The organism is Microbacterium ginsengisoli, from assembly GCF_000956535.1.
Taxonomy (GTDB): Bacteria; Actinomycetota; Actinomycetes; order Actinomycetales; family Microbacteriaceae; genus Microbacterium; species Microbacterium ginsengisoli.
On sequence record NZ_JYIY01000077.1, the window covers coordinates 1 to 56,718 of the forward strand.

Genomic DNA, 56,718 nt, shown 5'->3' on the forward strand with positions numbered 1-56,718 from the left:
GGTCTCCGCGACCGGCGCGGGGGCGGGCTCGGCAGCCGGAGCAGCGGCCTCGGGAGCGGGCGCCGCGGCGGGAGCCGCCGAACCGTCGCCGATCTTCGCGAGGACCGCACCGACCTCGATCGTGTCGTCCTCCTGAACGAGGATCTCCTCGATCACACCGGCGACGGGCGAGGGGATCTCGGTGTCGACCTTGTCGGTCGAGATCTCCACGAGACCCTCATCGACGGCCACCGTGTCCCCTACTTGCTTGAGCCAGCGGGTGACCGTTCCCTCGGTCACGCTCTCGCCGAGAGCGGGGAGGACCACGGAAGTGCTCATGGGTGTTGCTCCTTCACGAATGCGGTGTGGTGTCTAGCTTAGTGACGCGTCGCTCACGCGACGTGCAGGGGCGAGCCCGCGAGCGCGAGGAACGCCTCGCCGAGAGCCTCGCCCTGAGTGGGGTGTGCGTGCACGAACGGCGCGATGTCCTCGGGGTGGGCCTCCCAGCCCACGACGAGCTGCGCCTCGGTGATGAGTTCGCCGACCCGATCGCCGACGAGATGGACTCCCACGACCGGCCCGTTCACGCGACGGACGACCTTCGCGACGCCGGACGTGCCGAGGATGGTGCTCTTGGCGTTGCCCGCCAGGTTGTACTCGACGGTGGCGATCGCCTCTGCACCCCAGGTCTCCTTCGCCCGCTCCTCGGTGAGACCGACCGACGCGACCTCCGGGTGCGTGTAGATCACGCGGGGGATCGAGGCATCCGGGATCTGCGGCACCGTGCGTCCGTGGATGCGCTCCGCCACGGCGAGCCCGTGCTGGAACCCGCGGTGGGCGAGCTGCAGCCCGGCGACGACGTCACCCGCCGCCCACACGCCCGGCACCGTGGTGCGCAGCTGGTCGTCGACGACGACGAACCCGCGCTCGAGCGCGACGCCGGCCTGCTCGAGTCCGAGGTCCGCGGTGTGCGGCGCGCGCCCGACAGCGACGAGCACGACGTCACCCTCGAGCACAGTGCCGTCCTCGAGCGTCACGGATGCCGCGTCCGCCGTCTCGGCGACGGTCGCGACGCGTACACCGAGGCGGGTTTGGATGCCCCGACGGCGGAAGGCCCGCTCCAACTGGGCGACAGAGGAGGCGTCCTCGGCGGCGACGAGGTGGTCGAGGGCTTCCACGATCGTGACCTCGGCGCCCAGGCTCCGCCAGGCGCTCGCGAACTCCACACCGATGACGCCGCCGCCGAGCACGATCGCCCGCGCCGGCACGACGTCCGACGACAGTGCGGTCTCGCTGGTCCACACGCGCGGGCCGGGTTCGATGCCCGGCAGCAGACGGGTATGCGATCCCGTCGCGATGACGACATGGGACGCTGCGTACGTGTCGTCGCCGACGGTGACGACGCGGTCGGGCCCGAGCACGCCGTACCCGGCGACGACGGTGATGCCGTGACCCGCGATGAGGCCCTGCAGACCCTTGTGCTTGCCGGCGACGATCTTGTCGCGGAACGCGCGCGCGGCGGAGCCGTCGACGACGACCTCGCCGACCGAGACGCCCGCGGTCGACGCCGCATGTGCGACATCCGCGACCTCGGCCGTGTGCAGCAGCGCCTTCGTCGGCACGCAGCCGCGGTGAAGGCAGGTGCCGCCGAGCTTGTCGGCCTCGACGATGACGACCGACGAGCCGAGCTCGCGGGCACGGATCGCCGCCGCGTAACCGGCGCTGCCGCCGCCGATGACGACGACGTCGACGGTGTGCGCGCTCATGCGCGGGTGCCGATCAGCTCGATGAGGCTCCGCACCGTCGCGGCGGTAGGGCCCTTGTCGGTGAAGCCGTATCCGCCGCCCTTGTTCATGCCGACACCGGCGATGTCGAGGTGCACCCAGGGAATGCGAGGGGCGTCGTCGGCATCCGAGAGACGTCCGACGAAGCGGCGGAGGAAGAGGCCCGCGAACAGCGACCCGCCCGCCGGGTCGCCGATCTTCGCGTTCACGAGGTCGGCGATCGGGGAGTCGAGCTCGTCCTCCATGTGGTCGGGGAGCGGCAGCGGCCAGGCCAGCTCGGAGACCCGCTCTGCGGCGGCGAGATAGGCCGCAACGGCGCCCTCCTCACCCATGACGCCGGTGTGGCGGGTGCCGAGTGCGGTGGTGATCGCCCCGGTGAGAGTCGCGACGTCGACGATCAGGTCGGGGTTCTCGCGGCTCGCCGCGACGAGGCCGTCCGCGAGCACGAGGCGACCCTCGGCATCGGTGTTCAGCACCTCGACGGTCTGGCCGTCGGCGATGCGCAGAACGTCGCCCGGACGCGTGGCGCTGCCCGAGGGCATGTTGTCGGCGATGCAGAGCCACGCGGTCACGCGCACCGGAACCGCGAGGCGCGCGGCCGCACGGGCCACGGCGAGCACTGTCGCGGCTCCGCACATGTCGTACTTCATGCCGACCATGGACCCGGCAGGCTTCAGCGAGAGACCGCCGGTGTCGAAGGTGATGCCCTTGCCGACGAGGGCGACGTGCCCCGTCGCGTCGGCGGGGGAGTAGTCCACCCTCACGAGGCGCGGCGGGCGCACCGAGCCCTGTCCGACGCCGAGGATGCCGCCGAAGCCGCCCGCCCGCAGTGCGTCCTCGTCCCAGACGGTCACCTCGACGGGGAGCCCCTCGACGGCGGCGCGCGCCGCGTCGGCGAGATCGGCGGGGCCGAGCCACTCGGCCGGCGTCGTGACGAGGTCCTTGACGAGAGCGGATGCCTCGCCCACCGCCGCGGCGAAGGCGGCATCGTCATCCGTGCCCGGGGCCGCGATGAGCACACGGTTCGCGCGGACTCGCCCCGGCGCGTTCTTCTTGTAGCCGTCGAAGCGGTATCCCCCGAGGGTCGCGCCTTCGGCGATCGCGCGGGCGTGCGCGGCGGTGCCGCCGAGAGGCACGATCGCGACCGTCTCGAATCCGGTGAGGGTGCGAATGCCGGCGCCGGCCGCGAAACGGGATGCCGCGGCATCCGCGCCGTCGCCGACCGCGACGACCGCGGCGGGGAGCGAGACGAGTTCCGGCACGCTCACCCGGGTGACGGCGCCTGCGCTGCGCGAGGCGCCGACCGCGTCGGCCGCGGCGCGCACAGACGTGCTCGCATCGTCGGCGGGATCACCCCAGGGAAGGAGGAACAGCACCGCGTCCGCGGCGATCTCGGTGGTCGGCTGGTCGGTGAACTCGAGAACGGGGTACGGCATGACTTCATCCTAGGTACGCCCAGGGCGAAGCGTCCGGCCCACCCCCTCGTCCGGCTCCTAGCATGGAGTCATGCCCTTCGACGCTCCTCTGTACGACGCCGCGGACGACGCGCCGGAGGTGCCGCACGGCCTTCCGCTCGTGATCGCGTTCACCGGTTTCACCGATGCGGGATCGGCGGCATCGCAGGTCATCGACCACCTGCGCGAGGCGGGGGACCTGCAGACAGTGCTGCGCTTCGAGAACGACGTGCTGCTCGACTATCGCGCCCGCAGGCCGATCGTCGTGTTCGACGAGGACCACCTGTCCGACTACCGTCCGCCGCGGCTCGAACTGTCGCTCGGACGCGACACCCTCGGACAGCGGTTCCTGCTGCTGTCGGGATACGAACCGGACTTCGCCTGGGAGGCTTTCGCGTCCTCCGTCACCGAGGCTGCGCACGCCCTCGGCGTCTCGGGCGTGACCTGGGTGCACGCGATCCCCATGCCCGTGCCGCACACGCGGCCCCTCGGCGCGACCGTGTCGGGCACCCGACCAGACCTGACGGCGGCGCATTCGGTGTGGAAGCCCCGCACGCAGGTACCCGCCACCATCGGGCACCTGCTCGAGTACCGCTTCGCCGAGGCGGGAGCGAAGATCGCGGGGTTCGTGCTGCTCGTACCTCACTACCTCGGCGACGCCGAGTACCCCGCCACCGCCATCGCCGCCTTCGACAGCATCACGCTCGCCACAGGTCTCGTGTTCGACGTCGAGTCCCTCCGGCAGGAGAACGAGGCGTTCGTCGCGAAGGTCGCCGAGCAGATCGAGCAGAGTGACGAGCTCGGCACCATGCTGTCAGGCCTCGAGGAGCGCTACGACGCCTATATGGCGGGAGCGACGCAGGCCACTCCGCTGATCCACCAGGGCGATCTGCCGAGCGCCGACGAGCTCGCCGCCGAGCTCGAGCGCTTCCTCGCGTCACGCCCGGGCGACGACGACCGGCGCGCCGGCCCGTTCTCTTGAGCGGGGAATGCGCCTGAGCGCACCGATGTTGCCACAGGGAAGACCGCGAGGCGAGGACGCCGACGCGGGTATGAGACAATGAGGGACCGACCCGTTGTCGATCCGGTTGCGAACAGCACTGGACTTGACAAGGGTCTTACCTCTGTCCGAGGGAGGGAACGCCCTCGGTGAAAGGCGAAACGTGACTCCAGCCACCAAGACCGGAACCCGATCGCGCGCGACCACGAAGGCTGCGGACGCCGCCGACGAGACGGCCGTCGTCGACGAGACGGATGCCGCGGCGACGGAGCCCGCGACGAAGACCCGCGCGACGGCGAAGCCCGCAGCAAAGAAGGCCGCGCCCGCCAAGAAGGCGCCTGCGAAGAAGTCGACCGCGAAGCCGAAGGACGACGAGTTCGACGAGGACGAGGACGAGGACGACGTCGAGATCGACGAGGAGCTCGACGACTCCGCCGATGACGGCGACGAGTCGGACGACAGCGACGGCGACGACACGCCCACGGCGAAGAAGAAGACGGATGCCGCGGCATCCGACGACGCCGACGACGATGCGGAAGACGACGACGAAAAGAAGCCCGCGTTCAGCGAGCCGCTTCCGACGGGCGCGATCGTCATCTCGTCGAGCGACGAGGACGACGTCCCGGTCTACTCGACGCAGATCACCGGTGCGACCGCCGACCCGGTCAAGGACTACCTGAAGCAGATCGGCAAGGTGCCGCTGCTGAACGCGGCCGAAGAGGTCGAGCTCGCGATGCGCATCGAGGCGGGTCTGTTCGCCGAGGAGAAGCTCTCGGGCATGTCGGCCGCCGACAAGGCCGGCCAGACGGGCCTCGACCTGCAGTGGGTCGCCCGTGACGGTCAGCGCGCGAAGAGCCACCTGTTGGGCGCGAACCTGCGTCTGGTCGTGTCGCTCGCGAAGCGCTACACCGGGCGCGGCATGCAGTTCCTGGACCTCATCCAGGAGGGCAATCTGGGCCTCATCCGCGCCGTCGAGAAGTTCGACTACACCAAGGGCTTCAAGTTCTCGACGTATGCGACGTGGTGGATCCGTCAGGCGATCACCCGCGCGATGGCCGATCAGGCGCGCACGATCCGCATCCCCGTGCACATGGTCGAGGTCATCAACAAGCTCGCCCGCGTGCAGCGGCAGATGCTGCAGGACCTCGGTCGCGAACCCACGCCCGAGGAGCTGAGCCGCGAGCTCGACATGACCCCCGAGAAGGTCATCGAGGTGCAGAAGTACGGCCGTGAGCCGATCTCGCTGCACACGCCGCTCGGTGAGGACGGCGACAGCGAGTTCGGCGATCTGATCGAGGACACCGAGGCGGTGGTCCCGGCCGACGCGGTGGGCTTCACCATGCTGCAGCGTCAGCTCGAGTCGCTCCTCGACTCGCTCAGCGAGCGCGAGGCGGGCGTGATCCGCATGCGGTTCGGTCTCGGCGACGGCCAGCCGAAGACCCTCGACCAGATCGGCGACACGTTCGGCGTCACGCGCGAGCGCATCCGTCAGATCGAGTCGAAGACGATGGCGAAGCTGCGTCATCCGTCGCGGTCGCAGTCGCTGCGCGACTACCTCGAGTGAGCCCCGCATGACGTTCCGCGCGAAGTACGTCCCCGCGGTCGCCGTCGGCAAGCTCGCCCGATTCGCCACGCGCCTGCGCGGCGGCGGATCGGCGTTCCCGGGGTACGTCGCCAACCGGCTCGCACCCACGCTGCTGTCGAGCATCGCTGCGCAGTTCCCGGCGGGCGTCGTGTTCGTGCTGGGGTCGAACGGCAAGACCACGACGACGCACATGATCAGTGAGGTGTTGCGGGCGCACGGTCTGCGGGTGTTCACGAACCCCACCGGTGCGAACCTGCCGCAGGGCGTCACGAGCGCGTTCCTCGCGGATGCGACCCTGTTCGGTCGAGTGCGGGCTGATGTCGCGGTGCTGGAGGTCGACGAGGGCTATGCGGCCGACCTTGCCGACATCCTCTCGCCGCGGGTGATCGTTGCGCTGAACGTGCAGGTCGACCAGCTGTACCGGTTCTACGAGACCGAGCGGGTCGCCGACATGATGCTGGATGCCACGACCCGCGCCAGCGTGCGCGTGGTGACCAACCGCGACGACCCGTACCTCAGCAAGATCGATCCGTCGACGCTGCGCGCGCCGGTGTCGTTCTTCGGCGCCTCGGATGAGGTCGTCGCCGCGTCGGCTCACGGCCTGAACAACGCCGCCGACACTCGAAGCGGAACCGCGCAGGCGATCCGCCATGAGGCGGAGAGCGAGGTCACCGCGGTCTCCGGACGCGAGGTGGAGATCTCCCTCGAGGGGCGGAGCATCCCGGTCCGCCTTCCCGCGCGCGGCCTGCACTACGCGGTCGATGCGGCGGCGGCGGTCAGCGCCGCCCGTCACGTGCTCGGCGACGCCTTCCGGCCCGAGGCCGCGCAGGCCGGCTTCGCCGCGATGGCCCCGGCCTACGGACGCGGCGAGGTCATTCCGCTGCGTCGCGATCCGGCGGGCGAGCTGGTGGAGTTCGTGATGTTCAAGAACGGCCCGAGCCTGCAGCTGAACATCGACGCGCTCGACGGCACGCCCGAGCGGCTGCTGTTCGCGATCGACGAGGGCACGCCCGACATCTCCTGGCTCTACGACGTCGACCTCTCGGCCTTCGACCATGTCGATGTGATCACGGGGGAGAAGGCCCACCAGATCGCCACGCGCTTCGCCTACGCCGGAATCCCGATCGGGGTCGTCGAACCCGACCTCGAGAAGGCCGTCGAGATCATGCGGTCGTTCCCGGTGACGGCGTCCGGCCGTCAGAACTGGTTCGTCAACTACGAGCTCATGATGATCGGACGTCGCGTGCTCGGTCACGGAGACCAGGAGATCGCCCGCCGATGACTCTGCGCCTCGTCCAGCTCTATCCGACCCTGCTCGGCATCTCCGGCGACGCCGGAAACGTCGAGGTGCTCGCGACCCGCGCGCGTCTCGCCGGGTTCGAGGTCGAGGTCGTCACCGTCGAACCCGGCGACACCGCGCCGGGCGAGGCCGACCTGATCGTCATCGGCAACGGACCCCTCTCCGCGATCCGCACCGTCGAATCCGACCTTCGTGCCCGCGCCGGCTGGCTGCGCACCGCGGTCGAGAACGGATGCCCCGTGCTCGCCGTCGGCGGCGGTGCGGAGCTGCTCGCCGAGCAGATCACCCTCACGGACGGCTCCCGTCTCGACGGGCTCGGCCTCGTTCCGGCGCGGGTCGCCCGCACGCGAGAGCGTCGTGTCGGCTACGTCGTCGCTGACACGGCCGACGGACGGCTCGTCGGCTTCGAGGACCATGCCTCGCTGTGGTCGCTCGATGACCCCGCCCTCGCGTACGGAACGGTGCTCGCGGGCAGCGGCGGCGTCGACGGCGGCCACGAGACCGTGCGCGCCGGCAGCGTCGTCGCAACGAACCTGCAGGGCCCGGTGCTTCCGCTGAACCCCTGGCTCGCCGACCTGCTGCTCACCGCAGCGACAGCCCGTCGCGCTCTCACGTACTCGACCGGCGACGCGCACGCCGCGATCGACGCCCACGCCGACGCCGCCCGTGCCGAGATCGAGCGCCTGGCCTCCGGCAAGCGGTTCACGGCCATCCAGCTGCGATAGGCCATGACCCACGATGCTGCTCCCGTCGCCCGCATCAGCGTGGCGGCGATCGTCGCGAACGTCCGAGGGGCCGCGGCGTCCGCCCCGCTCGTCGATCTTCGCCACGACGCCTACGGCCACGGGGTCGACGCCGTCGCGACCGCACTGCTGTCCGAGACCGACGCGACCCTGCTCGTCGATGACGCGACGACCTTCGGCGACCGCGTGGTGCGCGCGGGGGAGCCGGCGGTGAGCCCGGCGGTGACCTACGGCTGGGTCGACGGCGTGCCGGCGATGACGCTCGTCGGCACCGTTCTCAGCACGAAGCGACTGCTGACCGGTGAAGGCGTGTCCTACGGCTACCGATTCCGCGCCCCCGCGGACACGCGCGTCGCTCTGGTGACGGGCGGCTACGCACAGGGAGTCGTGCGCAGTGCGGGAGGTGCGGCATCCGTGTCCCTCGGCCATGCGCGGCGCCCGATCGTGGGGCGCGTCGCCATGGATGTCTGCGTCATCGACATCGGCGACGCCGACATCGCGCGCGGCGATGAGGCGGTGTTCTTCGGTCGCGGCGGCGACACCGTGGCGCACTGGGCAGCGGTCACGGCACTCCGGCCGTCGGAGATCGTCACCGCCGTGGGACTCCACACCCGGCGCGAGGCGGTGTCATGACCGCCGTGCTGCGGGTCTCCCGCACGGCGCTTCGGGGCAACCTCGCGTCGCTGCGCGCGCGCGTCGCTCCGGCCGAGCTGATGCTCGTCGTGAAGGACGACGCCTACGGACACGGTCTCGCGAACGTCATCCCGACGGCCCTCGCGGCCGGCATCACCTGGATCGGGGCGTTCGACCTGCCGACCGCCCTCCGCGTGCGTGCCCTCGCAGGCGACGAGGTGCGCGTCTTCGCGTGGATGGTCGCGGGCGACGAGTCCCTGCGCGCCGCACTCGACGCCGGGATCGACCTCGGCGTCGGAGACCCGGCACTGCTCGACGAAGTGGTGCGCCTCGCCGCCGCGCGCGGCGTGACAGCGCGCGTGCACCTGAAGATCGACACGGGCCTGCACCGCAACGGCATCCGACCGGAGCAGTGGCCCGATGCCGTCGCCCGCACGGCCGCGGCCCAGACGACCGGGGCGCTGAGCCTCGAGGGCGTGTGGAGCCATCTCGCCGAGGCATCCGACGACGAGGACGACGCGGCCCGCGCCCTCTTCGAGCAGGCCCTCGCCACCGTCCGCGAGGCCGGACTGCCGCGACCGCGCGCCCACCTCGCGGCCAGCGCCGCGGCATCCCTGCGACCCGAGTTCCGCTACGACATGGTGCGCATCGGCGCGTTCAGCTATGGGATCCGCCCCGCCGGCGGACCCGGCGAGGACGACCTCGGCATCGCGCCGGTGGGCGCACTCGAGGCCGAGGTCGTCGAGGTGAGGGACAGCACCGCGGTGCTCGGGATCGGCGCCCTCGACGGGCTTCCTTCACGCCTCGGCGGCCGAGTGAGAGCGCTGAGCCCGGCGGGGATGGTCGCTCTCGACCACGTGGACGATCTCACGACCTCGGTCGCGGCATGGCCCGGCGCGTCCGTCGGTCAAACGGTGCGCCTCTACGGCACGGGGGCGCTCAGCGCCACCGACCTGGCGGAAGCGATCGACACGATCGGCGAGGAGATCGCGGTGCGGCTGTCGCCCCTCATCGAGCGTCGCGCCGAGGACGACGTCAGGACTCGATGAGGCGAGCGGTCTCGTCGTGCCACGAGGTGGCGACGGAGCGGAGCTTGGCCTCGTACTTGCGGCCGTGGTGGGCGCAGAACAGGAGCTGCGTGCCGTTCACCTCGGCGGCGATGTAGGCCTGAGCGCCGCAGGAGTCGCAGCGGTCGACGGCGGTGAGACGGTAGTCGAGAACGGCATTGCCCTCGGTGGGGGTCGACGTGTAGGTCATGATGACTGCCTCCTCGATGCGTCTGCCCGACGCCCGGTGGCGCCGAAGTCCTCACATACAAGCACGCCGATGTTTCGGGTATGCCGCGAACGCGTCACATTTCGCTCAACGCGTACGGCGGCCCCCGTACCCCGTGTCTGTGCCAGGCGACGTCGGTACCCGCGCATACGCTTGGAGATTGTGACCGCCGAGTACTCCGCCCACCACCTCCAGGTCCTCGAGGGACTCGAGGCCGTGCGCAAGCGTCCCGGCATGTACATCGGCTCTACCGACTCCCGCGGACTCATGCACTGCCTGTGGGAGATCATCGACAACGCGGTCGACGAAGCGCTCGGCGGGTTCGGCGAACGCATCGACGTCACCCTGCGTCCCGACGGGAGCGTCGAGGTCGGCGACCGTGCCCGCGGCATCCCGGTCGACATCGAACCGCGCACCGGGCTCACGGGCGTCGAGGTCGTGTTCACGAAGCTGCACGCCGGCGGCAAGTTCGGCGGCGGGTCCTACGCGGCATCCGGTGGTCTGCACGGTGTGGGCGCCTCGGTCGTCAACGCGCTGTCGGAGCGCCTCGACGTGGAGGTCGACCGCGACGGCAAGACGTACGCGCTGTCGTTCCGTCGGGGCGAGCCCGGCGTCTTCGCCGACAGCGGTGAACCGCGACCCGACGCCCCCTTCACCCCGTACGACGAGCGCAGCGAGCTGCGGGTCATCGGCAAGGTCGCGAAAGGCGTGACCGGCACGCGGGTGCGCTACTGGGCCGACCGTCAGATCTTCACCCGCGATGCGACGTTCCACCTCGACGAGCTCGAGCAGCGGGCGCGGCAGACCGCGTTCCTCGTCCCGGGGCTCCACATCGCGATCGGCGATGCCCGCGGTGAGACACCGGTCACCACCGACTTCCACTTCGACGGGGGCATCTCCGAGTTCGCCGACTTCCTCGCGCCCGACAGCGGCGTGACCGACACGTGGCGCCTGACCGGTACCGGCGACTTCACCGAGACCGTACCCGTGCTGCAGGCATCGGGCGCGATGGTTCCCACCGAGGTGACGCGCACGTGCGAGGTCGACATCGCGCTGCGGTGGGGCACCGGATACGAGACGGTCAGCCGTTCGTTCGTGAACATCATCGCCACGCCCAAAGGCGGCACCCACCAACAGGGCTTCGAGCAGGGCCTCATGAAGGTGCTGCGCACCCAGGTCGAGCAGAACGCCCGCCGACTGAAGGTCGGCACCGACAAGATCGAGAAGGACGACATCCTCGCGGGCCTCACCGCGGTGCTCACCGTCCGTCTTCCCGAGCCCCAGTTCGAGGGCCAGACGAAGGAGGTGCTGGGCACGCCCGCGGTGCGCCAGATCGTCACCTCCGTGGTCTCACGCTCCCTCGGCGAGCGGTTCTCGTCGACCAAGCGCGACGACAAAGCCCAGACCGCGCTTCTGCTCGACAAGGTGGTCGCCGAGATGAAGGCGCGCATCTCCGCGCGCGCCCACAAGGAGACCCAGCGCCGCAAGAACGCGCTCGAGTCGTCGTCGCTGCCCGCGAAGCTCGTCGACTGCCGCACGAACGACGTCGCCGCCTCCGAACTGTTCATCGTCGAGGGCAACTCGGCCCTCGGCACCGCGAAGGAGGCGCGCACCAGCGAGTACCAGGCACTGCTTCCCATCCGCGGGAAGATCCTGAACACGCAGAAGGCATCGATCAGCGACATGCTCTCGAACGCCGAGTGCGCTTCGATCATCCAGGTGATCGGCGCGGGCTCCGGACGCTCGTTCGATCTCGAGCAGGCGCGCTATGGCAAGGTCATCCTCATGAGCGACGCCGACGTCGACGGCGCGCACATCCGCACGCTGCTGCTCACCCTGTTCTTCCGCTACATGCGTCCGCTCGTCGAGGCGGGCCGCGTCTACGCCGCTGTTCCTCCGCTGCATCGGGTGATCGTCGTGAACCCCGGCTCGAAGCCGAACGAGACGATCTACACCTACTCCGAGCAGGAGCTGCACGCCCTGCTCGCGAAGCTGCAGAAGGCGGGTCGCCGCTGGCAGGAGCCCATCCAGCGCTACAAGGGTCTCGGCGAGATGGATGCCGAGCAGCTCGCGACCACCACGATGGACCGGGCCGGGCGCACCCTGCGTCGGGTGACCTTCTCCGACGCGGAGGCCGCGGCCACCGTGTTCGAGCTGCTCATGGGCAACGAGGTCGCACCGCGCCGCGAGTTCATCGTGACCTCGAGCGACCGACTGGCGCGCGACCGCATCGACGCCTGACCGGCGACACGCTCGGAGTCTCGCCGCCGGCACGTCTTACGGCCGCCCGAATCACGAGTGGATGCCGCACCTCGGCCGGCTACGCGAGGGCGGTGCCGACGGCGCCGATGACGGCATCGATCGTCTGGCCCGAGGCATCCCGTTTCGCCCCGGAGGCCGGCAGCGCCCGCGTCGAGCCGTCCGCACCCACGGCGCGCGGCTCGACGCCGACCCAGGCGAGCGTCAGGGCGTCCTCGCCACGCAGGAACCGCTGCGCGCGAACACCGCCGGTGGCGCGACCCTTGGGCGGGAACTCCGCGAACGCCGACACCTTGCCGCTGCCCGCGTCTGCCCCGGCCAGCACGGAGGAGCTTCCCGCGACGGTCACAACCTCGGCGGCGTCCGGATCGGTCACGACGGCCACGTGGATGACCTCGGCGCCGTCGGACAGACGGATGCCCGCCATGCCACCCGCGGCGCGACCCTGTGGTCGCACGGCCGACGCCTCGAACCTCAGGAGCTGGGCGTCGCTCGCGACGAACACGATCTCGGCTTCGTCGGGCGCGACGGCCGCTCCGACGACCTCGTCGCCGGGTTTCAGAGCGATGATCTCGATGTCGTGCTTGCCCGGGGCGAGTTCGGTGGCCGACACACGCTTCACGACTCCCTGACGGGTGCCGAGCGCGATCGGCGGCTCCGCGACGAGAGGCACGAGGGCGACGACGTGCTCGCCCTTCTCCAGCGCCAGGTACTGGTCGACGCGGGTGCCGACGGCGAGCTGCACCGAGTTGGCGGGCACCGACGGAAGGTCGACGGGGGAGAGCCGCACGAGCCGCCCGCGCGTCGTCACCGCACCGATCTCGCCCCGCACCGTGGTCGTCACCACCGAGCGCACCGCGTCGTGCTTCGACCGGCGCGCAGGCGGCACGATCGCGCCGTCTTCGCCGAGCTCGGCGCGCACCATGCGGCCGGTGGCCGACAGGTAGACGCGGCACGGGTCGTCGGCGATCTCCAGGCTCGGCGCGGTCGCACGCGACGCGGTACGCGCGGTGACCGGAGAGCCGTTCATGAGCAGCGTGCGCCGCGGCGTGCCGTACTGCTCGGCGACGAGCTCGAGCTCGCTCGCCACCGCCGCGCGCAGCAGCACGTCACTGCCGAGCAGCTCCTCGAGGCTCGCGATCTCAGCCTTCAGCTCGTCGCGCTCCGACTCGAGCTCGATGCGCGAGAACCGTGTGAGCCGGCGCAGCCGCAGTTCGAGGATGTACTCCGCCTGCACCTCGGACAGGTCGAACACCGTCATCAGCCGCCCGCGCGCCGACTCCGAGTCATCCGAGGTGCGGATCACCTGGATGACCTCGTCGATGTCGAGGATCGCGATGAGCAAGCCCTCGACGAGGTGCAGCCGGTCCCGGCGCTTGGCAAGACGGTATTCGCTGCGCCGCGTGATGACGCGCAGGCGATGGTCGAGGTAGACCCGCAGCAGCGGCTTGAGGCCGAGCGTCTGCGGCTGGCCGTCGACGAGGGCCACGTTGTTGATGCCGAACGAGTCCTCGAGGGGCGTGAGCCGGTAGAGCTGCTCGAGCACAGCGGTCGGCTCGAAGCCGGTCTTGATGCCGATCACGATGCGCAGCGGGTGCTCACGGTCGGTTAGGTCGGTGACATCGGAGATGCCGGTCAGCTTCTTCGCGTTGACGGCGTCCTTGATCTTCTCGATGACGCGCTCAGGGCCGACCATGTACGGGAGTTCGGTGACGATGAGGCCGGTGCGGCGCGGGCCGAGCTGTTCGACCGTGACCTTGCCTCTCGTGCGGAACGTGCCGCGGCCGGTCGTGTAGGCGTCCTTGATGCCGTCGAGCCCGACGATGATCCCGCCCGACGGAAGGTCGGGGCCAGGGACGAACTCCATCAGCTCCTCAACGGATGCCTCGGGGTTCTCGAGCAGATGCACCGCGGCGGCCACGACCTCGATGAGGTTGTGGGGCGCCATGTTCGTCGCCATGCCGACGGCAATGCCTGCGGCGCCGTTGACGAGGAGGTTCGGGAAGGCAGCCGGCAGCACTTCGGGCTGTTGGAACTGCCCGTCGTAGTTCGGCACGAAATCGACGACGTCCTCGTCGAGGTCGGCGGTGAGGGCGAGTGCCGACGGCGCGAGCCGCGCCTCCGTGTAGCGCGGGGCGGCGGGACCGTCGTCGAGGGAGCCGAAGTTGCCGTGACCGTCGACGAGCGGCACGCGCAGCGTGAAGGGCTGCGCGAGTCGCACGAGTGCGTCGTAGATCGGCGCGTCGCCGTGAGGGTGCAGCTTTCCCATGACCTCACCGACGACGCGGGCACTCTTGACGTGGCCTCGGTCGGGGCGCAGCCCCATGTCGGCCATCTGGAAGAGGATGCGGCGCTGCACGGGCTTCAGTCCGTCGCGCGCATCGGGGAGCGCCCGGGAGTAGATGACCGAATAGGCGTACTCCAGGAAGGAGCCTTGCATCTCGGTCGACAGGTCGACGTCGTCGATGCGCTCCTCTGAGGGCGGCGTGGAGGGGTTTCGGGTGCTGGCCATGACGTTCTGCCTCGTGTCGCGGGGCGGGGCGTGCGCGTGTGCGAGACTGACCCCGATGCGCTCCAGCCTACCGACCGACCCCGCCGGAGCCCGGAGCCTCACCGGCGTCGTGTCGAACGCGTTGCGGGCGATCCGCGGCGAGGAGGGCTGGTTCCGTCCGGCGCCGAGCGTGATCGTGCTCCTCGTCGACGGGCTCGGCGCGCTCAACCTGCGCCAGCGTGCGGGGCACGCTCGATTCCTCGCGGAAGCGATGGGCAAGAAGGATGTCGCACGGTCGGTCTTCCCGTCGACGACCGCGGCCGCTCTCGCCTCCCTCTGGACGGGAGTCACGCCGGGGGAGCACGGCATCCTCGGATACCGCGTGCGGGTGCCCGACACCGGCATCGTCGCCAACCAGCTCAATGGCTGGGAGCGCGGCGAGCTCGACACCGAATCCTGGCCGCTGGCGCGCTCGCTCACCACGACACTCCGTGGACGCGAGCGTCTCGTGGTCTGCTCGCGTCCGGAGTACGCGACATCCGGCTTCACGACCGCGGTGTTCCCGCACGGCATCCATCGCGACGCCGCCGACCTCGACGACCGCGTCGAGAAGGCGATCGAGGCCGCCGCCGTGCCCGGAACCCTCGTCTACCTCTACGCACCCGAACTCGACACCGCCGGTCACCGCGCCGGATGGGAGTCCGATGAGTGGGCGGCGGTGCTCGAACAGATCGACCGAGCCGCGAGGCGGCTGCACGCGGCATCCGATGCCGGCATCGTGGTCACCGCCGACCATGGCATGGTCGATGTGCCGGCGCACCGCCAGATCATCGTCGACGACGCGGCGCTGCGCGATGACGTGACGGATGTCGCAGGCGAGCCCCGCATGCTGCACCTTTACGCGCGCGAAGGGTCTGCCGCGCGACTGGTCGAGGCGTGGCGCACGGCAGAGGGGGAGCGAGCCTGGGTGCTGAGCCGCGACGAGGCGATCGACGCCGGACTCTTCGGTGCCCGCGTCGCTCCCGAGGCGGCGAAACGCATCGGAGACGTGATCGTCGCCGCGCGCAGCGGTGTCGCGTACTACGACGGGCGCACCGACGACATCAGCAGTCGCCGCATGGTCGGACAGCACGGATCACTCACCGAGCAGGAGCGCATCGTCCCGCTCATCGGGCTGGCCGCCTGGAGCTGAGGTCAGCTCTCGTCGGTGCGGGCGCCGAAGACGATCTCATCCCACGACGGCATCGAAGTGCGACCTTTGCGCCGCTGCGCGTCGCTCCCGCCGGGCGGGCTCGTCGGCAGTGCGGGCGTCTCCACGGGCGCCGGAGCCTCGTCGTACCCCGGCTCGACCGCGTCGAACAGGGCGACCGGTGCGGCCGCGCCGCGGGGGACCTCGGCGATGACATCGGGCGCGTCGGGCCGCTGGCCGCGACGACGACGCAGCGCCTCGAGGAGGTCGGCCGTCTCGGATGAGGTGACGGATGCCTCGGGCGCCCGCTTGATCGCCGCGTGCTGAACGGCGGGGCTCGACTGCGGTGGCGCGACAGGAGTGTGATCGAGCGGCTCGACCTCGTGCGCATCCTCCGGCTCGAGGTCCGGGAGTGCGCGAGGTCCGAATGCGCCGCTGTCGAACCGTGAATCGTCCTTGATGCCCGGGATCTCGAGCGCGCGCAACCGCGGAATCAGACCGTCGGGCAGAGACCCCTGACGTGAGAGCTGTGTCGCATCGGCGTTGATCGGGGAGAGCACGGAACGTTTCGGATCGAAACTCCAGCGCGCGTCCCGCTCGACCTCGGTGATCGAGAACGAGAGCTTCACCGTCCAGCCGCTGTCGTCCTTCCAGCTGGACCACCGCTCGCCCACGGCGTGCGCCTCCACCAGCTTCGCGCGGACCGCGTCGCCGAAGGTGGTCGGCGTGTCGGAGTCGAAGTCGCTCGTGAGCAGCACCGGAACGGAGAGCGCCTGCCCGACGACGAACTCGCGCTCTGCGAGCACCGGTGCCTCGAAACGCACCACATCGTCGACGGAGAGGCCGAGCACCGCGGCGGTCTCCTCGGCGGATAGCCCGGCACGGATCTGCGCCTGGATGTCGCGGGGGCTTGCCTTCGTGCGGGATCCGGCGCTGGAACGGTCGGCGCGACGCAACTGGGTTCGCAGCACCTCGTCCACCGGGACACCGAAGCGCTCACCCGTCTCCGTGGCGAGCACCAGCACATCATCCTCGACGCCGATGACTCTGAGCTTTTCCATGCGGGACACGCCTCCGATCTGCCGTGTTCCGCCATGGTTCCACACCGCGACCGGACCGCTCGGAATATCGCCCGCGTGGCGGGCGTTTCGACGATGCACGCCTCAGCGGAACGCATTTGCGTTTGTGTTCCGCGTCATGCAAACTATCGCCGCCGCGCGCCGCGCGGCACGCAGCATCTGGAAGTAGAGACACGGACGAATGGCCACGGATTACGACGCCCCGCGCAAGACCGACGACGACAGCGAGTCGATCGAGGCCCTCAAGGAGCGTGTGCCGGACAAGCTCTCCGGCTCGGGCGATTCCGAAGACACCGACAACCCGTCGGGCTTCGAGCTCCCGGGCGCGGACCTCTCCGACCTCGAGCTCGACGTCGTCGTGCTCCCGCCCCAGGAGGACGAGTTCACGTGCGTGAGCTGCTTCTTGGTGAAGCACCGCTCGCAGCTCGACCACGAAGAGGGCATCGGCCCTATCTGCGCGGAGTGCGCCGCGTGAGCTGAGCGGCCGCGACGGCGGCCGCGAGACGATCCGGCGTGCGGGACGCGATGACCCACGCCGGCGTCGGATCGTCCGGATCCACGACCGGGAACACGACCACGGCATCGATCCCGCCACGGAACAGGTGCCAGGCGTCACGGGGCAGACCCGGACCCCGCACGCGCCGCGCCTCTTCGCCGGTGAACACCACCGCATCGCCGAGATGAATGACGTCGATGCGAGCGCGCCCGGCGTGGAGCACGCCGTCGGCGACTCGAACGCTCGGCGACGCCGCGAGCAGCAGGGCGACGATGAGGCATCCGACGATCACGCCGACCGCGAGCGAGAACGTCGCGTCGATCGGCACGACCACGAGCGCCGCCATGGGTGCACAGACCGCGGAGGCGACGAGCGCCCACAGTGACGGCGAGAGCCGCTCACGGTACGAACCGGATGCGACGCTCCTCGAGAGCTGGGTGATCTGCATTAGCCTCTTTGCGTGACCGAAAGCGTTGACGTCCCCATTATCGCGCCGACGATCCCGCAGTACGCCCACCCGGGCGACGCAGGAGCGGATCTCGTCGCCGCGGAGGCGGTCATCCTCGGCCCGGGCGAGCGCGCCCTCGTCGGCACCGGTGTGCGCATCGCGCTGCCCGACGGGTACGCCGCGTTCGTCGTCCCGCGCAGCGGGCTGGCGGCGAAGCACGGCATCACCGTCGTGAATGCACCGGGCACGGTCGATGCGGGCTACCGCGGTGAGATCAAGGTCACCCTGTTGAACACCGACCTTCACGCGACGTACGAGGTCGCCGTCGGCGACCGCATCGCGCAGATCATCGTCCTGCCCGTTCCGCGTGCGCGCTTCGTGCCGGTCGACGAGCTGCCCGACAGTGTGCGCGGCGAAGGCGGATTCGGTTCGACGGGCTATCAGAGCACGGAAGGAGCTCCCTCGTGAGCGACATCGTCCCCTCCTTCGGCGACAAGTCCGCCCCCGAGACCCGCGCGGAGGCCGGGCCCTACGACGAGAGCGAGGCGAACCCGGTTCGCCCCTACATCGACCTCGGCGCGATCAAGGTGCTCCCGCGCGAAGGTCTGAACCTGCGCCTCGAGGTCGAGGAGCAGTCGAAGCAGATCGTCGCCGTGGGGCTGGACTACGCCGACTCGACCCTGCAGGTGCAGGCCTTCGCCGCCCCGCGCAGCGGTGGGCTCTGGGATGAGACCCGCGCCCAGCTGCTCGAGCAGGTGCGGCAGCAGGGCGGCCGGGCGGAAGAGCGTGAGGGCGCCCTCGGCACCGAGCTCCTCGCCGAGGTGCCCACCGCGGTCGACGGCGGCGCGCCGATCAAACGACTGGCCCGCTTCGTCGGAGTCGACGGCCCGCGCTGGTTCCTGCGCGGTGTCATCGGCGGCGCCGCGGCCAACGACCCGATCGCCGCCGAGCGGGTCGAGGATCTCTTCCGATCCCTCGTCATCGTGCGCGGCAGCCAGCCCATGCCGCCGCGCGACCTCATCCCGCTGAAGATGCCGGTCGCGCCGGGCGCCGCGTGAGCGTCGAACCCCCCGCCCCCGACGAGGCCCGTCCGTCCACGTCGGACGCACTGGCCCGCGCCCTCGGATCCGCCGCGCGCCGCGCCGGGCTCGATCCGTCCGCGCAGACCAGTGCCCGACACGTCGCGTGGGCGGCGATGGGCGGCTGGCGCGGCATCATCGAGTCCGTCCTTCCGAGCCTGGTCTTCGTGGTGCTGTTCACCGTCACCCTCGACAGCGGCACCGGCCGCGGCGACCTCCTTCTCTCCCTCGGCGCGTCGGTGGGGCTCGCGGCGGTGTTCTCGGTGGTGAGGCTCGTCCAGCGCTCGCCCGCGAGCGCCGCCCTGGGCGGACTCGTGGCGACGGCCGCCGCGGCCGCGCTCGCGCTCCTCACCGGGCGCGGTCAGGACAACTTCATCCTCGGCTTCGTCACGAACGGCGCCTACGGCCTCGCCCTCCTCGTCTCGGCGCTCGTCGGCTGGCCGCTGATCGGTCTGGCGGTCGGATGGCTCATGGGGGACGCCACGGGCTGGCGCCGCGATCGTCGAAAGCGCCGCGCGTTCGTCTGGATCACGCTGGCGTGGGCAACCCTCTTCGCCGTCCGCCTCGCCGTGCAACTGCCGTTCTACTTCGCCGGCGACGTCCCGGCGCTCGGCACCCTGAAGATCGCCATGGGACTTCCGCTGTTCGCGCCGCTGGTGGTGGTGACGTGGCTCGTGGCACGCGCCCTCTATCCGACCGCGCGGCGCGCCGCGGCATCCGATGCCGAATCAGGTCAGGAGTGATACTTTTATCTTGATATCAAGATAAATTCCGTCTTCCACCTGAGTTAGGCAAGCCTTGCTAGCCACCCCCGGAACCGGGCGGGAAGATGGGAACGGCGGCGCTCACTGCCGCCCGAATGCCGACGAAGGAGACGATCGTGTCCACGGTTGACAGCTTCGGTGCCAAGAGCACCCTGACGGTCGGCAGCACCGACTACGAGATCTTCCGCATCGACGCGGTCGCGGGCTACGACAAGCTCCCGTTCAGTCTCAAGGTGCTGCTGGAGAACCTGCTCCGCACGGAAGACGGCGCGAACGTCACCAAGGAGCAGATCGAGGCGCTCGGCTCCTGGGACCCGCAAGCCGAGCCCGACACCGAGATCCAGTTCACTCCCGCCCGCGTGGTCATGCAGGACTTCACGGGCGTGCCCTGCATCGTCGACCTCGCCACCATGCGCGAGGCCGTGACCGCGCTCGGCGGCGACCCCAAGCGCATCAACCCGCTCTCGCCCGCCGAGATGGTCATCGACCACTCGGTCATCGCCGACCTGTTCGGCAGCGAGAACGCCCTCGAACGCAACGTCGAGATCGAGTACGAGCGCAACGGGGAGCGCTACCAGTTCCTCCGCTGGGGTCAGACCGCGTTCGACGACTTCAAGGTCGTGCCCCCGGGAACGGGCATCGTGCACCAGGTGAACATCGAGCACCTCGCCAAGGTCGTCTACGACCGCACCGTCGGCGGTGTGCTGCGCGCCTACCCCGACACCTGCGTCGGCACCGACTCGCACACCACCATGGTCAACGGCCTCGGCGTGCTCGGCTGGGGCGTCGGCGGCATCGAGGCCGAGGCCGCGATGCTCGGTCAGCCCGTCTCGATGCTCATCCCGCGCGTCGTCGGCTTCAAGCTGACCGGCGAGATCCCCGCCGGTGTCACCGCGACCGACGTGGTGCTCACGATCACCGACCTGCTGCGCAAGCACGGCGTCGTCGGCAAGTTCGTCGAGTTCTACGGAGCCGGCGTCGCGTCGGTGCCGCTCGCCAACCGCGCCACCATCGGCAACATGAGCCCCGAGTTCGGCTCCACCGCGGCGATCTTCCCGATCGACGACGTCACCCTCGACTACCTGCGCCTCACCGGCCGCAGCGAGCAGGCCGTCGCGCTCGTCGAGCAGTACGCGAAGACCCAGTCGCTCTGGCACGACGCCGCGAACGAGCCCCAGTACAGCGAGTACCTCGAGCTCGACCTCGCCACGGTCGTGCCCTCGATCGCCGGACCGAAGCGCCCGCAGGACCGCATCCTGCTCGCCGAGGCCAAGTCGCAGTTCGAGAAGGACATCCTCAACTACGCCACTCCCGCCACGAGCGACTCGATCGTCGACCTCGAGTCGGCCGGATCGTTCCCCGCGTCCGATGCGGGCGTCGTGCCCGGCGACGAGCACACCCACACCGGCGAGGTGCTCATCTCGAGCGGCGGGCCGGCCGCGGCATCCAAGCCCGTCAAGGTCACCCCGCCCCACGGCGCGTCCTACATCCTCGACAACGGTGCGGTCACCCTCGCGGCGATCACCTCGTGCACCAACACGTCGAACCCGTCTGTCATGGTCGCGGCGGGCCTCCTGGCGCGCAACGCCCTCGCCAAGGGCCTGAAGCGCAAGCCGTGGGTGAAGACCACGCTCGGCCCGGGCTCGAAGGTCGTCACCGACTACTACGAGAAGTCCGGCCTCGACAAGGACCTCGAGGGTCTCGGCTTCTACACCGTCGGCTACGGCTGCACGATCTGCATCGGCAACTCCGGTCCCCTCATCGAGGAGGTCTCGGCGGCGATCAACGAGAACGACCTCGCCGTCACCGCCGTGCTCTCCGGCAACCGCAACTTCGAGGGCCGCATCAGCCCCGACGTGAAGATGAACTACCTCGCCTCACCGCCCCTCGTCGTCGCGTACTCGCTCGCGGGCACGATGAACTTCGACTTCGAGACCGACGCGCTCGGCACCGACACCGACGGCAACGACGTGTTCCTGAAGGACATCTGGCCCGACACGGCCGACGTGCAGTCGATCATCGACTCGTCGATCTCGCGCGACCAGTTCATCAACCAGTACGCCACCGTCTTCGACGGCGACGAGCGCTGGAAGAGCCTGCCGACCCCGAGCGGCCCGGTCTTCGAGTGGGATGCCGACTCGACCTACGTGCGCAAGGCGCCGTACTTCGACGGCATGACCATGGACCTCACCCCCGTCTCCGACATCACCGGCGCACGAGTCATGGCGACCCTCGGCGACTCCGTCACGACCGACCACATCAGCCCGGCCGGCAACATCAAGGCGGGCACGCCCGCCGCACAGTACCTGACCGAGCACGGCGTCGCGCAGAAGGACTTCAACTCCTACGGCTCGCGCCGCGGGAACCACGAGGTCATGATCCGCGGCACCTTCGCGAACATCCGTCTGAAGAACGAGCTCACCGCGGCTGTCAACGACGGCGCGGTCGTCGAGGGCGGCTACACACGCGACTTCACCCAGGCCGGCGGACCGCAGTCCTACATCTACGACGCGTCGCAGAACTACCAGGAGCAGGGCACCCCGCTCGTCGTGTTCGGCGGCAAGGAGTACGGTTCGGGCTCGTCCCGCGACTGGGCCGCCAAGGGCACGCGCCTGCTCGGCGTGAAGGCGGTCATCACCGAGAGCTTCGAGCGCATCCACCGTTCGAACCTGATCGGCATGGGCGTCGTCCCGCTGCAGTTCCCGGCCGGCGAGAGCTGGAAGTCCCTCGGCCTCGACGGCACCGAGATCATCTCGATCACGGGCCTCGAGCAGCTCAACGAGGGCGTCACTCCGAAGACGGTGCGCGTCGTCGCCGAGCCGAGCGAGTTCTCGGCCGACGGCAAGCAGACCGTGGAGTTCGACGCGGTCGTGCGAATCGACACCCCCGGTGAGGCCGACTACTACCGCAACGGCGGCATCCTGCAGTACGTTCTGCGCTCGCTCGTCTGAGCGCTCACGCCGTCGGGGCCTCGGAGCGATCCGGGGCCCCGACGGCGTTTCCGCCGGTGCGCGTCAAGCCCCCTGTCGGGCCTGTGCACGCGGATACACTGAACCGATCGGCGCTGTCCGCGTCGCCCGAACGAGAGGACGGAATGGCACTCCTTCCGACGATCACCGGTCCCCGCGACCTCGATCGACTCTCGCCCGAACAGCTCACGGAACTCGCGTCGGAGATCCGCACGTTCCTCATCGAGAACGTCGCCCGCACGGGCGGTCACCTCGGCCCGAACCTCGGCGTGGTCGAGCTGACGATCGCCATGCACCGGGTGTTCCGCTCGCCCGATGACCCGTTCATCTTCGACACCGGGCACCAGTCCTACGTGCACAAGATCCTGACGGGTCGTCAGGACTTCTCCGGTCTCCGCTCGCGCGACGGCCTCGCCGGCTATCCGCAGCGCTCCGAGAGCCCCCACGACGTCGTCGAGTCGTCCCACGCGTCGTCCTCGCTCAGCTGGGCGGACGGCATCTCGCGTGCGCTCAGCCGCACCGGTCGACGCGATCATCACGTGGTCGCCGTCGTCGGCGACGGCTCGCTGACCGGCGGGATGACGTGGGAGGCGCTCAACAACATCTCCGACGACAACGATCGCAACCTCGTCATCATCGTCAACGACAACGGTCGCTCCTACGCTCCGACGATCGGCGGCATGGCCCGATACCTGAACCGCGTGCGGGCGGCGGGCGCCTATCGCACGCTGCGTACGTCGTCGGACTCGCTGTTCCGGGCCCTCGGCCCGTGGGCGAGAGCCGTCTACCGCGGTGTGCGGGGCGGAACGCACGGCTTCCTCTCCCGTTTCGTGAACAACGAATCGCTGTACTCGAACCTCGACATCAAGTACTTCGGGCCGATCGACGGCCACGACATCCCGACCCTCCTCGAGACGCTCGAACTCGCGAAGCGCTACCAGGCGCCCGTGATCGTCCATGTGATCACCGAGAAGGGCCGCGGATACGCTCCGGCGCTCGAGGACGAGGCGGATCAGTTCCACGCGGTCGGCAAGATCGACCCCGCGACGGGGGAGACGCTCGGCTCGGGCGGGGGAACGGCCTGGACCAGCGTGTTCGCCGACGAACTGGTGACTGTCGGGGAGCAGCGTCCCGACGTGATCGCGGTCACGGCCGCGATGCTGCGGCCCACGGGCCTGAAGCCCTTCGCCGACCGGTTCCCCGGCCGGGTGTACGACGTGGGCATCGCCGAGCAGCACGCGGTCGCGTCGGCGGCCGGCCTCGCCTATGGCGGCCTGCACCCCGTCGTGGCCATCTACGCGACGTTCATGAACCGCGCCTTCGACCAGGTGATGATGGATGTTGCCCTCCACCGTGCGGGCGTGACCTTCGTGCTCGATCGGGCCGGCGTCACCGGACCCGACGGCCCCAGCCATCACGGCATCTGGGATCTCGCGATGCTGCAGATCGTGCCGGGAATCCGCATTGCGGCGCCACGCGATGCGGCCCGCCTGCGCGAGCTGCTGCACGAGGCAGTGGCCGTCGAGGACGCACCGACGGTCGTGCGGTTCCCCCGTGGCAACGTGGGGGACGAGCTTCCCGCGATCGAGCGGCTGTCCGACGGCACCGACGTGCTCGCGCGCAACGACCAGCAGGACGTGCTCATCGTCGGCATCGGGCCGATGGCGCAGGTGGCCGTCGACGTGGCCCACCGCCTGCACTCGCAGGGCATCGGCGCGACCGTCATCGACCCCCGCTGGGCGGTGCCGGTTGCGCCGTCGGTCGTCCAGCTCGCCGCGCAGCACCGCATCGTCATCACGATCGAGGACGGCATCCGTGTCGGCGGCGTCGGCACCCGCATCCGTCAGGTGCTGCGGGAGGCCGGCATCGACACGGCCGTCGATGAACTCGGCGTTCCGGACGAGTTCATCTCGCACGCGAGCCGCGAGCAGATCCTCGAGGACGCCGGTCTCGTCGCCCCGAAGATCGCCCACGACGTCGTCGCGCAGGTGCTCGGCACACGGGTGCCGAAGGCTCGCGCCTCGGAGGACGCGGGGGAGTGGACCGCCGCCGATGCCGCCCCCGAGGACGCCGGCCGACGCGCGGACGACTGAGCCGTACGCGACGGCCGATCGCACGAAGGAGGGGCCCGTCCGCACGGACGGGCCCCTCCTTCGTGCGATCCCTACGCGCCGATCCCGCGGATGGGCGGGTGATGGAACGTGTCGCCGAACGCGCGCTCGGCAGCGCCCGAGCGGTCGAGGTACGGCGAGGCGCCGCCGTCGATGAACGGCCACCCGGCGCCGAAGATGAGCGCGAGGTCGATGTCCTGCACTTCGGGCACCACGCCCTCGTCGAGCATGATCTTGATCTCGGTCGCGAGTCCGTCCTCGACGCGACGGAGGATCTCCGCCTCGCTCGCCGGCGTCTTCCCCGCGACCTGGTCGACGAGCTTCTGCGCGGGCTTGGTCCAGCCGGTGACCCGACCGTTCTTGTCCTTCTCGACGACCTGGTCGAGGTTCGCGAGCTCGTGGAAGTTCTCCGACGCGAAGAACCGGTCCGGGAAGGCCCCCGCCATCGTGTCCTGCACGTGAGCGGCGACCTTCCAGCCGACGAGGTCGATCAGCTGGAACGGCGTCATCGGCAGCCCGAGCGGCGCATAGGCCTTGTCGACCGTCGTCAGCGGCGTTCCTTCGTAGATCGCGCGGGCGGCCTCGCCGAGGAGCTTGGCGAGCAGCCGGTTGACGATGAAGCCCGGGGCATCCTTGCTGAGGATCGCGTTCTTGCCGATCGCCTTCGCGACGACGAACGCGGTGGACAGGCTCTGCTCGTTCGTGTGCGGGGTCTTCACGATCTCCAGCAGCGGCATGAGTGCCACGGGGTTGAAGAAGTGGAAGCCGACGAGGCGTTCGGGGTGGGCGAGCTTTGCGCCGATCTCCTCGACTGAGAGCGACGATGTGTTCGTGGCGAGGATCGCGTCTTCCGCGATGTGCTGCTCGATGTCGGCGAAGACCTGCTGCTTGACGCCCACCTCCTCGAACACCGCCTCGATGACGAAGTCGCAGTCGGCGTATTCGCTCTTGTCGGTCGTCCCGTGCACGAGCGCGCGCAGCTGGTTGGCCGTGTCGGCGTCGAGCCGGCCCTTCGCCTCGAGCTTGCCGATCTCGTCACGGATGTAGGCAAGGCCCTTGTCGACGCGTGCCTGGTCGATGTCGGTGATGACCACCGGCACCCGGAGCTTGCGCAGGAACAGCAGTGCGAACTGGCTGGCCATGAGCCCGGCGCCGATGACGCCGACCTTCGAGACCTTCTTCGCGAGGGCCTTGTCGGGGGCGCCGACGGGGCGCTTCGCGCGCTTCTGCACGAGGTCGAAGGCATACATGGATGCCGCGAACTGATCGCCCACGATCAGTTCGGAGAGCGCCTCGTCCTCGCGCTCGAAGCCCTCCCACTTGGTGCCGCTCTTGGCCTTGTCGAGGAGCTCGAGTGCGAGGTAGGGCGCGCGGGGGACAGTGCCGATGCGGCTCTCGAGCATCCCGCGGGCGATCTTGATCGCGATCGGCCACTTGGTGAGGCGTTCGATCTTGCCGGGCTCGTTCTTGCGCTCGACTTTGATCGCTCCCGACAGCACACCGTCGGCCCACGCCAGCGACTCCTCGAGGAAGTTGGCCGGCTCGAAGATCGTGTCGACGATGCCGAGCTCGAACGCCTGCTGGGGCTTGAGCATCCGGTTCTGCTTGAGCGGGTTGGAGATCACGACCTCGAGGGCGTTCTCGATGCCGATGAGGTTCGGCAGCAGGTACGCGCCGCCCCAGCCGGGGATGAGCCCCAGGAACACCTCGGGCAGCGCGATCGCCGCGGCCGAGGCATCCACCGTGCGATACGTCGACTGCAGCGCGATCTCGAGTCCGCCGCCGAGCGCGAGGCCGTTCACGAACGCGAACGACGGCACGCCGAGGTCGCCGAGCTTCGAGAAGGCGAAGTGACCGCCCTGGGCGATGAGCTTCGCGATCTCCTTCGACGGCACCTTGGCGACGTCGCTCAGGTCAGCCCCGGCGGCGAGGATGTACTGCTTGCCGGTGACTCCCACGGCCTGGATCTCACCCGACTTCGCACGCTGTGCGAGTGCGTCGAGCGTGCGGATGAGCTCGAGGATGGTCTTCGGCCCGAACGTGTTGGGCCGGGTGTGGTCGCGTCCGTTGTTGAGCGTGACGAGGGCGAGCACCTTCCCGGAGGAAAGCCGCACGTCGCGCACGAGGGAGCGGGTGACGACCTCGTCGGGGACGAGGTTCTCGAGCGCGGAGAAGTCGATCTGGTCGTAGCGGGTCATCGCGGTGCTCACTTCTTCTTGCCGTCGTAGTACGGGTTCTCCCAGATGACCGATCCGCCCTGGCCGAGGCCGACGCACATGGCGGTGAGGCCGTAGCGCACGTCGGGGCGCTCCGCGAACTGCGCGGCGAGCTGGATCATCAGACGCACACCGGATGCCGCGAGGGGGTGTCCGAGCGCGATCGCCCCGCCCCACTGGTTCACGCGCGGGTCGTCGTCGGCGATGCCGAAGTGGTCGAGGAGCGAGATCACCTGGATCGCGAACGCCTCGTTGAGCTCGAACAGTCCGATGTCAGTGATCGACAGACCCGCCTTCGCGAGCGCCTTCTCGGTCGACGGAATGGGCCCGATGCCCATGATCTCCGGCTGCACGCCCGCGAACGCGAACGAGACGAGCTTCATCTTCGGGCGCAGGCCCAGCTCGCGCACGGCGTGGCCTCCCGCGAGGAGACTCATCGTCGCGCCGTCGGTGAGCGGGGACGAGGTGCCGGCGGTCACTCGTCCGTGCGGACGGAAGGGCGTCTTCAGACCGGCGAGGTCGGCCATCGTCGTCTGCGGGCGACGACCCTCGTCCTCGGTCGCGATGCCCCAGGCGCCCTCGGCGTCCTTCGTGGCGACGGACACGAGGTCGGGCTGGATCTTGCCGGCGTCGTAGGCGGCCTGCGCCTTGTGCTGGCTGAGCATGCCGTAGCGGTCGCTGCGCTCCTTGGTCAGGTGCGGGAAGCGGTCGAAGATGCGCTCGGCGGTCACACCCATGTTGAGGGCGCCCGGGTCGACCAGCCGCTCGGCGACGAATCGCGGGTTGGGGTCGGAGTTCGCTCCGATGGGGTGACGGCCCATGTGCTCGACGCCGCCCGCGAGGGCGAGGTCATACATGCCGAAGCCGATCGAGCCGGCCATGGTGGTGACGCTCGTCATCGCGCCCGCGCACATGCGGTCGATCGCGAATCCGGGCACGCTCTGGGGGAGACCGGCGAGGATCGCGGCGGAGCGCCCGAGGGTGAGGCCCTGGTCACCCGTCTGCGATGTCGCGGCGATGGCGACGTCATCGATCCGGTCGGCGGGGACGTCGGGGTTGCGCCCCATCACGCCGATGATCGTCTTGACGACGAGGTCGTCAGCCCGGGTGTTCCAGTACTGCCCTTTTTCACCCGCGCGCCCGAACGGGGTACGCATGCCGTCGATGAAATAGACGTCCGAATTCTCGGCCACTCTGCCTCCAAAGTCTGGGATCGAGTCCAGCCTAAGGTGGAACTGCGTCTCACGAAATCGGTTGGTTCGAACCTACGATGCCGGTTCGGCGGGCTCCGCCGGGTTTTGCGCGGAAACGACAAAGGCTTCGGCGATCAGCTGTGCGGTTTGCGCAATCTGCCAGCGGCGTGCCCCACCCGCCGCGAGGGCGGCCGCGATGTGGTCCGCGTCGGCGGGAACCGGCGGCTCCCACGCCAGGCGGCGCAGCAGCTCGGGCGTCAGCAGGTTCTCCGTCGGCATTCCGAGACTCGACGCACGCTCCTCGATGACCGGGCGCGCCGCCTTCAGCCGCGCGTCCGCCTCGGGGGCGCGGTCGGCCCACGCGCGCGGCGGCGGCAGCGTGTCGCCCGGAATGCGGTCGGGGGGAAGGTCGGTATCCGCGCGACCCCGCTCGATCGCATCCCACCAGCGGTCGAGCTGGGTGCGGCTGGCCCGGCCGGTGAACTCCTTCACCTCGGCGAGGGCACGTTTGGTCGCGGGGTTCGCCTGAATGGCCGCGACGAGTGAGCGATCGGGCACGAGCCGGCCGGGGGAGACATCCTGTTGCTGCGCGTATTCCTCACGCGCGATCCACAGGGCGCGGGCGATCGCGAGGTTGCGGCGCCCGCGCAGGGTGTGGAGTCCGCTCAGTCGGCGCCACGGGTCGGCGCGGACGGGCTTCGGCTCACGGTGCAGCACGGCGTCGAACTCCTCGGCCGCGAGCTCGGTCTTCCCCTGCGCAGCGAGCTCGTCGACGAGGATGTCGCGCACGTCGACGAGATGCAGCACATCGAGCGCCGCATACTCCAGCCACGACTGCGGCAGCGGACGCGTCGACCAGTCATCGGCCGAATGCGCCTTCGCGAGCGTGATCCCGAGGGTCTCCTCGACGATCGCACCGAGCCCCACGCGTTCGTGACCGAGGAGCCGGGCCGCGAGCTCGGTGTCGAAGATGCGCTGCGGCACGAGGCCCCACTCGCGCAGCGACGGGAGGTCCTGGCTCGCCGCGTGCAGCACCCACTCGTCATCGAGAGCCGCCTGCAGCACGGAGGCATCGGGCAGTGCCGGCGGGTCGAACAGGAAGACACCGGCGTCCCGTCGGAAGACCTGCACGAGGTAGGCGCGCTGGCTGTAGCGGAACCCGGAGGCCCGCTCGACGTCCACAGCGATCGGACCGGTTCCCGCCGCGAGCACGGCGGCCGCGGCATCCAGTCCCTCGGTCGTCGAGATCACGTCGTAGTCAGGCACGGGCACGTCCTCGGGGATTCAGCACGGGGGCCTGTTCAGAGCCCGGCGGGAGACCGGCGAGCATGCAGACGACCTCGGCCCAGGCACGCACGTGCGCGTCGAACGGGCCGTCGGGCGTCCACGACGCCCGCAGCTCCAGCTGCGAGCCGGAGCCTTCGGCGGCCAACGAGCCGAAGCCCTGCGAGACGGTTTTGGTGACCGTGCCGGAGGGGGAGTGATAGGCCGCGCCGTTCTCGTCGAGCGCGTCGAGCAACCACGCCCAGGCCACCTCGGCGACCATCGGATCGACGCCGATGTCGACCTCGAGCGGCGCCTGCGCATAGCAGACGATGCGCCATGCACCGCCCCACGCGTCGGGCTCCTCCCGGTCGTGCAGCAGCACGAACCGACCCGTGCCGTAGACGGAGTCGAGCGCACCGGGCTCGGGACGGATGTCGCCTGCGAGGGCGAACGCCTCGGGGGCGAGTCCCGTCGGGGCGGGCAGCTCGCGGGTCACGAGGTCGTCGCGAAGGTCCGCGGCATGCAGCTGGGCAAGCGCGGCGGCGAACGACGCGGATGCCGCGGGAGCCTGGTCGACCACGACGACAGACTAGAATGAAGCCTCGATGGCAAGCTCAAGGCGCGCCGCGTCGCGCGGCGCCTCACCTGCGGTCTCTCTCGGTCTGCGCACCCTCATCGTCGCGCTCGGCGTGCTGCTCGGACTCTCGCTCGCGGCTATCGCCGGAGTGGCCGGACGCATCGCGCGACTCGTGGTGACGCCCTCGCGCCGGCGCCCCGACACGACCATCGTCGCGCTCGACCCGGCCGCCCAGACGATCACCCTGACGCGCACGCCCGACACGGAACTGCCCGGACGATACGGTCTGTTCACGACGGGTGCCGAGGAGTACCTCAAGCTCGGCTCGGTCCTGCAGGCGGATGCCGGCACGGTCAAGCGCAAGCTTCTCACCGAGGTGCCGACGGGCACACAGCTCGCCGACCCCGCCGCGTTCAGCGGGTGGTACTACGACCGTCCCGAGCAGTTGCATCTGCCCTACCGGTCGACACTCATCGGCTCCGCCGTGGGGCCGTGCCCGGCGTGGATCTTCCCCGCCGACGGCGGCAGCGACGTCTGGTGCATCCAGATCCATGGCCGCGGCGCCGCGCGGGCGGAGTGCCTGCGCGCGGTCCCACTGCTGCACAGCCTGGGCATCACGACGATGGTGACGTCGTACCGCAATGACGGCGAGGCACCGCGCAGCCGCACGGGCACGTACATGCTCGGCGCGACGGAGTGGCGCGACGTCGACGCCGCGGTCGGCTACGCCCGCCGCCACGGGGCGGAGCGCATCATCCTCATGGGGTGGTCGATGGGCGGCGCGATCGCTCTCCAGCTCGAGCTCAGTTCGGCGCACCGTGATCGCATCGTGGGCGTGATCCTGGAGTCACCGGTGGTCGACTGGAGGATCGTGCTGCGGTATCAGGGTCGGGAGATGGGGCTGCCGGAGCCGGTCACCGAGCTCGCGCTCACCGCGCTGCAGTCGGAGTGGGGTGCCGCCCTGACCCGCAGTGGAGCGCCGATCCCGTTCGACCGCCTCGACGTCGTGGCGCGAGCGGAGGAGCTGCGGCATCCGATTCTGATCCTTCACAGCGACGACGACGGGTTCGTTCCCTCGGAGGCGTCGCACCAGCTCGCCGAGGCCCGTCCCGACCTGGTCGACCTGCAGGTCTTCGCCGTCGCCCGCCACACGAAGCTCTGGAACTACGACCAGGAGCGCTGGAGCCGGGCGATCGAATCGTGGCTCGACGCGCACGCGCTCATCCCGCGGGACGCAGGCGCAGATACGTGAACCCCGTCTCGTCGACCAGGTGGCCGACGACCCGCGTGGCGACGCGCTGATCGCGCGCCAGCCGCAGGAAGGGCGAACTGACGGGTTCGAGCACGGGCGCGACCGTGAGGCAGTACTCGTCGATCACTCCGGCCGCCGCGAACTGGCTCGCGAGCGACGGTCCACCCTCGCAGACAACGCGGCGATGGCCCTCCTCCGCCAGGACCGTGAGGACGTCCCGCGGGGACAGCGGTGCGGTTCCGGGCACCGGCAGCACAGTGATGCCCGCGGCATCCGGATGCGAGCGGATCGCATCGGCGCGATCGGCGGGGCAGATCACGATCACCTGATCGCTCGCGGCACCCTCGGCCAGAGCGAGGCGGTGGCCGGTGAGGTCTCCGCTGGACGTGACGATCGCCAGACGCGCACGGCGGGGCACGATGTACCCCTCTGCCCGCACGCTCTGCGCGCCGACGACGACGACGTCGGCGAGCTCGCGGATGATGCCGAGAATGAGACGGTCGACGCGGTTCGTGAGCGACTCGCTCGTGCCGTCGTCGCCGGCGGCCGCTCCTGTGAGGCTCGTGATCATGTTGAGCCGCACGAAGCGGTCGGCCGTGGGCGCATAGACATGACGCAGTGCCTCACGCGTGCCGGGGGCGAGGGTGTCGAACGCGCGGAGCGTGCGCGGCTCGAGTTCGAGCAGGGTCATCCCGCCAGTGCACCCGACTTCTCGTGCACCTGGCGCTTGGCGCGCCGGAGCATCCCTGACATTCCGACGATGCGCAGCGGCGAGACCGCGCGCGTGAGCCCGATGGTCTGCGGGTAGTCATCGGGGATCGCGAGCACCTCGGCGACGGTCAGACCGGAGATCCCCTGCACGAGGATGCTGGCGAAGCCGCGGGTCGTCGGCGCCTCGGCGGGAGCCATCGCGTGCATCGTCACGATGCCGTCGGCGACCTCGATCAAGATATAGACCGGGGACTGGCACTCCGCCACACGCTCGCACATCTCGGGATGGCCCTGCAGGGCCGGAGGCACCTCGGGGAGCTCCTCGGAGTACTCGAGGAGCAACTGGAGGCGCTCGGGGTCCGTGAGCTCGAGGAAGGCGTCGCGCGCCTCGGCGAGCGAGGGCGGGAGCGCGTCAGAGTCCGACATCGCCCCCATCCTCGCACGCAGGAAGAACGTCAGGCGCGCGGGGGGACCGCGCCCGGCTCGGCACCCGTGACGATGGGAACCCGCACGGCGCTGCCCCACTCGGTCCAGGAGCCGTCGTAGTTGCGCACGTTCTCGATGCCGAGCAGGTGCTTCAGCACGAACCAGGTGTGGCTCGAGCGTTCACCGATGCGGCAGTAGGCGATGACCTCATCGGCGTCGCCGAGTCCCGCCTCGTCACGGTAGATGGCGTCGAGCTCGGCGCGCGACTTGAAGGTGCCGTCCGCGGCCACGGCCTTGGCCCACGGAACACTCGCCGCGCTGGGGATGTGGCCGGCGCGCAGGGCGCCCTCTTCGGGGTAGGCGGGGGCGGACGTGCGCTCGCCCGAGTACTCCTCCGGCGACCGCACGTCGATGAGCGGCTTGCCGAGGTGGACGAGGACGTCCTCCTTGTACGCGCGCAGCACGGAGTCGTCGCGCTCGATGACGGGATACGACGTCGCGGCGCGCTCGGCGGGCGCGGTCGTGATGTCGCGGCCCTCGGCGATCCAGCGATCACGGCCACCGTCGAGCAGGCGCACGTCCTCGTGGCCGAACAGCGAGAACACCCACAGTGCGTAGGCGGCCCACCAGTTGTTCTTGTCGCCGTAGATGACGATGGTGTCGTCACGCGAGATGCCCTTGCGGCTGAGCAGCTCGGCGAAGCCCGCGCCGTCGACGTAGTCACGCACGACCGGGTCGTTGAGCTCGGTGTGCCAGTCGACCTTGACGGCGCCGGGAATATGGCCGGTCTCGTAGAGGAGGACGTCCTCGTCGGACTCGACGACCACCAGGCCCGGGTCGGTGAGGTGCTCGGCGAGCCACGCGGTGCTCACCAGCCGGTCGCTGTGCGCATACTCGGCGAACTTCTGGCTGTCGGTGTCGGGTGCGACGGACATCGCTGCTCCTCGGAAATGACGGGTGGGTGACGGCGTTAGGGTTGTTCGCGTCCCCGCCAACCTACGTCGGTGCAGCGGGGGCGGATCTGTTGCGTCGAAAAATGACAGGGGCACGAATGGCAGCCGCCGTGACCACGGGCGTCATCCACCTCACCGACCGAACCCCTGACGTGAGCGGCGCGGACATGGTCGCCGCCCTCGTCCCCCCGCCCCAGTTCGACGGAGCGACCTTCGAGACGTATCGCGCCGATGACGCCTATCCGTCGCAGCAGGCGGCAAAGGAGAAGCTGATCGCCTTCTCCGGCGGCGGAGCGGCCGCACCGGTGCGTCGGGGGCTCTTCTCGAAGGCGCCGAAGATCGAGCCCACAAAACCCGGGGTGTATCTCGACGGCGGGTTCGGCGTGGGCAAGACCCACCTCCTCGCGTCCATCTACCATGCGATGCCCGCCCGCCGTAAGTACTTCGGCTCGTTCATCGAGTACACGGCGCTCGTCGGCGCACTCGGCTATCAAAAGGCCGTCGAGCTCTTCCGCGGCGCCGACCTGCTGTGCATCGACGAGTTCGAGCTCGACGACCCGGGCGACACGATGGTGATGACCCGTCTCCTCGGCGAGCTGGTTCCCGGTGGAACCAGGCTGGCCGCGACATCCAACACGCCTCCGAACGCGCTCGGCGAGGGCCGTTTCGCCGCCCAGGACTTCCTGCGCGAGATCAATGCGATGTCTGCCAGCTTCGAGACGCTGCGCATCGACGGCGTCGACTTCCGCCAGCGCGCCCTCGACGGCCACGCGGTCGTGCTCGACGACGAGGCATACACGGTGGCGATCGCGGATGCCGCGGCATCCGGTCTCGTCTCGGATGACGCGTTCGGGGACCTCGTCGCGCACCTGGCCCGGGTGCACCCGTCGCGCTACATCCGCCTCATCGATGGTCTCGCCACCATCGGGTTGCGCGACGTCGTCACGCTGGAGGACCAGTCCGCAGCCCTGCGACTGGTCGCATTCGTCGATCGCGCCTACGATGCGCAGGTCCCCATCCGTGCGACCGGAGTCGCCCTCGATCGGGTCTTCGGCGAGGACATGCTCGGCGGGGGGTACCGCAAGAAGTACCTGCGCGCCATCTCTCGCCTGAACGCCTTGACGCATTCCTGACGACTCCCGGTCGCTCCCGCGCAGCTGCACGGGAACCTCACGGTCATGCCTCGAGATCTCTGCGACTCCCGAAACGTGATGTTAACGCGGGCCTGTGCACTGTTACCTGCCGGAAACACGAGGCGCATACCGGGCGAAACCCGCTCTCGCGAGACTGGCGGCACCCGACGCTACGCTCTCCCGCGCGTTCTGCCGAGGGTCCTGTAACACGACACATGAGTGAGGATTTCATGGACAACGGAAGTCTCGCCTGGTACATCGCCGCAACGGCGCTAGTGCTGTTCATGACGCCGGGCGTTGCGTTCTTCTACGGAGGACTCGTCAAGGCCAAGAGCGTCGTCAGCATGATGATGATGAGCTTCGGAGCAATGGGCCTCATCGCCGTGCTCTGGATCCTCTACGGATTCAACATGCAGACCGCCGACTGGTGGCCTGGCGTACTCGGCAACCCCTTCAGCGACTTCGGCCTGACCACCATGGCCAACACCCCGGAGACCGCATCGGTCAACCTGACGGCCGTCTCGTACGGCGCGACGTTCGCGATCATCACGGTCGCGCTCGTCTCCGGCGCCATCGCCGACCGCGCCAAGTTCGGCTCGTGGATGATCTTCGCGTTCCTGTTCGCGACGATCGACTACTTCGCGGTCGCCGGCTGGGTCTGGAACACCAACGGCTGGATCTTCAACCTCGGCACGACGCTGTTCGGCAAGGACGCTGGCGTTGAGGTCATCGACTACGCCGGTGGTACTGCGGTGCACATCAACGCCGGTGCCGCGGCGCTCGCGCTCGCACTCGTGCTCGGAAAGCGCGTCGGCTTCAAGAAGGGCATCACCAAGCCCCACAACGTGCCGCTCGTGCTGCTCGGCGCCGCCATCCTGTGGTTCGGCTGGTTCGGCTTCAACGCCGGCGCCTCGGCCTTCTTCGTCTCGCCCGAGGGCACCTCGTCGGCGAACGGCGCGATCCTCGCGGGTATCGGTGCCGTCGGCTCACCGACCGGTCTGATCGTGATCAACACGCTCGGCGCCACGGCTGCGGCCGTGCTCGGCTGGATCATCGTCGAGAAGCTCAAGGACGGCAAGGCCACCTCGGTCGGCGCCGCCTCGGGTGCCGTCGCCGGTCTCGTCGCGATCACCCCCTCGTGCGCGAACCTCGACCCGGGCTGGGCGCTCCTGCTCGGCCTCATCGCCGGTGGCGTGTGCGCGATTGCGATCGAGCTGAAGTGGAAGCTCGGCTTCGACGACTCGCTCGACGTCGTGGGTGTCCACCTCGTCGGCGGCATCATCGGAACGCTGTACCTCGGCTTCTTCGCCACGGGCACGGGGCTGTTCCTCGGCGGTGGCTGGGACCAGCTCATCCTGCAGGCGATCGCCGCAGCCACGGTGCTGGTGTTCTCCTTCGTCGTCGCCTTCGTGGTCGGTTTCGCGATCGAGAAGACGATCGGGTTCCGCATCAAGAACGAGGACGAGATCGCCGGTGTCGACACCACGGTCCACGGTGAAGAGGGCTACGCACTCGCGGAGTGACCTTCACCGATCGTCCCGAAGGGCGTCGCGGCTTCGGCCGCGGCGCCCTTCGGCGTTCCCCGGCGGGCGCGCTCCGCTAGCGTGAGGATGTGGCCTTCTCGACACTGCTCCGCGGATTGGTGCGCGCCCTCACCGGACGCCCCGCTCGCGCCGAAGAGGTCGACATACGCACGACACGCGGCATCCGCGTCGCGTACTCGCCGTCTCCCGGCGGCGCGGCCGACGGGGGAGAGATCGTGTGGACCTGGGTGCCGTTCCAGGAGAACCCGCGTCAGGGGAAGGACCGGCCGGTGCTCGTCATCGGCCGCGCCGGACGCGCTCATGCGTGGGCGATGAAGCTGACGAGCAAGTCCCACGTCGGCGACCGCGAGTACGTCTCGCTCGGCAGCGGTGCATGGGATGCCTCCCGGCGCGAGTCGTGGCTCGATCTCGATCAGCTGTACCGGGTGCCGGATGCGGCGGTGCGCCGCGAAGCCGCGGCGCTCGACGCGCGCACGTTCCGCCGCGTCGCCGCGGAGCTGCAGCGCCGGTACGGCTGGCGCATCTAGCCGGGAGCTGCGCGGCGGGCTAGCCTCGCGGCATGGGGGAGCACGAGGCATCCGATCGCCGTGGGCTGGGCGGTGTCATCTGGGCGTGGATCTGGACCGCCGTCGCTGGTGGCGTCGCGGCGCCCCTCTGGGCCGTGAGTAGCCTGACGGAGGGGGCATGCTACGACTCGTCGGTGCCGGGACGCTCGTACTGCATCTCGGGTCCGGTGCTCGGTGCGCCGGCGACGGCGGTGCTGTGGACCCTGTGGGCGATCGCGGTCGCCGTGTGCCTCGTCATCGCCATCCGGACGACGCGCACGCGCCTGTGCGAGGCGTAGAACTCACACGACGAACCCCCGCCGAAGCGGGGGTTCTGTGGTGGGCGATACCAGACTCGAACTGATGACCTCTTCCGTGTGAAGGAAGCGCGCTACCAACTGCGCCAATCGCCCGATCGGCCCCGGAGGACCGAGTGTCGAGCATACCGGATGCGGCGGGCCCGCCGCGAACCGAGAGCGCGAAACGCCCGCGCGCGTGCCGGTTTTGCGTCGACCGATTCGTCGGCTAAAGTCGTACGAGTGCCCCGGGCAACTGGGAAACACGCGGATGTAGCGCAGTTGGTAGCGCATCACCTTGCCAAGGTGAGGGTCGCGAGTTCGAGTCTCGTCATCCGCTCGAGTGCAGGGGTCGTTCCATCGAACGATCACGGCACGTGGGGTCAAACCACACGGTGGCGTGGCCGAGCGGCTAGGCACCGGCCTGCAAAGCCGTTTACACGGGTTCGAATCCCGTCGCCACCTCCACTCACAAGTGAACATGCCTGAACAGGCGCGATTGGCGCAGCGGTAGCGCGCTTCCCTGACACGGAAGAGGTCACTGGTTCGATCCCAGTATCGCGCACCACCCGAAACCCCCGGCTCGCCGGGGGTTTTCTCGTTTCCGGAGGATGTCGGCGCCGCCGCGCACACTGGTCACATGACGGATGTCTCCCTCACCCCCTGGCGCGATGACCACCTGCCCGTCCTGATCGCCGCGAACACCCCCGAGATGACCGTGCACCTCGGCGGCCCCGAGACCGACGACGAGGTCCGGGCGCGACACGCGAAGTATCTGCGCCTCACCGCGGCGGGGGAAGCGTGGATGTTCGCGATCGAGCGGGAGGGCACCGCGATCGGAGGTATCGGCTTCTGGCCGAGCGACCTCGGCGGCGCGCCAGTGTACGAAGCGGGCTGGCACGTGCTCCCGCCGTGGCAGGGCCGCGGATACGCCGGGGCGGGGCTGCGGGCACTCGTCGAGATGGCCCCGACGATCGCGGCGCCGCGGTCGCTCATCGTCGCCTTCCCCTCGATCGAGAACGACGCTTCGAACGGTGTGTGCCGCGCTGCGGGGTTCACCGCCCTGGACGAACGCGACTCGGAGTACCGCGGAGTCCGCCTCCACGTACGCGTGTGGACACGACACTTCAGGGAGCCCCTGACAGCCGCACCGTCCGCACCCTAGGCTCGGCGCATGGCCCAGCTCGTGCTCACCGTCGTCGGCGACGACCGCCCCGGCATCGTCCAGTCCCTCGCACACGCCGTCGCCGCCTATGGCGGCAACTGGCAGCGCAGCGAACTCGCCGAGCTCGCGGGCGCGTTCGCCGGGATCGTGCTCGTCGAGGTGGCCGATGACGCGGTCGACGCCCTCACGACGGCCCTGGCCGACCTTCCCGCACTGCGGGTGTCGGTGCACCTCACGACACACGCTCCCGACCCCGCCGGGTCGCGTCTCACCTTCACCGTGCTGGGCAACGATCGTCCCGGCATCGTGAACGACGTCACCCGCGCGCTCAGCGTGCGCGGCCTCACGATCGACGCGTTCACGAGTCGCGTGTTCGATGCGCCGATGGCCGGAGGGACGCTGTTCGAGGCGAGTATCGCCGCGCACGCGGCATCCGCTGCCGTCGCCGACGACGCGACGGCGGCGCTCGAGCAGCTCGCGGGGGAGATCCAGGTCGATCTCACATTCGACGCGTCATGACCGCGTCGGCGCAGATCGTCGAGGGCGTCCGAGCCGATCTGCGAGCGCGCGCCGACCCCGCTCGCGCCGCCGCCCAGCAGGCGTACATGACATCGGCGATGCCGTTCCGCGGTGTGCCGGTGCCGGAGGTGCGACGACTCACCCGGCAGCGCGCGAAGGGTGTGGCGGACGCCGGGACCCTGCGCGCGGCCGCCGAGGCACTGTGGAGCGGCGCCGAGGTGCGTGAGGAGCGCTACGCCGCCCTCGCGATCCTCGCTCTCAGGCCGCTGCAGGACGACCCCTCCCTGCTGGGGACCATCGAGCGATGTGTGCGCGAGGGGCAGTGGTGGGACCTCGTGGACGAGCTCGCCCACCGTGTCGCCGACCAGCTCGAGGTGCGACCGCGCGAGACGGCGCGCCTCGTGCGCGCCTGGGCCGGCAATGACGACATGTGGCTGCGACGCATCGCGATCATCTCGCAGCTCGGTCGCGGCACCGCACTCGACGAGACGCTGCTCGACGATGCGATCCGCCCCAACATCGCCGACACCGAGTTCTTCGTGCGCAAGGCGATCGGCTGGGCGCTGCGGGACCACGCGCGCGTCGCACCCGACTGGGTGCGCGCATACGTCGAGGCGCATCCGCTCAGTCCGCTCAGTCGCCGCGAGGCCCTGAGGAACCTCTGAGGCGTCAGAACGCGAGCGGCACGGTCGCGAGGGCGACCACCAGCGGGGCCACGAGGCACCCGCGCAGCATGTAGGTGCGCCACGAGATCTGCACCTCGAGCGACCGCAGCCGGGCATGCCAGAGCAGCGTCGCAAGGGAGGCCCAGGGCGTGATCAGCGGGCCGGCGTTCACCCCGACGAGCACCGCGCCCAGGCGCGCCGGTGTGTGCGCGACCTGCTCGAGCGCGAGGTAGGCGGGCAGGTTGTCGATGAGATTCGCGCCGACAAGGGCGGATGCCGCGACCCGCCAGAGTTCGAGCAGATCGTCGCCCGCTCCCGCCACCGCTCCGATGACGGCGGCGCCGCCGAGCGCCTCCAGCGCGCCGACGGCGAGGAACAGCCCGGCGGCGAACAGGACGAGCTGCCACGGGAGGAGAGAGGGGCGCAGCGCGGCGGGGGAGCGCACGGCGAACACGATCGTCAAGACCACAGCGGCTCCGAGGGCCGGGATCCACGGTGCGAGACCGGACACGAGGAGCGGCATCATGACCACGACGACGGCCGCGCTCACGATGAGCAGGGGGGCATCGTCGATTCGGGGGGCGACCGGCGTCTCGAACCGCCCGTGCAACTGACGGCGGTGGAACAGCAGCAGCGCCGTGACAGTGACGACGATCGCGATGAGCGCGGGCGCCCCCATGAGCGCGAGGAACTGCAGCGGGTCGCCGCCCGCGAGCCGGTCGGCGGCGAGCAGATTGGTGAGGTTCGACACCGGCAGCGCCAGCGACGCCGTGTTGGCGAGCCACACGGTCGCGAACGCGAACGGCAGCGGCGACAGACCCGCCCGGCGCGCGACGGCGACCACGACCGGGGTGAGCAGCACCGCGGTCGTGTCGAGGGAGAGGAAGGCGGTCGCGAGGACCGCCAGCAGCACGATGCTGAACCACAGCCGCACCGTGTGCCCGCGGCTGAGGCGCACGAGCAGGTGGCCCGCGGCGTCGAAGACGCCGGCGGCCGCGGCGAGCTCGGCGACGACCGTCACCGCGACGACGAACAGCAGGATGGGCCACACGCGGTCGCCGATGGCGAGGGCGTTCGCCGCGGGAAGCACGCCGGTCGCCACGGCGATCGCCGACAGCACCAGGAGCACGGCGCCGACGCCCGCGAGTTTCACGCTCTCATCCTGCTCCTCGACGAACGCGGGAGCGGTAGGCTCGCGGCATGGACATCCGCCCTCGCCCGCTCACGACCGTCGTCGTGCGCGCGACGGCGACGCGAACGCTCGGCGCCTGAGCGGGCGGCGGCGCGCGTGCGCCCCGAAGCTGAGTAGCCTGGAACCGAGCGATTCTCTGGAGATTTCCCTGTGTCTGATGTCGTACCCACCGTCGTCGAGTATCCCGCCGACGGCTTCGCCCTCTTCCCCGACCGATCCGTGGTGGCGCTGCGCGTCAACGGTGAGCTGAAGGACCTCGCGACGGTCGTGACCGCTGCGGACTCGGTCGAGCCGGTCACGATCGACAGCGCCGACGGCCTGGCGATCCTGCGGCACTCGACCGCCCACGTGCTCGCCCAGGCGGTGCAGCGCATCAAGCCGCAGACGAACCTCGGCATCGGCCCGCCGATCACCGACGGCTTCTACTACGACTTCGGCACGGACGCGCCGTTCACCCCCGATGACGTCAAGGCCATCAAGAAGGAGATGGAGCGCATCGTCCGCGAGGGCCAGCGCTTCGTTCGCCGGGTCGTCAGCGACGACGAGGCGCGCGCCGAGCTCGCCGACGAGCCGTTCAAGCTCGAGCTGATCGGCCTCAAGGGCGGCACGAAGGAGGCCGCCGAGGGCGCCTCGGTCGAGGTCGGAGCCGGCGAGCTGACGATCTACGACAACGTCGACCGCGACGGCGAGACCGTCTGGAAAGACCTGTGCCGCGGACCTCACGTGCCCAACACCCGCACGATCGGCAACGGCTGGGATCTGCAGCGCATCGCGGGAGCCTATTGGCGCGGCAGTGAGAAGAACCCGCAGCTGCAGCGCATCTACGGCACCGCGTGGGCGACGAAGGACGAACTGCGCGCCTACCAGCAGCGCCTCGAGGAGGCCGCCAAGCGCGACCACCGCAAGCTCGGCAAGGAGCTCGACCTGTTCTCGTTCCCCGACGAGATCGGTTCGGGACTGAGCGTCTGGCATCCGAAGGGCGGCATCGTCCGCGGCGAGATGGAGCAGCACGCCCGCCGCCGCCATGTGGCGGCCGGCTACACCTACGTGTACACCCCGCACATCTCGAAGGAAGACCTCTTCCTGACCTCGAACCACCTCGTGACCTACCGGGACGGCATGTTCCCGCCCATCACGATGGACGAGGAGCGCGACGCCGAGGGCACCATCACCAAGGCCGGCCAGGAGTACTACCTGAAGCCGATGAACTGCCCGATGCACATCCTCATCTACAAGGAGCGCGGCCGCAGCTACCGCGACCTGCCGATGCGGCTCGCCGAGAACGGCACCGTCTACCGCAACGAACTCTCGGGCGCCCTCCACGGCCTCACGCGCGTCCGCGGCTTCACCCAGGACGACTCGCACCTGTTCGTGACCCCCGAGCAGCTCGAGAGTGAGGCCACGAAGGTGCTGGAGTTCGTCATCTCGATGCTGCGGGACTTCGGCCTTGACGACTTCGAGCTCGAGCTGTCGATGCGCGACGACGAGAAGTCGAAGTGGATCGGCTCGGACGAGTTCTGGGAGTACTCCACGAACGCACTGCGCAACGTCGCGGTGGCGAGCGGACTGAAGCTCACCGAGGTGCCCGGCGAGGCGGCGTTCTACGGCCCGAAGATCGACCTGAAGACCCGTGACGCGATCGGGCGCACCTGGCAGCTGTCGACCGTGCAGGTCGACCCGAACCTGCCCGAGCGCTTCGAGCTGGAGTACACCGGCTCGGACGGCGAGCGTCACCGCCCCATCATGATCCACCGTGCACTGTTCGGCTCGATCGAGCGGTTCTTCGCGATCCTGCTCGAGCACTACGCCGGCGCGTTCCCGGTGTGGCTCTCCCCGGTGCAGGTCGTCGGCATCCCGGTCGCCGAGGAGTACGCGCCGTACCTCGACGAGATCGTCGGCCGCCTGCGTGAGGCGGGCGTGCGCGCGGAGGTCGACCACTCCGACGACCGCATGCAGAAGAAGATCCGCACGCACACCACCCAGAAGGTGCCGCTGCAGCTGATCGCGGGGGAGCAGGACCGCGCCGCGGGCACGGTCTCGTTCCGCTTCCGCGACGGGTCGCAGACCAACGGCGTACCCGTCGACGATGCGATCGCCCTCGTCTTGCGCGCCATCGCGCAGCACACCCTCGTCGACACGGCGGATCAGCTCGTATGACCTCGTCGCACGCGGGCGGATCGGATGACGCGCTGGTCGCGGCATCCGATCTGCCCGGCGTGCCGGACGAGTTCCAGCGCCTGTGGACCCCGCACCGGATGGCGTACATCCAGGCAGGCCCCGAGCCGCTGAAGCACGACTGCCCGTTCTGCGCAGCGCCGTCGATGAGCGACGAGGACGCCCTGATCGTGCACCGGGGTGTGCACGCCTACGTGCTGCTGAACCTCTTCCCGTACAACTCAGGACACCTGCTGGTGTGCCCCTACCGCCATGTCGGTCTCTACGACGAGGCCACCGCAGAGGAGATCGACGAGATCTCCCGCCTGACGCAGACAGCGATGCGCACGCTGCGTGAGACCGCACGCTGCCACGGCTTCAACATCGGCATGAACCAGGGCGAGGTCGCCGGCGCGGGCGTCGCCGCCCACCTGCACCAGCACGTCGTGCCGCGCTGGGCGACCGACGCGAACTTCTTCCCGATCATCGCGAAGACGAAGGCCCTGCCGCAGCTGCTCGGCGAGGTGCGCCAGTCGCTCGCCGACGCCTGGCCGGCCTGACCGCGTCCCCTCTCCCTCGAGAGAGCGGATGCCGCGCCTCACCCGCCGCGGCGGACGGCGCGCAGCATCGCCATGAACGCCGCGGCCGCGCGCGACGGCGTCGTGTGCACGGCTGTGCCGAGGAAGAGCGTCCACGCGGGCAGAGGCGGGTCGAGCGGTCGCACCGCGAGGGCATCGCCCACGTCTCCGAGCCCTGCGACGAAGTCGGGGACGATCGCGACCCCCGCGCCCTTCGCGACGAGCACGGGGATCGCCGCGGCATCCGGTGCCTCCACGCCGATGTCGCGCCGCAGGCCCGCCCGGGCGAACACCTCGTCGATGAGGTCGCGGGTGCCGAACCCGCGCGGGGCGTCGATGAACGGCGACGCCGCGAGCTCGGGAAGAGTGGCGACAGGCACGGTGCAGCGCGAGCCACGCGGCGATCCCCGGCACCCCGATCGCCGCCGCCGTCACCGGGTCGAGCCCGTCGGGCACCGGCACGCTCTCGGCACCGCGCAGCGGCACGACGTCGGCGAACGTGCCGAACGGCGCGGGCGGCGCGCTCACGTAGAGAAGCCCGCCCGCGGCATCCTGCACCACGCCGGAGAGGCCGGCGACGGCGCCCGGTGCGAGCGGGCGGAAGGGCATGGTCCCGGTGGCGATCACCCGGTCGACGGGGTTCACCGCCGCCGCGACGAGCGTCGCCGGCGTCGCATCAGCCGATGGCTCGTCGATCTCGGTGAGCACGATGCCGCCGGTGGCGGCGAGGGTGAGGGCGCGCATGTCGGCACCTGCCTTCCGGCCGCCCGTCGGGTGCGGCGGCCGGATTCATCGTCGATCCGGCGCCCCGGCGCCACAAGAATCGGAAAACGATCGCGGCCATCACCGAATGTGATGGATGCCGAGGCTCACCGCACGCGCGCGACGTCGAACTGCAGACGGGGGTGGGCGTACGCCTCCTGCGACTCGACGAGCAGCAGCTCCCGAGATCCCGCGTCGTGCGTGCGCTGCAGCAGATCGAAGACGCTCGACGTGGTGCGCGCAAGCGCGGCCTGCGCATCGCCGGTCGCGCGGTAATGCGCGGTGAACAGGGCCGCCGTCACATCGCCCGACCCGTTCGCCTTCATGCCGATCATGGGCGTCTGCACGAGCCAGGCGCCGTCCCCGTTCACGACGAGCATCTCGATCGTGCCCTCCGGGCGGTCGGGGCGGGCGACGCTCGTGACGAGCACGGTCTCGGGGCCGGAGGCCCGCACGAGGTCGGCCGCTTCGAGCGTCGAGGCGATCGTGTCGGGGGAGGTGCCCGTGAGGAATCCCAGCTCGAACTGGTTGGGCGTGACGAGGTCGGCGGCGGGCACGACCCGGTCGCGCAGCAGATCGGGGATTGCGGGGGCCACGAAGCATCCCGACACGGCGTTTCCCATCACCGGGTCGCAGGCGTAGATGGCGTCGGGGTTCGCGGCCTTGACCCGCGCGACCGCGTCGAGGATGACATCGGCGATGCCCTCGCTGCCCTGATAGCCCGACAGCACTACGTCGATCTCGGGGAAGACCCCGCGCTCCTCGATGCCGAGGATCACCTCGTGCACGTCGCTCGGGGCGATGAGCGGACCCCGCCAGGAGCCATACCCGGTGTGGTTCGAGAAGGTCACCGTGTACACCGGCAGCACCTCGACACCGATGCGCTGCAGCGGGAACACGGCGGCCGAGTTGCCGACGTGCCCGTGGGCCACGGCCGACTGGATCGAGAGGATCTTCATCCGTCGATCCTCGCATCCGCGGCGCGCGCCGCGACGACGGCCGCGGCGACGTCGTCCGCGAGGCGCTCCTGATCGGCATCGTCAAGCTCGTGCACCGTGAGACGAAGAGCGGATGCCGCACCCCCGCCGGCCAGCTCGAACTCGTCGCCCGGCCGGGCGAGCCACCCGCGACGCATGAGCCCTTCGGCGACGGGGCGGGCCGCGGCATCCGTCGTCACCCACACGTTGAGTCCGTCGGAGGGCGGCACGACGATGCCGCGGTCGGCGAGCCGGGCGATGAAGGCGGCGTTGCGCGAGGCGTAATGCGCGCCGGCCGCGTCGATCTGCGCGCGCACCGCCGGGTCGATGAGGAGGGCGTGCGCGAGGCGCTGCAGCAGGTGACTGACCCAGGTGGTGCCGGGGCTCAGCCGCAGGGCGAGGCGTTCGGCGGTGTGCGGGTCTGCGGCTGTGATGGCCAGCCCCATGTCGGGCCCCAGGAACTTCGAGACCGAGCGGATGAGGGCCCAGCGCTCGTGGGCGGGGGAGATGAGCGAGTGGAACGGGCGGGTGGAGAGCAGGGAGAAGTGATCGTCCTCGATGATGAGCACGTAGGGGTGCTCGGCGAGCACCTCCCGAAGTTGCGTCGCGCGCGCGGCGCTGAGACTCGCGCCGGTGGGGTTCTGCGCGCGGGGGGTGTGCACGACCGCCCGCACGCCCGCGGCGAGCGCGGCCCGGAGTCCGGCCACAGTCATGCCCTCCTCGTCGACCGGGACGGGCACGGCCCTGTAGCCGCCGAGGCGCACGATGTTCAGGCTCGACAGGAAGCACGGGTCTTCGAGCGCCACCGCGTCGTCGCGGGCGAGGGTCTGCGAGAGCAGGCGGTCGATCGCGTCGGACGCGCCGCCGGTGATCGTGAGGCGGATGTCGCGCGCCTCCGGCAGCGCCTCGGTCATCCAGTCCCGCGCCCACGCCTCGAGCGCACGGTCGATGACCGGCTCGCCGTAGAGCACGGGGCGTCCGCCGACGCGTCGGAGGGCCTCGGTCGGGTCGGGGATGAGTCGCGGGTCGGGGTTGCCCGTGCCGATGTCGCGCAGCACGGTGTCGGCGGCGTAGCCCTCCTGCGCGATGCGGGTGCGCGCGGCGATGCGGGTTCCGGCGCGCCCCCGCGAGACCACGACCCCCGCCAGAGCGAGCTGCCGGTAGGCGGCGACGACGGTGTTGCGGTTCACGCCGAGCGTGTCGGCGAGGGTGCGCACAGGCGGCAGCAGCGCGCCGGGGACGCGATCGCCTCGCTCGACGAGCGTGCGCACGCTGTCCGCGATCTCGGTCGCGGTGGTGCCCGTGATGCCTGTCGTCATGTGTGACCCCCTCGCAGCAAGCCTAAGCGCCAGTCGTGTTACATTTCGGCCTAGGCCAAAACATGGCGTCATCCGGACGCCCGAAGGAGCAGACCGTGACCACTCCCACCATCGGTTCCGACCGCGTCAAGCGCGGCCTCGCCGAGATGCTCAAGGGCGGCGTCATCATGGACGTCGTCACCGCCGAGCAGGCGCGCATCGCCGAGGACGCCGGCGCCGTCGCCGTGATGGCGCTCGAGCGGGTGCCCGCCGACATCCGCGCCCAAGGCGGCGTCGCCCGCATGAGCGACCCCGACCTCATCGACGACATCATCGCGTCGGTCTCCATCCCGGTCATGGCGAAGGCGCGCATCGGGCACTTCGTCGAAGCGCAGGTGCTGCAGCAGCTCGGCGTCGACTACATCGACGAGTCCGAGGTGCTCTCGCCCGCCGACTACGTCAACCACATCGACAAGTGGAAGTTCACGGTGCCCTTCGTCTGCGGCGCCACCAACCTCGGCGAGGCATTGCGTCGCATCAACGAGGGCGCGGCCATGATCCGCTCCAAGGGCGAAGCCGGCACGGGCGATGTGTCCGAGGCGACCAAGCACATCCGCAAGATCACGAGCGAGATCAACGTGCTGCGCTCTCTCACCAAGGACGAGCTCTACGTCGCCGCGAAGGAGCTCCAGGCGCCCTACGAGCTGGTCGCCGAGATCGCCGAGACCGGCACGCTCCCGGTCGTGCTCTTCACCGCCGGCGGCGTCGCCACCCCCGCGGATGCAGCCATGATGATGCAGCTCGGTGCCGACGGCGTGTTCGTCGGCTCCGGCATCTTCAAGAGCGGCAACCCGGCCGAGCGCGCCGCCGCCATCGTGAAGGCGACCACGTTCTACGACGACCCGGCCGTCATCGCCGAGGTCTCGCGCGGACTCGGCGAGGCGATGGTCGGCATCAATGTCACCGACCTGGCCGCACCGCACCGCCTCGCCGAGCGCGGCTGGTGACCAGCCCGCGCATCGGGGTGCTCGCGCTCCAGGGCGACGTGCGCGAGCACGCCGTCGCCCTGGCGGCGCTGGGGGCGGATGTCGCCAGGGTGCGGCGCCCCGACGACCTCGCCGCCGTGCAGGGGCTCGTGATCCCGGGCGGCGAGTCGAGCGTCATCGACAAGCTCGCCCGCGCCTTCGAGCTGCACGACCCCCTGCGCGAGGCGATCGCCGGAGGGCTCCCGGTGTACGGCACCTGTGCCGGCCTCATCCTGCTCGCCGAGCGCATCGTCGACGGCATCGCCGGGCAGCAAACCTTCGGCGGCCTCGACGTGACGGTGCGCCGCAACGCGTTCGGCAGCCAGGTGGACTCGTTCGAGACCGACCTCGAGGTGCCCTCCCTCGGCGCACCGCCTGTGCACGCCGCGTTCATCCGCGCACCGCTCATCGAACAGGTCGGCGCCCGGGCCGAACCGCTCGCCCACCTCTCTGACGGGCGGGTCGTCGCCGTGAGGCAGGGCCCCCTGCTCGGCACGTCGTTCCACCCCGAGGTCACGGGGGAGCTGAGGTTCCACCGCCTGCTGCTCGACGCCGTCGCGGCGGCGTGAGCCGCGGCATCCGTTCGATGTCGTCCCCGCCGCGTAGTCTCGCGACGTGACCAGCTGGATCGCCCTGCTGCGCGGGGTCAACGTCGGCGGCGCGACCGTGCGCAACGCCGAGCTGCGCGAGATCGTGACGGGCATCGGGGGCACTGACGTCGTGCCGGTGCTCGCGAGCGGCAACGTCGTGTTCGACCACCCGACCGAGCGAGCGGATGCCGCGGCTCTCCGCGCGAGGCTCGAGGCGGCGCTCGGACGCCACTACGACTACGACGCGCACCTGCTGCTCGTTGCCCGGGAGGCCGTCGAAGAGGCGATCGGCGGGTTCCCGTTCGCGGCCGACGACACCGCGCGTCAGCCGTGGGTGATCTTCTGCGACACCGCGCAGACCGCGGCATCCCTCATCGACGAGCCCCGCGACGACGACCTCGATCCGGTCGCCCGCGTCGGCGCCGTCGTGTACTGGAACCCACCCAAGGGGCGTTCGACCGACACCCCCTTCGCGAAGGCGGTCGCGCGTCGCACCTGGCGGGAGCGCACCACGACGCGCAATCTCCGCACCCTCGTGAAGATCCTCGCCACACGCCCGTAAACTGGAATCTATGTCCGGACACTCCAAATGGGCCACGACCAAGCACAAGAAGGCGGTCGTCGACGCCCGCCGCGCGAAGTCGTGGGCGAAGCTCATCAAGAACATCGAGGTCGCAGCCAAGCTCGGCGGTGCCGACCTGCAGGGCAACCCGACCCTCTTCGACGCGGTGCTCAAGGCCAAGAAGACCTCGGTGCCCAAGGACAACATCGACCGCGCGATCAAGCGCGGCGCCGGCATCGGCGGCGAGTCGGTCGAGTACTCGTCGATCATGTACGAGGGCTACGGTCCCAACGGCGTCGCCCTCATGATCGAGTGTCTGACCGACAACAAGAACCGCGCCGCGGCCGAGGTGCGCACGGCACTCAGCCGCAACGGCGGCACCCTCGCGGACCCCGGTTCGGTCGCCTACAACTTCTCCCGCAAGGGCGTCATCGTCGTCTCTGACGAGGGCACGACCGAGGATGACGTCATGCTCGCGGCCCTCGAGGCGGGCGCCGAGGAGATCGAGCCCCACGCCCAGGGCTTCGAGGTCATCACCGAGGCATCCGATGTCGTGGCCGTCCGCAGCGCGCTCGTCGACGCCGGCATCGAGTACGAGTCGGCCGACGTCGAGTTCGTCCCGACCCTCAAGGTCGAGATCGACGCCGAGACCGCCCGCAAGGTGTTCCGCCTCATCGACGCCCTCGAGGACAGCGACGACGTGCAGAACGTCTACTCGAACTTCGACCTCACCGCCGAGGTGCAGGCCGAGCTCGAAGAGGACGAGTGATCGCACGCGGGCGCGCCGCTCGAGCGCCGCGACCCGCGATCGTTAGCGTGGGGGAGTGACCACCCCTTCGCTGCGCGTGCTCGGCATCGACCCCGGCCTCACCCGCTGCGGCGTGGGCGTGGTGGATGTCGCTCCCGACCGCTCTGCGCGCCTCGTACACGTCGGGGTCGTGCGCTCCTCACCCGACCTCGCGATCGAGCGGCGCCTGCGCCTCATCGCCGACGGCGTCCGCGAGGTCGTCGCCGTCCATCAGCCCCACGTGGTCGCCGTCGAGCGCGTCTTCGCCCAGCACAACCGGCACAGCGTCATGGGCACGGCACAGGCGAGCGGCATCGCGCTGCTCGTCGCCGCCGAGTTCGGCCTCGAGGCCGCGACCCACACGCCGTCCGAGGTGAAGGCCGCCGTCACCGGCTACGGCTCAGCCGACAAGGCGCAGGTGCAGGCGATGATCGCGCGCCTGCTGCGCCTCGACTCACCCCCGCAGCCTGCGGATGCCGCGGACGCCCTGGCCCTCGCGCTCTGCCACGCCTGGCGTCGCGGCCCCGCCGCCCCTGGGGCATCCGCCCTGACGCCGGCGCAGCGCGCCTGGGCCGACGCCGAGCGCCGCGCCCGCCGCTAGCGTGTCGCTCGAACATATCTGCGAACCGTCTCGTAGGGTGGAGCCATGATCGCTTCCGTGCGCGGCTCCGTGCTGTACGTCGACGGCGACACCGTCGTCGTCGAGACCGGCGGCGTCGGCTACGCCGTCGCAGTGACGCAACCCGTCGCCCACAGCCTGACTCCCGGCGCCGAGGTGCTGCTGCACACGCATCTCGTCGTGCGCGAAGACGCGATGCAGCTCGTCGGGTTCACCGAGCGCGCCGAGCTCGTCGTGTTCCTGGCGCTCCTCGGCGTCTCCGGCGTCGGCCCGAAGTCGGCCCTCGGCGTGCTCTCGCACCTGTCGATCGACCAGATCGCCGCCGCCGTCGCCGCCGAGGACGACGCGCCGTTCCGGCGCGTCTCCGGGATCGGCCCGAAGACGGCGAAGCTCATCGTCGTGCAGCTCGCCGGGCGCCTCGCCCCGCCGTCAGCTGCCTCGACCTCTCCGACGGGCGGGGGAGACGCCGCGCTGCTCACCCAGCTCACCGCGGCCCTGAACGGTCTCGGCTGGAACGACCGGGTCGCACAGGAGACCGCGACATCCGTCATCGAGAGCGCGCCCGCGACCGAACGCAGCGTTCCCGCCCTGCTCCGGCTCGCCCTCGCCGAACTCGGGCCCGCGCGAGGGGAGCATGTGCGTGGATGAGGTGAACCCGCAGGCGGTCGATGAGACCGAGCTCGCCATCGAGGGCGCACTGCGCCCGACGTCGCTCGCCGAGTTCATCGGGCAGCCCAAGGTGCGCGGGCAGTTGCAGTTGCTGCTCGATGCCGCCCGCATCCAGGAGCGGCCCGCCGATCACATCCTGCTCGCCGGCCCCCCGGGGCTCGGCAAGACCACCCTCGCGATGATCGTCGCGCACGAGAGCGGGCGTCCCCTGAGGCTCTCGAGCGGCCCCGCGATCCAGCACGCGGGGGACCTCGCGGCGCTGCTGTCGAGCCTGCAGCCGGGGGAGGTCCTGTTCATCGACGAGATCCACCGGATGGCCCGTTCGGCGGAGGAGATGCTGTATCTCGCGATGGAGGACTTCCGCATCGACATCATGGTGGGCAAGGGCGCCGGCGCCACCTCGATCCCGCTCGATCTCGCCCCGTTCACGCTCGTGGGCGCGACGACGCGCTCCGGCATGCTGCCGAACCCACTGCGCGACCGGTTCGGCTTCACCGCCCATCTGGAGTACTACGACCCCGCCGAGCTCGAACGCGTCGTCGAGCGCTCGGCAATCGTGCTCGGGGTCGAATTGTCCGCCCGCGCGCGCGCCGAGATCGCCCGCCGCTCCCGGGGGACACCCCGCATCGCGAACCGACTGCTGCGCCGCGTACGTGACTACCTGCTTGTACACGGCGGCGCGGGCACGGATGTCGCGGCCGTCGGCGCCGCGCTCGAGCTCTACGACGTCGACCCGATCGGTCTCGATCGGCTCGACAGGGCGGTGCTCGACATTCTGATCCGCCGGTTCGGCGGCGGGCCCGTCGGCCTCGGCACCCTCTCGGTGACGGTCGGAGAGGAGGCCGACACGATCGAGTCGGTCGTCGAGCCCTACCTCGTGCGCATCGGACTCATGGGTCGCACGCCCCGCGGGCGCGTCGCCACGCCCGAGGCGTATGCCCATCTCGGTGTGGCCCCGGCACATGCGACCGGAACGCTCGATATGGATGACCTATAATCGCTGAAGGCTTTCGCCGCCCTCTCCCTACGGCGCCCATCTTGAGTGCGCCTCATCTGAAAGGCTCCGCGCCCGCATGGACTTCGGCACGTTCTTCAGCAACTACGGCCTGCTCATCCTGCTCGTCCTGCTCCTGGTCTTCATGTTCTGGAGCTCCCGACGCCGCATGCAGAAGCAGAAGGCCGAGGTCGAGGCCCGCGCGCGTCAGACCGTCCCCGGCGCCAAGGTGCTGCTGCAGGGAGGCCTGTACGGCACCATCGTGACCTTCGACTCCGACAACCTCGACCAGCCGGCCGTGGTCTCGATCGCCCCCGGCGTCGAGATCGAGGTGCACAGCCAGGCTATCCTTCGCGTCGTCGACCCGATCGACGAGGTCGTCACCGAGGACGAGTACCTCGAGGCCGAGGCCACCCACGACGAGTACGAGGCCGGCGTCGCCAGCGGCGAGATCTCCTCGATCAGCGACGACCAGAAGAAGGCCGACGACGCCGACGACGAGAAGAAGAACGGCACCGACGCCTGACACGGTGCCCGCGCACCCCTTCCGAAAGACCTGATCAGTGGCGACATCCACCCCCGTCAAGCACGCCTGGCGTGCCCTCATCGGCCTGCTGGCCGTGATCGCCGTGCTGTTCGGCATCAACGCCCTCGGCGTCTACGTGTTCCAGAAGTCGTCGTGGGCCCCGCAGCTCGCGCTCGACCTCCAGGGCGGCACGCAGATCATCCTGCAGGCGCAGACCGTCGACGGCGCGGCACCCACCGACACGCAGATGAACCAGGCGGTGTCGATCATCCGCCAGCGCATCGACGCGTCGGGTGTGTCCGAGGCATCCGTCTCGACAGAGGGCGGCCGCAACATCGTCGTGCAGATCCCCGGAACGGCGGACGAGCAGACGCGACAGCGCATCGAGGCCTCGGCCCAGCTGCAGCTGCGGGCCGTGCTGTACACGTCGGCCGACGTCACCGGCAGCTTCACCGGACAGGACGGGAACCAGACGCCCTACCCGACGCCCGCGCCCACCCTGCAGTCCACCCCGACCGCGTCGCCCACGAGCGGCAGTGACACCTCGTGGATCACCCCGGCGCTGCAGGCGGAGTATCAGGCCTACAACTGCTCGGCGACGACGAACGACCCCGCGAACGCGCCCAAGGACAAGCCGCTCGTCACCTGCGACTCGACCAACACCGCGAAGTACATCCTCGGGCCCGTCGAGCTCGACGGCTCCGCCATCACCGACGCCAGTGCCGGTCTGAACACGCAGAACGGCCAGTGGGTCGTGAACCTCGTGTTCAACGGCGAGGGAACCCAGACCTTCGGCGACATCAGCAAGCGCCTCTACAGCCAGACGGCGCCGCTCAACCAGTTCGCCTTCGTGCTGGACGGATCCGTTCTCTCCGCCCCCAGCATGAACGCCGTGATCACCGACGGCAAACCGCAGATCTCGGGCTCGTTCACGCAGGAGAGCGCGACCACGCTCGCCGACCAGCTCAAGTTCGGTGCTCTGCCGCTGAGCTTCTCGGTGCAGAGCTCCGACACCATCTCGGCGACCCTCGGCTCACAGCAGCTCATGATCGGTCTGATCACGGGACTCATCGGTCTGGCGCTCGTCGCGATCTACTCGCTCATCGTCTACCGGGCTCTCGGCTCGGTGATCATCGCCTCCCTCGCGGTGATGGCGGTCATCACGTACGCGGTGCTCTGCATCCTGGCGTGGCGCATGGGCTTCCGCCTGTCTCTCGCCGGTGTCGCCGGTCTGATCGTGACGATCGGCTTCACCGCCGACTCGTTCATCGTGTACTTCGAGCGCATCCGAGACGAGCTGCGCGACGGCAAGTCGATCACCTCCGCCGTCGAGGACGGCTGGGGCCGGGCGAAGCGCACGATCTACATCTCGAAGTCGATCAACGTGCTCGCGGCCGTCGTGCTCTACATCCTCGCGGATGCGACGGTGAAGGGCTTCGCGTTCACGCTCGGCATCACGACCGCGATCGACGTGCTCATCTTCATCCTGTTCACGCACCCTGTCATGCAGCTGCTGGCACGCACCCGGTTCTTCGGCTCGGGGCACCCGCTCTCGGGTCTCGACCCCGAGGCGCTCGGCGCCGTCTACCGCGGCCGCGCCCAGTTCCGCGCCCCGGCAGCGGCGACCGCCGGGCGTTCGGCGAAGTCGCGCAAGGAGGCGGAGCGCCGGCAGACGATCGCCGAGCGAAAGCGCGCGGCCGAACTCGGCGGCGGGACCACGACCGCGACCAAGGAGGGAGACGACTGATGCGCTCCATGAATCAGCTCGGAAACGACCTCTACACCGGCAAGACGTCCTTCCCCTTCGTCGGCCGTCGTCGTGTGTGGTTCATCATCGCGGCGGTGCTCGTGATCGCGTCGGTGCTCGTTCCCCTCGTGCGCCCGATCCACTTCTCGATCGAGTTCACCGGCGGCTCGCAGTTCACCGTGAGCGGTCTGACGAACCCCGATCAGCTCACCGCGACGAACGCCGTCAACGGTGTCGTCCCCGGCTCGGTCTCGAGCGTCACCACGGTCGGGGGCACCTCGGTTCAGGTCGAGACGAACCAGATGACGCCCGAGCAGACCCAGCAGGTCAGCCAGGCGCTCGCCACGGCGTTCGACGTGCCGCAGACCGACGTCACCGACTCGTTCATCGGTCCGGCGTGGGGCGCGGATGTCACGCGCCAGTCGCTCTGGGGACTCGCGATCTTCCTCGCGCTGACGTTCCTCATCCTCGCGCTCTACTTCCGCACGTGGAAGATGTCGGCCGCGGCCGTCATCGGCGTGGTGGACGTGCTGGTGATCACGATCGGTATCTACGCGGTCTGCGGCTTCGCGATCTCGCCCGCCGCGGTGATCGGATTCCTCACGATCCTGGCGTACTCGCTCTACGACACGACAGTCGTGTTCGACAAGATCCGGGAGAACACGCGCGAAGGCGGTGAGGCGGCCGGTCGCCTGTTCGGCGAGTCGGTGAACCTGGCGGTCAACCAGACCCTCATCCGTTCGGTCAACACGACCATCGTCGCGGTGCTCCCGACCGGTGCGATCCTGTTCATCGGCGCGTTCTGGCTGGGTGCACAGACGCTCACCGACATCTCGCTGTCGATCTTCGTCGGAACGATCGTGGCTGCCTACTCGACGATCTTCGTGGCGGCGCCGCTGTACTCGCTGTTCCGTGAGAACGAGCCGAAGGTCAAGGCGCGCGACGCCCGCGTGCGCGCCTCTCGCAGCAAGGCAGCGGTCGCCGCCTGAGCGGCCGTCCACCTCGGCAGCGGGCGTAGGATGATCCGATCCGGCGAAGGGCGGTGAGACGCGAGTGACCGAGACCGTTCCGGCCGCGCCCCAGGCCTCTTCGCTGCGGCGGCTCGTGCCTCGGATCTTCTCCCGCGCGCACCGGCGCGACGATGTCGACCAGCTCGTGCGCACGGTGCGCACGCATCATCCGCGCGGCGACCTCGCTGTCATCGAGCGCGCATACACCGTCGCGGAGCGCGCGCACCGCGACCAGAAGCGCCAGAGCGGTGAGCCGTACATCACGCACCCGCTCGCGGTCGCTCAGGTGCTCGCCGATCTCGGTCTCGGACCGAAGGCGATCGCTGCGGCCCTGCTGCACGACACCGTCGAGGACACCGACTACAGCCTCGACCAGTTGACGGCGGAGTTCGGCGACGAGGTCGCGATGCTCGTCGACGGCGTCACGAAGCTCGACAAGGTCAAGTACGGCGAGAGCGCGCAGGCCGAGACGGTCCGCAAGATGATCGTCGCGATGTCGCGAGACATCCGCGTGCTCCTCATCAAGCTCGCCGACCGGCTCCACAACGCCCGCACGTGGGGTTTCGTGCCGCCCGAGAAGGCGCAGAAGAAGGCGCGCGAGACTCTCGAGATCTACGCTCCGCTCGCGCACCGCCTCGGCATCCAGGCGATCAAGTCGGAGCTCGAGGACCTCTCGTTCGCCGTGCTGCACCCCAAGCTCTACGCCGAGATCGAGAGTCTGGTCAAGCAGCGCACGCCCCAGCGCGAGCAGTACGTGCACAGTGTGATCGACTCCGTCGATGCGGATCTGCGCGAGCTGCGCATCCGCGGGCGCGTCATGGGTCGTCCGAAGCAGCTGTACTCCGTGTATCAGAAGATGGTGGTGCGCGGTCGGGAGTTCGACGACATTTACGACCTGATCGGCATCCGCGTGATCGTCGCGACCGTGCGCGACTGCTACGCCGTGCTGGGCTCGATCCACGCCCGCTGGACTCCACTGCCCGGCCGCTTCAAGGACTACATCGCGACGCCGAAGTTCAACCTGTACCAGTCGCTGCACACCACGGTGATCGGCCCCGGCGGGCGCACCGTTGAGATCCAGATCCGCACGAACGAGATGCACCAGCAGGCCGAGTACGGCGTCGCGGCGCACTGGAAGTACAAGGAGCGGATGTCGGGCAGTCGCACCGACGACCGCACCGTCGACACCGACATGGCGTGGCTCGCCCACATCTCCGACTGGCAGGCCGAGACCGCTGACCCCGGCGAGTTCCTCGAGTCGTTGAGGTTCGAGATCGGCGCCAAGGAGGTCTACGTCTTCACGCCGAAGGGACGCGTGATCGGGCTCCCGTCCGGCGCGACTCCGGTCGACTTCGCCTATGCGGTGCACACCGAGATCGGCCATCGCACGATGGGGGCGAAGGTCAACGGGCGTCTCGTACCGCTCGAGAGTGAACTGAACTCGGGCGACGTCGTCGAGGTGTTCACCTCGAAGAACCCGGATGCGAGCCCGAGCCAGGACTGGCTCACGTTCGTCAAGAGCACCCGCGCGCGCAACAAGATCCGCGGCTGGTTCACGAAGGAGCGCCGCGAAGAGGCGATCGAACAGGGCAAGGAGTCGATCGCCCGCGCGATGCGGCGGCAGAACCTGCCCTTGCAACGCCTGATGAATCAGGACTCCTTCTCCCAGGTCGCACACCAGCTGAAGTACGAAGATGTCTCCGCCCTGTACGCCGCCGTCGGCGAAGGGCACGTCTCCACCCAATCGGTCATCGAGAAGGTCACCGCGCTCGTCGCGGAGGGGGACACCTCCACGGGGGCCATCGAGCTGCCCCACGTCGGCCGCAGCCGCGCGCCGCGTGACGGTGACTCGGGCGTCCTCGTGCGCGGCGCTCCCGACATCCTCGTGAAACTCGCGAAGTGCTGCACCCCGGTCCCGGGCGACGAGATCGTCGGGTTCGTGACGCGCGGCAGCGGCGTCTCCGTGCACCGCACCGACTGCACGAACGTGAAGGCGCTCATGGACAACCCGGAGCGGCTCATCGACGTCGAGTGGGCGCCGACCACGAAGAGCGTGTTCCTGGTGCAGATCCAGGTCGAGGCCCTCGACCGATCGGGACTGCTCAGCGACGTGACCCGCGTGCTCAGCG

General features: G+C 69.8%; 53 protein-coding genes and 4 tRNA genes (1 of these 57 only partly in view). 38 read left to right on the forward strand and 19 right to left on the reverse strand.

Features of this window, described 5'->3' with window-relative positions; all coding sequences use genetic code 11:
- From RR49_RS10410 to RR49_RS10420, 3 genes are all read right to left on the reverse strand, one after another.
- On the reverse strand, positions 1-318 hold a 318-nt coding region (locus tag RR49_RS10410; protein WP_045248030.1), incomplete at its 3' end, for a biotin/lipoyl-containing protein.
- A gap of 53 nt (positions 319-371) precedes the next feature.
- Positions 372-1,745, reverse strand: a complete 1,374-nt coding sequence (gene lpdA, locus RR49_RS10415; RefSeq protein WP_045248031.1) for a dihydrolipoyl dehydrogenase — start codon at positions 1,743-1,745, stop codon at positions 372-374.
- Positions 1,742-3,199 (reverse strand): leucyl aminopeptidase, encoded by a 1,458-nt coding sequence (locus RR49_RS10420; protein WP_045248032.1) that lies wholly within the window; start codon positions 3,197-3,199, stop codon positions 1,742-1,744. Before RR49_RS10420 ends, lpdA begins: the two co-directional genes overlap by 4 nt.
- A gap of 70 nt (positions 3,200-3,269) precedes the next feature.
- Between RR49_RS10420 and RR49_RS10425 the strand changes: the two genes are divergently transcribed.
- From RR49_RS10425 to RR49_RS10450, 6 genes are all read left to right on the forward strand, one after another.
- Positions 3,270-4,199, forward strand: coding sequence for a proteasome assembly chaperone family protein (locus RR49_RS10425; protein ID WP_045248033.1), 930 nt, complete (start codon positions 3,270-3,272; stop codon positions 4,197-4,199).
- Between the two features lie 181 nt (positions 4,200-4,380).
- Positions 4,381-5,781, forward strand: coding sequence for an RNA polymerase sigma factor (locus tag RR49_RS10430; RefSeq protein WP_045248034.1), 1,401 nt, complete (start codon positions 4,381-4,383; stop codon positions 5,779-5,781).
- A gap of 7 nt (positions 5,782-5,788) precedes the next feature.
- Complete coding sequence (locus RR49_RS10435; RefSeq protein WP_045248035.1) at positions 5,789-7,084, forward strand: Mur ligase family protein; 1,296 nt, start codon at positions 5,789-5,791, stop codon at positions 7,082-7,084.
- On the forward strand, positions 7,081-7,827 hold the full coding sequence (locus tag RR49_RS10440; protein WP_048808926.1) for a type 1 glutamine amidotransferase: 747 nt from the start codon (positions 7,081-7,083) through the stop codon (positions 7,825-7,827). Before RR49_RS10435 ends, RR49_RS10440 begins: the two co-directional genes overlap by 4 nt.
- A 3-nt stretch (positions 7,828-7,830) precedes the next feature.
- A complete protein-coding gene (locus tag RR49_RS10445; RefSeq protein WP_045248036.1) occupies positions 7,831-8,478 on the forward strand; it encodes an alanine racemase in 648 nt (215 codons plus the stop codon).
- Positions 8,475-9,527 (forward strand): alanine racemase, encoded by a 1,053-nt coding sequence (locus RR49_RS10450; protein ID WP_045248037.1) that lies wholly within the window; start codon positions 8,475-8,477, stop codon positions 9,525-9,527. The genes RR49_RS10445 and RR49_RS10450 overlap by 4 nt, the downstream gene beginning before the upstream one ends.
- Here RR49_RS10450 and RR49_RS10455 read toward each other — a convergent pair.
- Positions 9,514-9,735, reverse strand: coding sequence for a DUF7455 domain-containing protein (locus RR49_RS10455; RefSeq protein ID WP_045248038.1), 222 nt, complete (start codon positions 9,733-9,735; stop codon positions 9,514-9,516). The two genes, RR49_RS10450 and RR49_RS10455, sit on opposite strands and share 14 nt — an antisense overlap.
- Before the next feature lie 180 nt (positions 9,736-9,915).
- Between RR49_RS10455 and RR49_RS10460 the strand changes: the two genes are divergently transcribed.
- Positions 9,916-11,994 carry a DNA gyrase/topoisomerase IV subunit B gene (locus tag RR49_RS10460; RefSeq protein ID WP_048808927.1) on the forward strand — a complete coding sequence of 693 codons (2,079 nt, stop codon included), beginning with the start codon at positions 9,916-9,918 and terminating at the stop codon, positions 11,992-11,994.
- A gap of 79 nt (positions 11,995-12,073) precedes the next feature.
- On the opposite strand, the gene RR49_RS10465 is transcribed toward RR49_RS10460, so the two are convergent.
- Positions 12,074-14,524 (reverse strand): DNA gyrase/topoisomerase IV subunit A, encoded by a 2,451-nt coding sequence (locus RR49_RS10465; protein ID WP_045248039.1) that lies wholly within the window; start codon positions 14,522-14,524, stop codon positions 12,074-12,076.
- A 55-nt stretch (positions 14,525-14,579) separates the two neighbouring features.
- On the opposite strand from RR49_RS10465, the gene RR49_RS10470 reads away from it, so the two are divergent.
- Complete coding sequence (locus tag RR49_RS10470; RefSeq protein ID WP_045248040.1) at positions 14,580-15,695, forward strand: alkaline phosphatase family protein; 1,116 nt, start codon at positions 14,580-14,582, stop codon at positions 15,693-15,695.
- Between the two features lie 2 nt (positions 15,696-15,697).
- Here the strand turns inward: RR49_RS10470 and sepH are convergent, their stop codons facing one another.
- Positions 15,698-16,753, reverse strand: a complete 1,056-nt coding sequence (gene sepH, locus RR49_RS10475; RefSeq protein ID WP_045248041.1) for a septation protein SepH — start codon at positions 16,751-16,753, stop codon at positions 15,698-15,700.
- Between the two features lie 199 nt (positions 16,754-16,952).
- Between sepH and RR49_RS10480 the strand changes: the two genes are divergently transcribed.
- Positions 16,953-17,246 (forward strand): DUF4193 domain-containing protein, encoded by a 294-nt coding sequence (locus tag RR49_RS10480; protein ID WP_045248042.1) that lies wholly within the window; start codon positions 16,953-16,955, stop codon positions 17,244-17,246.
- Here the strand turns inward: RR49_RS10480 and RR49_RS10485 are convergent.
- The gene (locus tag RR49_RS10485) at positions 17,221-17,715 is read right to left on the reverse strand and encodes a DUF3093 family protein (protein WP_045248043.1); all 495 of its coding nucleotides are present in this window, start codon (positions 17,713-17,715) and stop codon (positions 17,221-17,223) included. The genes RR49_RS10480 and RR49_RS10485 overlap by 26 nt on opposite strands.
- 12 nt (positions 17,716-17,727) lie before the next feature.
- On the opposite strand from RR49_RS10485, the gene dut reads away from it, so the two are divergent.
- The 5 genes from dut (at position 17,728) to dxs (ending at position 24,620) form a co-directional block, all read left to right on the forward strand.
- Entirely contained in the window at positions 17,728-18,183 is a 456-nt protein-coding gene (dut, locus tag RR49_RS10490; protein ID WP_045248044.1) for a dUTP diphosphatase, read from the forward strand.
- Positions 18,180-18,773, forward strand: a complete 594-nt coding sequence (locus RR49_RS10495) for a DUF3710 domain-containing protein (protein ID WP_045248045.1) — start codon at positions 18,180-18,182, stop codon at positions 18,771-18,773. Before dut ends, RR49_RS10495 begins: the two co-directional genes overlap by 4 nt.
- Positions 18,770-19,537: a DUF3159 domain-containing protein gene (locus tag RR49_RS10500; protein ID WP_045248046.1), complete on the forward strand. Its 768-nt coding sequence runs from the start codon at positions 18,770-18,772 to the stop codon at positions 19,535-19,537. The genes RR49_RS10495 and RR49_RS10500 overlap by 4 nt, the downstream gene beginning before the upstream one ends.
- A gap of 137 nt (positions 19,538-19,674) precedes the next feature.
- Complete coding sequence (locus RR49_RS10505; protein ID WP_045248171.1) at positions 19,675-22,509, forward strand: aconitate hydratase; 2,835 nt, start codon at positions 19,675-19,677, stop codon at positions 22,507-22,509.
- A gap of 143 nt (positions 22,510-22,652) precedes the next feature.
- Positions 22,653-24,620 carry a 1-deoxy-D-xylulose-5-phosphate synthase gene (gene dxs, locus RR49_RS10510; RefSeq protein WP_045248047.1) on the forward strand — a complete coding sequence of 656 codons (1,968 nt, stop codon included), beginning with the start codon at positions 22,653-22,655 and terminating at the stop codon, positions 24,618-24,620.
- A 71-nt stretch (positions 24,621-24,691) separates the two neighbouring features.
- Here dxs and RR49_RS10515 read toward each other — a convergent pair whose 3' ends face one another.
- The 4 genes from RR49_RS10515 to RR49_RS10530 all read right to left on the reverse strand — a co-directional run bounded on the left by RR49_RS10515 (position 24,692) and on the right by RR49_RS10530 (position 29,893).
- Positions 24,692-26,836 (reverse strand): 3-hydroxyacyl-CoA dehydrogenase NAD-binding domain-containing protein, encoded by a 2,145-nt coding sequence (locus RR49_RS10515; protein WP_045248172.1) that lies wholly within the window; start codon positions 26,834-26,836, stop codon positions 24,692-24,694.
- Between the two features lie 8 nt (positions 26,837-26,844).
- On the reverse strand, positions 26,845-28,047 hold the full coding sequence (locus RR49_RS10520; protein ID WP_045248048.1) for a thiolase family protein: 1,203 nt from the start codon (positions 28,045-28,047) through the stop codon (positions 26,845-26,847).
- A 72-nt stretch (positions 28,048-28,119) separates the two neighbouring features.
- Complete coding sequence (locus tag RR49_RS10525; protein ID WP_045248173.1) at positions 28,120-29,313, reverse strand: ribonuclease D; 1,194 nt, start codon at positions 29,311-29,313, stop codon at positions 28,120-28,122.
- Entirely contained in the window at positions 29,306-29,893 is a 588-nt protein-coding gene (locus RR49_RS10530) for a DUF3000 family protein (protein WP_045248049.1), read from the reverse strand. Before RR49_RS10530 ends, RR49_RS10525 begins: the two co-directional genes overlap by 8 nt.
- Positions 29,894-29,918: 25 nt before the next feature.
- On the opposite strand from RR49_RS10530, the gene RR49_RS10535 reads away from it, so the two are divergent.
- Positions 29,919-31,142: an alpha/beta hydrolase family protein gene (locus tag RR49_RS10535; protein WP_045248050.1), complete on the forward strand. Its 1,224-nt coding sequence runs from the start codon at positions 29,919-29,921 to the stop codon at positions 31,140-31,142.
- Here the strand turns inward: RR49_RS10535 and RR49_RS10540 are convergent.
- The 3 genes from RR49_RS10540 to RR49_RS10550 are packed head-to-tail and all read right to left on the reverse strand — an operon-like array spanning position 31,111 to position 33,214.
- Entirely contained in the window at positions 31,111-31,833 is a 723-nt protein-coding gene (locus tag RR49_RS10540) for a dihydrofolate reductase family protein (RefSeq protein ID WP_048808929.1), read from the reverse strand. The two genes, RR49_RS10535 and RR49_RS10540, sit on opposite strands and share 32 nt — an antisense overlap.
- Complete coding sequence (locus RR49_RS10545) at positions 31,830-32,279, reverse strand: SufE family protein (RefSeq protein ID WP_045248051.1); 450 nt, start codon at positions 32,277-32,279, stop codon at positions 31,830-31,832. The genes RR49_RS10540 and RR49_RS10545 overlap by 4 nt, the downstream gene beginning before the upstream one ends.
- A 29-nt stretch (positions 32,280-32,308) precedes the next feature.
- Positions 32,309-33,214 carry a sulfurtransferase gene (locus RR49_RS10550; protein WP_045248052.1) on the reverse strand — a complete coding sequence of 302 codons (906 nt, stop codon included), beginning with the start codon at positions 33,212-33,214 and terminating at the stop codon, positions 32,309-32,311.
- Between the two features lie 116 nt (positions 33,215-33,330).
- Between RR49_RS10550 and zapE the strand changes: the two genes are divergently transcribed.
- The 4 genes from zapE (at position 33,331) to RR49_RS10570 (ending at position 36,753) form a co-directional block, all read left to right on the forward strand.
- Positions 33,331-34,365: a cell division protein ZapE gene (zapE, locus tag RR49_RS10555; RefSeq protein ID WP_045248053.1), complete on the forward strand. Its 1,035-nt coding sequence runs from the start codon at positions 33,331-33,333 to the stop codon at positions 34,363-34,365.
- Positions 34,366-34,595: 230 nt separating this feature from the next.
- Positions 34,596-35,888, forward strand: coding sequence for an ammonium transporter (locus RR49_RS10560; protein ID WP_045248054.1), 1,293 nt, complete (start codon positions 34,596-34,598; stop codon positions 35,886-35,888).
- A gap of 89 nt (positions 35,889-35,977) precedes the next feature.
- Complete coding sequence (locus RR49_RS10565) at positions 35,978-36,436, forward strand: type II toxin-antitoxin system PemK/MazF family toxin (RefSeq protein ID WP_048808930.1); 459 nt, start codon at positions 35,978-35,980, stop codon at positions 36,434-36,436.
- Between the two features lie 32 nt (positions 36,437-36,468).
- Positions 36,469-36,753: a hypothetical protein gene (locus RR49_RS10570; RefSeq protein WP_045248055.1), complete on the forward strand. Its 285-nt coding sequence runs from the start codon at positions 36,469-36,471 to the stop codon at positions 36,751-36,753.
- A 38-nt stretch (positions 36,754-36,791) separates the two neighbouring features.
- Here the strand turns inward: RR49_RS10570 and RR49_RS10575 are convergent.
- Positions 36,792-36,867: transfer RNA gene (locus RR49_RS10575), tRNA-Val, on the reverse strand.
- A 150-nt stretch (positions 36,868-37,017) separates the two neighbouring features.
- Between RR49_RS10575 and RR49_RS10580 the strand changes: the two genes are divergently transcribed.
- The 6 genes from RR49_RS10580 (at position 37,018) to RR49_RS10605 (ending at position 39,099) form a co-directional block, all read left to right on the forward strand.
- A tRNA-Gly gene (locus tag RR49_RS10580) sits at positions 37,018-37,090 on the forward strand.
- A 54-nt stretch (positions 37,091-37,144) separates the two neighbouring features.
- A tRNA-Cys gene (locus RR49_RS10585) sits at positions 37,145-37,218 on the forward strand.
- Between the two features lie 25 nt (positions 37,219-37,243).
- A tRNA-Val gene (locus tag RR49_RS10590) sits at positions 37,244-37,318 on the forward strand.
- Between the two features lie 72 nt (positions 37,319-37,390).
- Positions 37,391-37,915 carry a GNAT family N-acetyltransferase gene (locus tag RR49_RS10595; protein WP_045248056.1) on the forward strand — a complete coding sequence of 175 codons (525 nt, stop codon included), beginning with the start codon at positions 37,391-37,393 and terminating at the stop codon, positions 37,913-37,915.
- Positions 37,916-37,924: 9 nt separating this feature from the next.
- Positions 37,925-38,434: a glycine cleavage system transcriptional repressor gene (locus tag RR49_RS10600; protein WP_045248057.1), complete on the forward strand. Its 510-nt coding sequence runs from the start codon at positions 37,925-37,927 to the stop codon at positions 38,432-38,434.
- Entirely contained in the window at positions 38,431-39,099 is a 669-nt protein-coding gene (locus tag RR49_RS10605) for a DNA alkylation repair protein (RefSeq protein WP_045248058.1), read from the forward strand. Before RR49_RS10600 ends, RR49_RS10605 begins: the two co-directional genes overlap by 4 nt.
- Before the next feature lie 4 nt (positions 39,100-39,103).
- Here the strand turns inward: RR49_RS10605 and RR49_RS10610 are convergent, their stop codons facing one another.
- Positions 39,104-40,252 (reverse strand): SLC13 family permease, encoded by a 1,149-nt coding sequence (locus tag RR49_RS10610; RefSeq protein WP_045248059.1) that lies wholly within the window; start codon positions 40,250-40,252, stop codon positions 39,104-39,106.
- 189 nt (positions 40,253-40,441) lie between these two features.
- Between RR49_RS10610 and thrS the strand changes: the two genes are divergently transcribed.
- Positions 40,442-42,448, forward strand: a complete 2,007-nt coding sequence (gene thrS, locus RR49_RS10615) for a threonine--tRNA ligase (RefSeq protein WP_045248060.1) — start codon at positions 40,442-40,444, stop codon at positions 42,446-42,448.
- Entirely contained in the window at positions 42,445-43,005 is a 561-nt protein-coding gene (locus tag RR49_RS10620; RefSeq protein WP_045248061.1) for an HIT family protein, read from the forward strand. The genes thrS and RR49_RS10620 overlap by 4 nt, the downstream gene beginning before the upstream one ends.
- A gap of 38 nt (positions 43,006-43,043) precedes the next feature.
- On the opposite strand, the gene RR49_RS10625 is transcribed toward RR49_RS10620, so the two are convergent.
- From RR49_RS10625 to RR49_RS10635, 3 genes are all read right to left on the reverse strand, one after another.
- Positions 43,044-43,403: a LysR family transcriptional regulator substrate-binding protein gene (locus RR49_RS10625; protein WP_048808931.1), complete on the reverse strand. Its 360-nt coding sequence runs from the start codon at positions 43,401-43,403 to the stop codon at positions 43,044-43,046.
- A gap of 489 nt (positions 43,404-43,892) precedes the next feature.
- Complete coding sequence (gene pdxY / locus RR49_RS10630; RefSeq protein WP_045248062.1) at positions 43,893-44,744, reverse strand: pyridoxal kinase PdxY; 852 nt, start codon at positions 44,742-44,744, stop codon at positions 43,893-43,895.
- Entirely contained in the window at positions 44,741-46,081 is a 1,341-nt protein-coding gene (locus RR49_RS10635) for an aminotransferase class I/II-fold pyridoxal phosphate-dependent enzyme (RefSeq protein WP_045248063.1), read from the reverse strand. Before RR49_RS10635 ends, pdxY begins: the two co-directional genes overlap by 4 nt.
- 62 nt (positions 46,082-46,143) lie before the next feature.
- Here RR49_RS10635 and pdxS point away from each other — a divergent pair, with 62 nt between their 5' ends.
- The 11 genes from pdxS to RR49_RS10690 all read left to right on the forward strand — a co-directional run.
- Positions 46,144-47,067: a pyridoxal 5'-phosphate synthase lyase subunit PdxS gene (gene pdxS, locus RR49_RS10640; RefSeq protein WP_200930901.1), complete on the forward strand. Its 924-nt coding sequence runs from the start codon at positions 46,144-46,146 to the stop codon at positions 47,065-47,067.
- Positions 47,061-47,654, forward strand: coding sequence for a pyridoxal 5'-phosphate synthase glutaminase subunit PdxT (gene pdxT, locus RR49_RS10645; protein WP_211255163.1), 594 nt, complete (start codon positions 47,061-47,063; stop codon positions 47,652-47,654). Before pdxS ends, pdxT begins: the two co-directional genes overlap by 7 nt.
- A 46-nt stretch (positions 47,655-47,700) precedes the next feature.
- The gene (locus RR49_RS10650) at positions 47,701-48,237 is read left to right on the forward strand and encodes a DUF1697 domain-containing protein (protein ID WP_045248066.1); all 537 of its coding nucleotides are present in this window, start codon (positions 47,701-47,703) and stop codon (positions 48,235-48,237) included.
- 10 nt (positions 48,238-48,247) lie between these two features.
- Positions 48,248-49,006, forward strand: coding sequence for a YebC/PmpR family DNA-binding transcriptional regulator (locus RR49_RS10655; RefSeq protein WP_045248067.1), 759 nt, complete (start codon positions 48,248-48,250; stop codon positions 49,004-49,006).
- A gap of 55 nt (positions 49,007-49,061) precedes the next feature.
- Positions 49,062-49,625, forward strand: a complete 564-nt coding sequence (ruvC, locus tag RR49_RS10660) for a crossover junction endodeoxyribonuclease RuvC (protein WP_045248068.1) — start codon at positions 49,062-49,064, stop codon at positions 49,623-49,625.
- 45 nt (positions 49,626-49,670) lie between these two features.
- The gene (gene ruvA / locus RR49_RS10665; protein WP_045248069.1) at positions 49,671-50,291 is read left to right on the forward strand and encodes a Holliday junction branch migration protein RuvA; all 621 of its coding nucleotides are present in this window, start codon (positions 49,671-49,673) and stop codon (positions 50,289-50,291) included.
- Positions 50,278-51,309 (forward strand): Holliday junction branch migration DNA helicase RuvB, encoded by a 1,032-nt coding sequence (gene ruvB, locus RR49_RS10670; RefSeq protein ID WP_045248070.1) that lies wholly within the window; start codon positions 50,278-50,280, stop codon positions 51,307-51,309. The genes ruvA and ruvB overlap by 14 nt, the downstream gene beginning before the upstream one ends.
- Before the next feature lie 76 nt (positions 51,310-51,385).
- Positions 51,386-51,832, forward strand: coding sequence for a preprotein translocase subunit YajC (locus RR49_RS10675; protein WP_045248071.1), 447 nt, complete (start codon positions 51,386-51,388; stop codon positions 51,830-51,832).
- 37 nt (positions 51,833-51,869) lie between these two features.
- The gene (gene secD / locus RR49_RS10680; protein ID WP_045248072.1) at positions 51,870-53,579 is read left to right on the forward strand and encodes a protein translocase subunit SecD; all 1,710 of its coding nucleotides are present in this window, start codon (positions 51,870-51,872) and stop codon (positions 53,577-53,579) included.
- Positions 53,579-54,568: a protein translocase subunit SecF gene (secF, locus tag RR49_RS10685; protein WP_045248073.1), complete on the forward strand. Its 990-nt coding sequence runs from the start codon at positions 53,579-53,581 to the stop codon at positions 54,566-54,568. The genes secD and secF overlap by 1 nt, the downstream gene beginning before the upstream one ends.
- 64 nt (positions 54,569-54,632) lie before the next feature.
- Positions 54,633-56,718, forward strand: the 5' portion of a protein-coding gene (locus RR49_RS10690; protein WP_045248074.1) for a RelA/SpoT family protein. Its footprint extends 167 nt past the window's final position; 2,086 of the gene's 2,253 nt are visible here — the first part of the coding sequence; it begins with the start codon at positions 54,633-54,635; its stop codon lies beyond the right edge, outside the window.

What these genes read in the sequence shown, in the direction of transcription:
- RR49_RS10570 (WP_045248055.1), top strand. Translation starts at nt 36,469, where the DNA reads ATGGGGGAGCACGAGGCATCCGATCGCCGTGGGCTGGGCGGTGTCATC.
- pdxS (WP_200930901.1), top strand. Translation starts at nt 46,144, where the DNA reads ATGGCGTCATCCGGACGCCCGAAGGAGCAGACCGTGACCACTCCCACC.
- RR49_RS10450 (WP_045248037.1), top strand. Translation starts at nt 8,475, where the DNA reads ATGACCGCCGTGCTGCGGGTCTCCCGCACGGCGCTTCGGGGCAACCTC.
- RR49_RS10540 (WP_048808929.1), bottom strand. Translation starts at nt 31,833, where the DNA reads ATGACCCTGCTCGAACTCGAGCCGCGCACGCTCCGCGCGTTCGACACC.
- RR49_RS10550 (WP_045248052.1), bottom strand. Translation starts at nt 33,214, where the DNA reads ATGTCCGTCGCACCCGACACCGACAGCCAGAAGTTCGCCGAGTATGCG.
- RR49_RS10515 (WP_045248172.1), bottom strand. Translation starts at nt 26,836, where the DNA reads ATGACCCGCTACGACCAGATCGACTTCTCCGCGCTCGAGAACCTCGTC.
- pdxY (WP_045248062.1), bottom strand. Translation starts at nt 44,744, where the DNA reads ATGAAGATCCTCTCGATCCAGTCGGCCGTGGCCCACGGGCACGTCGGC.
- RR49_RS10440 (WP_048808926.1), top strand. Translation starts at nt 7,081, where the DNA reads ATGACTCTGCGCCTCGTCCAGCTCTATCCGACCCTGCTCGGCATCTCC.
- RR49_RS10445 (WP_045248036.1), top strand. Translation starts at nt 7,831, where the DNA reads ATGACCCACGATGCTGCTCCCGTCGCCCGCATCAGCGTGGCGGCGATC.
- RR49_RS10635 (WP_045248063.1), bottom strand. Translation starts at nt 46,081, where the DNA reads ATGACGACAGGCATCACGGGCACCACCGCGACCGAGATCGCGGACAGC.
- secF (WP_045248073.1), top strand. Translation starts at nt 53,579, where the DNA reads ATGCGCTCCATGAATCAGCTCGGAAACGACCTCTACACCGGCAAGACG.
- RR49_RS10655 (WP_045248067.1), top strand. Translation starts at nt 48,248, where the DNA reads ATGTCCGGACACTCCAAATGGGCCACGACCAAGCACAAGAAGGCGGTC.
- RR49_RS10485 (WP_045248043.1), bottom strand. Translation starts at nt 17,715, where the DNA reads ATGCAGATCACCCAGCTCTCGAGGAGCGTCGCATCCGGTTCGTACCGT.
- lpdA (WP_045248031.1), bottom strand. Translation starts at nt 1,745, where the DNA reads ATGAGCGCGCACACCGTCGACGTCGTCGTCATCGGCGGCGGCAGCGCC.
- sepH (WP_045248041.1), bottom strand. Translation starts at nt 16,753, where the DNA reads ATGGAAAAGCTCAGAGTCATCGGCGTCGAGGATGATGTGCTGGTGCTC.
- RR49_RS10560 (WP_045248054.1), top strand. Translation starts at nt 34,596, where the DNA reads ATGGACAACGGAAGTCTCGCCTGGTACATCGCCGCAACGGCGCTAGTG.
- RR49_RS10605 (WP_045248058.1), top strand. Translation starts at nt 38,431, where the DNA reads ATGACCGCGTCGGCGCAGATCGTCGAGGGCGTCCGAGCCGATCTGCGA.
- zapE (WP_045248053.1), top strand. Translation starts at nt 33,331, where the DNA reads ATGGCAGCCGCCGTGACCACGGGCGTCATCCACCTCACCGACCGAACC.
- RR49_RS10480 (WP_045248042.1), top strand. Translation starts at nt 16,953, where the DNA reads ATGGCCACGGATTACGACGCCCCGCGCAAGACCGACGACGACAGCGAG.
- RR49_RS10470 (WP_045248040.1), top strand. Translation starts at nt 14,580, where the DNA reads ATGCGCTCCAGCCTACCGACCGACCCCGCCGGAGCCCGGAGCCTCACC.
- RR49_RS10535 (WP_045248050.1), top strand. Translation starts at nt 29,919, where the DNA reads ATGGCAAGCTCAAGGCGCGCCGCGTCGCGCGGCGCCTCACCTGCGGTC.
- dxs (WP_045248047.1), top strand. Translation starts at nt 22,653, where the DNA reads ATGGCACTCCTTCCGACGATCACCGGTCCCCGCGACCTCGATCGACTC.
- RR49_RS10435 (WP_045248035.1), top strand. Translation starts at nt 5,789, where the DNA reads ATGACGTTCCGCGCGAAGTACGTCCCCGCGGTCGCCGTCGGCAAGCTC.
- RR49_RS10545 (WP_045248051.1), bottom strand. Translation starts at nt 32,279, where the DNA reads ATGTCGGACTCTGACGCGCTCCCGCCCTCGCTCGCCGAGGCGCGCGAC.
- RR49_RS10455 (WP_045248038.1), bottom strand. Translation starts at nt 9,735, where the DNA reads ATGACCTACACGTCGACCCCCACCGAGGGCAATGCCGTTCTCGACTAC.
- RR49_RS10600 (WP_045248057.1), top strand. Translation starts at nt 37,925, where the DNA reads ATGGCCCAGCTCGTGCTCACCGTCGTCGGCGACGACCGCCCCGGCATC.
- RR49_RS10620 (WP_045248061.1), top strand. Translation starts at nt 42,445, where the DNA reads ATGACCTCGTCGCACGCGGGCGGATCGGATGACGCGCTGGTCGCGGCA.
- RR49_RS10675 (WP_045248071.1), top strand. Translation starts at nt 51,386, where the DNA reads ATGGACTTCGGCACGTTCTTCAGCAACTACGGCCTGCTCATCCTGCTC.
- ruvA (WP_045248069.1), top strand. Translation starts at nt 49,671, where the DNA reads ATGATCGCTTCCGTGCGCGGCTCCGTGCTGTACGTCGACGGCGACACC.
- RR49_RS10425 (WP_045248033.1), top strand. Translation starts at nt 3,270, where the DNA reads ATGCCCTTCGACGCTCCTCTGTACGACGCCGCGGACGACGCGCCGGAG.
- ruvB (WP_045248070.1), top strand. Translation starts at nt 50,278, where the DNA reads ATGTGCGTGGATGAGGTGAACCCGCAGGCGGTCGATGAGACCGAGCTC.
- RR49_RS10420 (WP_045248032.1), bottom strand. Translation starts at nt 3,199, where the DNA reads ATGCCGTACCCCGTTCTCGAGTTCACCGACCAGCCGACCACCGAGATC.
- RR49_RS10595 (WP_045248056.1), top strand. Translation starts at nt 37,391, where the DNA reads ATGACGGATGTCTCCCTCACCCCCTGGCGCGATGACCACCTGCCCGTC.
- RR49_RS10465 (WP_045248039.1), bottom strand. Translation starts at nt 14,524, where the DNA reads ATGGCCAGCACCCGAAACCCCTCCACGCCGCCCTCAGAGGAGCGCATC.